The 55,925-nt window shown below is 72.4% G+C and carries 53 protein-coding genes and 1 riboswitch; of the genes, 26 read left to right on the plus strand and 27 right to left on the minus strand.

Features of this window, described 5'->3' with window-relative positions:
- Nucleotides 1-338: 338 nt before the first annotated feature.
- The 3 genes from tyrS to QQX10_RS03310 form a co-directional block, all read right to left on the minus strand.
- Nucleotides 339-1,604, minus strand: a complete 1,266-nt coding sequence (gene tyrS / locus QQX10_RS03300) for a tyrosine--tRNA ligase (protein WP_301118259.1) — start codon at nucleotides 1,602-1,604, stop codon at nucleotides 339-341.
- Between the two features lie 66 nt (nucleotides 1,605-1,670).
- Nucleotides 1,671-2,474, minus strand: a complete 804-nt coding sequence (locus tag QQX10_RS03305) for a hypothetical protein (protein WP_301118260.1) — start codon at nucleotides 2,472-2,474, stop codon at nucleotides 1,671-1,673.
- An 80-nt stretch (nucleotides 2,475-2,554) separates the two neighbouring features.
- Entirely contained in the window at nucleotides 2,555-3,166 is a 612-nt protein-coding gene (locus QQX10_RS03310) for a uridine kinase family protein (RefSeq protein WP_301118261.1), read from the minus strand.
- Nucleotides 3,167-3,188: 22 nt separating this feature from the next.
- On the opposite strand from QQX10_RS03310, the gene QQX10_RS03315 reads away from it, so the two are divergent.
- A complete protein-coding gene (locus tag QQX10_RS03315; RefSeq protein WP_301118262.1) occupies nucleotides 3,189-3,662 on the plus strand; it encodes a YbaK/EbsC family protein in 474 nt (157 codons plus the stop codon).
- A 142-nt stretch (nucleotides 3,663-3,804) separates the two neighbouring features.
- Here QQX10_RS03315 and argH read toward each other — a convergent pair whose 3' ends face one another.
- The 8 genes from argH to argC form a co-directional block, all read right to left on the minus strand.
- Nucleotides 3,805-5,235 carry an argininosuccinate lyase gene (argH, locus tag QQX10_RS03320; protein WP_301118263.1) on the minus strand — a complete coding sequence of 477 codons (1,431 nt, stop codon included), beginning with the start codon at nucleotides 5,233-5,235 and terminating at the stop codon, nucleotides 3,805-3,807.
- Between the two features lie 79 nt (nucleotides 5,236-5,314).
- Nucleotides 5,315-6,514, minus strand: a complete 1,200-nt coding sequence (locus QQX10_RS03325; RefSeq protein WP_301118264.1) for an argininosuccinate synthase — start codon at nucleotides 6,512-6,514, stop codon at nucleotides 5,315-5,317.
- Between the two features lie 30 nt (nucleotides 6,515-6,544).
- The gene (gene argR / locus QQX10_RS03330; RefSeq protein WP_301118265.1) at nucleotides 6,545-7,033 is read right to left on the minus strand and encodes an arginine repressor; all 489 of its coding nucleotides are present in this window, start codon (nucleotides 7,031-7,033) and stop codon (nucleotides 6,545-6,547) included.
- Nucleotides 7,033-7,962 (minus strand): ornithine carbamoyltransferase, encoded by a 930-nt coding sequence (argF, locus tag QQX10_RS03335; RefSeq protein WP_301118266.1) that lies wholly within the window; start codon nucleotides 7,960-7,962, stop codon nucleotides 7,033-7,035. Before argF ends, argR begins: the two co-directional genes overlap by 1 nt.
- A complete protein-coding gene (locus QQX10_RS03340; RefSeq protein ID WP_301118267.1) occupies nucleotides 7,959-9,200 on the minus strand; it encodes an acetylornithine transaminase in 1,242 nt (413 codons plus the stop codon). Before QQX10_RS03340 ends, argF begins: the two co-directional genes overlap by 4 nt.
- Entirely contained in the window at nucleotides 9,197-10,108 is a 912-nt protein-coding gene (gene argB / locus QQX10_RS03345; protein ID WP_301118268.1) for an acetylglutamate kinase, read from the minus strand. The genes QQX10_RS03340 and argB overlap by 4 nt, the downstream gene beginning before the upstream one ends.
- Nucleotides 10,105-11,280 carry a bifunctional glutamate N-acetyltransferase/amino-acid acetyltransferase ArgJ gene (gene argJ, locus QQX10_RS03350; protein WP_301118269.1) on the minus strand — a complete coding sequence of 392 codons (1,176 nt, stop codon included), beginning with the start codon at nucleotides 11,278-11,280 and terminating at the stop codon, nucleotides 10,105-10,107. The genes argB and argJ overlap by 4 nt, the downstream gene beginning before the upstream one ends.
- Nucleotides 11,277-12,326 (minus strand): N-acetyl-gamma-glutamyl-phosphate reductase, encoded by a 1,050-nt coding sequence (argC, locus tag QQX10_RS03355; RefSeq protein WP_301118270.1) that lies wholly within the window; start codon nucleotides 12,324-12,326, stop codon nucleotides 11,277-11,279. The genes argJ and argC overlap by 4 nt, the downstream gene beginning before the upstream one ends.
- Before the next feature lie 43 nt (nucleotides 12,327-12,369).
- Here argC and QQX10_RS03360 point away from each other — a divergent pair, with 43 nt between their 5' ends.
- Together QQX10_RS03360 and QQX10_RS03365 are read left to right on the plus strand one after the other, a co-directional pair.
- A complete protein-coding gene (locus tag QQX10_RS03360; RefSeq protein ID WP_367281254.1) occupies nucleotides 12,370-13,359 on the plus strand; it encodes a quinone oxidoreductase family protein in 990 nt (329 codons plus the stop codon).
- Between the two features lie 80 nt (nucleotides 13,360-13,439).
- A complete protein-coding gene (locus tag QQX10_RS03365) occupies nucleotides 13,440-13,940 on the plus strand; it encodes a GNAT family N-acetyltransferase (protein ID WP_301118272.1) in 501 nt (166 codons plus the stop codon).
- 6 nt (nucleotides 13,941-13,946) lie between these two features.
- On the opposite strand, the gene QQX10_RS03370 is transcribed toward QQX10_RS03365, so the two are convergent.
- On the minus strand, nucleotides 13,947-14,630 hold the full coding sequence (locus QQX10_RS03370) for a DUF8548 family protein (RefSeq protein ID WP_301118273.1): 684 nt from the start codon (nucleotides 14,628-14,630) through the stop codon (nucleotides 13,947-13,949).
- Nucleotides 14,631-14,730: 100 nt separating this feature from the next.
- Here QQX10_RS03370 and QQX10_RS03375 point away from each other — a divergent pair, with 100 nt between their 5' ends.
- From QQX10_RS03375 to QQX10_RS03385, 3 genes are all read left to right on the plus strand, one after another.
- A complete protein-coding gene (locus QQX10_RS03375) occupies nucleotides 14,731-15,804 on the plus strand; it encodes an NAD-dependent epimerase/dehydratase family protein (protein WP_301118274.1) in 1,074 nt (357 codons plus the stop codon).
- Nucleotides 15,801-16,031, plus strand: coding sequence for a hypothetical protein (locus tag QQX10_RS03380; protein ID WP_301118275.1), 231 nt, complete (start codon nucleotides 15,801-15,803; stop codon nucleotides 16,029-16,031). The genes QQX10_RS03375 and QQX10_RS03380 overlap by 4 nt, the downstream gene beginning before the upstream one ends.
- Nucleotides 16,032-16,129: 98 nt before the next feature.
- A complete protein-coding gene (locus tag QQX10_RS03385) occupies nucleotides 16,130-16,822 on the plus strand; it encodes a hypothetical protein (RefSeq protein ID WP_301118276.1) in 693 nt (230 codons plus the stop codon).
- A 3-nt stretch (nucleotides 16,823-16,825) separates the two neighbouring features.
- On the opposite strand, the gene QQX10_RS03390 is transcribed toward QQX10_RS03385, so the two are convergent.
- Together QQX10_RS03390 and QQX10_RS03395 are read right to left on the minus strand one after the other, a co-directional pair.
- Nucleotides 16,826-17,695 carry a hypothetical protein gene (locus QQX10_RS03390; RefSeq protein WP_301118277.1) on the minus strand — a complete coding sequence of 290 codons (870 nt, stop codon included), beginning with the start codon at nucleotides 17,693-17,695 and terminating at the stop codon, nucleotides 16,826-16,828.
- The gene (locus QQX10_RS03395; RefSeq protein ID WP_301118278.1) at nucleotides 17,692-18,210 is read right to left on the minus strand and encodes an O-acetyl-ADP-ribose deacetylase; all 519 of its coding nucleotides are present in this window, start codon (nucleotides 18,208-18,210) and stop codon (nucleotides 17,692-17,694) included. Before QQX10_RS03395 ends, QQX10_RS03390 begins: the two co-directional genes overlap by 4 nt.
- 136 nt (nucleotides 18,211-18,346) lie before the next feature.
- Between QQX10_RS03395 and QQX10_RS03400 the strand changes: the two genes are divergently transcribed.
- Genes QQX10_RS03400 through gnd form a run of 3 tightly spaced genes read left to right on the plus strand, consistent with a single transcriptional unit; the run spans nucleotide 18,347 to nucleotide 21,700 of the window.
- Nucleotides 18,347-19,285, plus strand: coding sequence for an SDR family NAD(P)-dependent oxidoreductase (locus QQX10_RS03400; protein WP_301118279.1), 939 nt, complete (start codon nucleotides 18,347-18,349; stop codon nucleotides 19,283-19,285).
- Nucleotides 19,282-20,676, plus strand: coding sequence for a glucose-6-phosphate dehydrogenase (gene zwf, locus QQX10_RS03405; protein ID WP_301118280.1), 1,395 nt, complete (start codon nucleotides 19,282-19,284; stop codon nucleotides 20,674-20,676). Before QQX10_RS03400 ends, zwf begins: the two co-directional genes overlap by 4 nt.
- 1 nt (nucleotide 20,677) lies before the next feature.
- Nucleotides 20,678-21,700, plus strand: coding sequence for a phosphogluconate dehydrogenase (NAD(+)-dependent, decarboxylating) (gene gnd, locus QQX10_RS03410; protein WP_301118281.1), 1,023 nt, complete (start codon nucleotides 20,678-20,680; stop codon nucleotides 21,698-21,700).
- Nucleotides 21,701-21,906: 206 nt separating this feature from the next.
- On the opposite strand, the gene QQX10_RS03415 is transcribed toward gnd, so the two are convergent.
- The 4 genes from QQX10_RS03415 to QQX10_RS03430 form a co-directional block, all read right to left on the minus strand.
- Complete coding sequence (locus tag QQX10_RS03415) at nucleotides 21,907-22,128, minus strand: hypothetical protein (RefSeq protein WP_301118282.1); 222 nt, start codon at nucleotides 22,126-22,128, stop codon at nucleotides 21,907-21,909.
- A gap of 185 nt (nucleotides 22,129-22,313) precedes the next feature.
- On the minus strand, nucleotides 22,314-22,439 hold the full coding sequence (locus QQX10_RS03420) for a hypothetical protein (RefSeq protein ID WP_301118283.1): 126 nt from the start codon (nucleotides 22,437-22,439) through the stop codon (nucleotides 22,314-22,316).
- A 141-nt stretch (nucleotides 22,440-22,580) separates the two neighbouring features.
- On the minus strand, nucleotides 22,581-23,651 hold the full coding sequence (locus QQX10_RS03425) for an Rv2578c family radical SAM protein (protein WP_301118284.1): 1,071 nt from the start codon (nucleotides 23,649-23,651) through the stop codon (nucleotides 22,581-22,583).
- Nucleotides 23,652-23,682: 31 nt separating this feature from the next.
- Entirely contained in the window at nucleotides 23,683-24,393 is a 711-nt protein-coding gene (locus tag QQX10_RS03430) for a hypothetical protein (RefSeq protein ID WP_301118285.1), read from the minus strand.
- Between the two features lie 196 nt (nucleotides 24,394-24,589).
- Between QQX10_RS03430 and QQX10_RS03435 the strand changes: the two genes are divergently transcribed.
- The 5 genes from QQX10_RS03435 (at nucleotide 24,590) to QQX10_RS03455 (ending at nucleotide 31,414) form a co-directional block, all read left to right on the plus strand.
- On the plus strand, nucleotides 24,590-26,503 hold the full coding sequence (locus QQX10_RS03435) for a DUF4914 family protein (protein ID WP_301118286.1): 1,914 nt from the start codon (nucleotides 24,590-24,592) through the stop codon (nucleotides 26,501-26,503).
- Between the two features lie 38 nt (nucleotides 26,504-26,541).
- On the plus strand, nucleotides 26,542-26,967 hold the full coding sequence (locus QQX10_RS03440; protein WP_301118287.1) for a VOC family protein: 426 nt from the start codon (nucleotides 26,542-26,544) through the stop codon (nucleotides 26,965-26,967).
- Between the two features lie 82 nt (nucleotides 26,968-27,049).
- The gene (locus QQX10_RS03445; RefSeq protein WP_301118288.1) at nucleotides 27,050-29,770 is read left to right on the plus strand and encodes a cation-translocating P-type ATPase; all 2,721 of its coding nucleotides are present in this window, start codon (nucleotides 27,050-27,052) and stop codon (nucleotides 29,768-29,770) included.
- A gap of 22 nt (nucleotides 29,771-29,792) precedes the next feature.
- On the plus strand, nucleotides 29,793-30,407 hold the full coding sequence (locus tag QQX10_RS03450) for a sugar O-acetyltransferase (protein WP_301118289.1): 615 nt from the start codon (nucleotides 29,793-29,795) through the stop codon (nucleotides 30,405-30,407).
- Nucleotides 30,404-31,414, plus strand: coding sequence for a phosphotransferase family protein (locus tag QQX10_RS03455; RefSeq protein ID WP_301118290.1), 1,011 nt, complete (start codon nucleotides 30,404-30,406; stop codon nucleotides 31,412-31,414). The genes QQX10_RS03450 and QQX10_RS03455 overlap by 4 nt, the downstream gene beginning before the upstream one ends.
- Here the strand turns inward: QQX10_RS03455 and QQX10_RS03460 are convergent.
- Genes QQX10_RS03460 through QQX10_RS03470 form a run of 3 tightly spaced genes read right to left on the minus strand, consistent with a single transcriptional unit; the run spans nucleotide 31,411 to nucleotide 33,569 of the window.
- Nucleotides 31,411-31,800 (minus strand): ACT domain-containing protein, encoded by a 390-nt coding sequence (locus QQX10_RS03460; RefSeq protein WP_301118291.1) that lies wholly within the window; start codon nucleotides 31,798-31,800, stop codon nucleotides 31,411-31,413. The genes QQX10_RS03455 and QQX10_RS03460 overlap by 4 nt on opposite strands.
- 14 nt (nucleotides 31,801-31,814) lie before the next feature.
- Nucleotides 31,815-32,732 carry a hypothetical protein gene (locus tag QQX10_RS03465; protein ID WP_301118292.1) on the minus strand — a complete coding sequence of 306 codons (918 nt, stop codon included), beginning with the start codon at nucleotides 32,730-32,732 and terminating at the stop codon, nucleotides 31,815-31,817.
- A gap of 9 nt (nucleotides 32,733-32,741) precedes the next feature.
- Complete coding sequence (locus QQX10_RS03470) at nucleotides 32,742-33,569, minus strand: phosphodiester glycosidase family protein (protein WP_301118293.1); 828 nt, start codon at nucleotides 33,567-33,569, stop codon at nucleotides 32,742-32,744.
- Nucleotides 33,570-33,651: 82 nt separating this feature from the next.
- Between QQX10_RS03470 and QQX10_RS03475 the strand changes: the two genes are divergently transcribed.
- The 7 genes from QQX10_RS03475 to QQX10_RS03505 all read left to right on the plus strand — a co-directional run bounded on the left by QQX10_RS03475 (nucleotide 33,652) and on the right by QQX10_RS03505 (nucleotide 40,469).
- Nucleotides 33,652-34,554, plus strand: coding sequence for an NAD(P)-dependent oxidoreductase (locus QQX10_RS03475; RefSeq protein ID WP_301118294.1), 903 nt, complete (start codon nucleotides 33,652-33,654; stop codon nucleotides 34,552-34,554).
- Between the two features lie 36 nt (nucleotides 34,555-34,590).
- Entirely contained in the window at nucleotides 34,591-35,055 is a 465-nt protein-coding gene (locus tag QQX10_RS03480) for a GNAT family N-acetyltransferase (RefSeq protein ID WP_301118295.1), read from the plus strand.
- Nucleotides 35,056-35,081: 26 nt separating this feature from the next.
- On the plus strand, nucleotides 35,082-35,906 hold the full coding sequence (locus QQX10_RS03485) for an alpha/beta fold hydrolase (RefSeq protein WP_301118296.1): 825 nt from the start codon (nucleotides 35,082-35,084) through the stop codon (nucleotides 35,904-35,906).
- 297 nt (nucleotides 35,907-36,203) lie between these two features.
- Entirely contained in the window at nucleotides 36,204-37,187 is a 984-nt protein-coding gene (locus QQX10_RS03490) for an ABC transporter permease (RefSeq protein WP_301118297.1), read from the plus strand.
- 12 nt (nucleotides 37,188-37,199) lie between these two features.
- Nucleotides 37,200-38,168, plus strand: coding sequence for a carbohydrate ABC transporter permease (locus tag QQX10_RS03495; protein WP_301118298.1), 969 nt, complete (start codon nucleotides 37,200-37,202; stop codon nucleotides 38,166-38,168).
- A gap of 30 nt (nucleotides 38,169-38,198) precedes the next feature.
- A complete protein-coding gene (locus QQX10_RS03500; protein WP_301118299.1) occupies nucleotides 38,199-39,971 on the plus strand; it encodes an extracellular solute-binding protein in 1,773 nt (590 codons plus the stop codon).
- 198 nt (nucleotides 39,972-40,169) lie between these two features.
- On the plus strand, nucleotides 40,170-40,469 hold the full coding sequence (locus QQX10_RS03505) for a hypothetical protein (protein ID WP_301118300.1): 300 nt from the start codon (nucleotides 40,170-40,172) through the stop codon (nucleotides 40,467-40,469).
- Between the two features lie 112 nt (nucleotides 40,470-40,581).
- Here the strand turns inward: QQX10_RS03505 and QQX10_RS03510 are convergent, their stop codons facing one another.
- The 3 genes from QQX10_RS03510 to QQX10_RS03520 are packed head-to-tail and all read right to left on the minus strand — an operon-like array spanning nucleotide 40,582 to nucleotide 44,536.
- Nucleotides 40,582-41,184 (minus strand): YesL family protein, encoded by a 603-nt coding sequence (locus QQX10_RS03510; protein WP_301118301.1) that lies wholly within the window; start codon nucleotides 41,182-41,184, stop codon nucleotides 40,582-40,584.
- The gene (locus tag QQX10_RS03515; protein WP_301118302.1) at nucleotides 41,181-42,182 is read right to left on the minus strand and encodes a LacI family DNA-binding transcriptional regulator; all 1,002 of its coding nucleotides are present in this window, start codon (nucleotides 42,180-42,182) and stop codon (nucleotides 41,181-41,183) included. The genes QQX10_RS03510 and QQX10_RS03515 overlap by 4 nt, the downstream gene beginning before the upstream one ends.
- On the minus strand, nucleotides 42,176-44,536 hold the full coding sequence (locus tag QQX10_RS03520) for a glycosyl hydrolase family 95 catalytic domain-containing protein (RefSeq protein ID WP_301118303.1): 2,361 nt from the start codon (nucleotides 44,534-44,536) through the stop codon (nucleotides 42,176-42,178). Before QQX10_RS03520 ends, QQX10_RS03515 begins: the two co-directional genes overlap by 7 nt.
- 64 nt (nucleotides 44,537-44,600) lie before the next feature.
- Here QQX10_RS03520 and QQX10_RS03525 point away from each other — a divergent pair, with 64 nt between their 5' ends.
- The 4 genes from QQX10_RS03525 to QQX10_RS03540 all read left to right on the plus strand — a co-directional run bounded on the left by QQX10_RS03525 (nucleotide 44,601) and on the right by QQX10_RS03540 (nucleotide 51,723).
- Nucleotides 44,601-46,640 (plus strand): beta-galactosidase, encoded by a 2,040-nt coding sequence (locus tag QQX10_RS03525; RefSeq protein ID WP_301118304.1) that lies wholly within the window; start codon nucleotides 44,601-44,603, stop codon nucleotides 46,638-46,640.
- Nucleotides 46,637-49,150, plus strand: coding sequence for a glycoside hydrolase family 3 C-terminal domain-containing protein (locus QQX10_RS03530; RefSeq protein ID WP_301118305.1), 2,514 nt, complete (start codon nucleotides 46,637-46,639; stop codon nucleotides 49,148-49,150). Before QQX10_RS03525 ends, QQX10_RS03530 begins: the two co-directional genes overlap by 4 nt.
- A gap of 148 nt (nucleotides 49,151-49,298) precedes the next feature.
- Nucleotides 49,299-50,687 (plus strand): hemolysin family protein, encoded by a 1,389-nt coding sequence (locus QQX10_RS03535; RefSeq protein ID WP_301118306.1) that lies wholly within the window; start codon nucleotides 49,299-49,301, stop codon nucleotides 50,685-50,687.
- The gene (locus tag QQX10_RS03540; RefSeq protein WP_301118307.1) at nucleotides 50,680-51,723 is read left to right on the plus strand and encodes a hemolysin family protein; all 1,044 of its coding nucleotides are present in this window, start codon (nucleotides 50,680-50,682) and stop codon (nucleotides 51,721-51,723) included. Before QQX10_RS03535 ends, QQX10_RS03540 begins: the two co-directional genes overlap by 8 nt.
- Before the next feature lie 22 nt (nucleotides 51,724-51,745).
- Here the strand turns inward: QQX10_RS03540 and QQX10_RS03545 are convergent, their stop codons facing one another.
- Together QQX10_RS03545 and QQX10_RS03550 are read right to left on the minus strand one after the other, a co-directional pair.
- Nucleotides 51,746-51,889, minus strand: a complete 144-nt coding sequence (locus tag QQX10_RS03545; RefSeq protein WP_301118308.1) for a methionine/alanine import family NSS transporter small subunit — start codon at nucleotides 51,887-51,889, stop codon at nucleotides 51,746-51,748.
- Nucleotides 51,886-53,484 carry a sodium-dependent transporter gene (locus QQX10_RS03550; RefSeq protein ID WP_301118309.1) on the minus strand — a complete coding sequence of 533 codons (1,599 nt, stop codon included), beginning with the start codon at nucleotides 53,482-53,484 and terminating at the stop codon, nucleotides 51,886-51,888. Before QQX10_RS03550 ends, QQX10_RS03545 begins: the two co-directional genes overlap by 4 nt.
- A 121-nt stretch (nucleotides 53,485-53,605) precedes the next feature.
- Nucleotides 53,606-53,719: riboswitch (SAM riboswitch) on the plus strand.
- Nucleotides 53,720-53,736: 17 nt separating this feature from the next.
- Here QQX10_RS03550 and QQX10_RS03555 point away from each other — a divergent pair.
- On the plus strand, nucleotides 53,737-54,153 hold the full coding sequence (locus QQX10_RS03555) for a hypothetical protein (RefSeq protein ID WP_301118310.1): 417 nt from the start codon (nucleotides 53,737-53,739) through the stop codon (nucleotides 54,151-54,153).
- 89 nt (nucleotides 54,154-54,242) lie between these two features.
- On the opposite strand, the gene QQX10_RS03560 is transcribed toward QQX10_RS03555, so the two are convergent.
- Nucleotides 54,243-55,766 (minus strand): DEAD/DEAH box helicase, encoded by a 1,524-nt coding sequence (locus QQX10_RS03560; RefSeq protein ID WP_301118311.1) that lies wholly within the window; start codon nucleotides 55,764-55,766, stop codon nucleotides 54,243-54,245.
- Nucleotides 55,767-55,925: the final 159 nt, after the last annotated feature.

Consider the following 55,925-nt stretch of genomic DNA (forward strand, 5'->3'; position numbering starts at 1 on the left):
TTCAGGACCTCGCTCGGGGCAACTCCACTAAGTTACTCCCATGTTTCATCCGTGTCAAATCGGTGTTTCGTTCCGATCCGACCCGGTGAGGGAGTCCCACTTTCCTCGTCAAGGGCCTGGACGCATGACTGCATCCTCGGCTCTCGCCTGGTTCGTGGTGTGTTGCACGGGCTTCTCTCGCGGGGCCTTCTTCAGTCCTCCGCCGAGCGCTTCCGTCGTTGGCAACGGGTAATAACTTAAGGGGCGATCGCACCCCGAGTCAAATCGCCGTGAATCCCGGGCGTGTCGCGGTATCTACCCAGGTAGATGCCGGATAGGCCGGAGGCCGGCCGCCCCTCTCAGGCGACCGGCCTCACGATTCCCACAGACTTCTTCCCGCGCCTCACGACGACCCATCCCCCTGCGAGCACATGGCCTGCTCCCAGCGCGAGGTCCGGGTCGTCGACCCTCACGTTGTTGACGTAGGCGCCGCCGTCCTCGATCGCGCGTCGTGCGGCCTTGCGGGAGTCGACGATGCCCGCGGACACGAGCGCGTCCACGACCGTCGCGCCCGGATCGAGATCGACGCCTCCGAGCTCCTTCGCACAGCCGTCGAGGGTCGCGCCATCGAGCGCGCCGAGCTCGCCGCGGCCGAAGAGCGCCTGGGACGCGTCGACCGCGCCCTGGGCTGCGGCCTCCCCATGCACCAGCCGGGTGACCTCCCACGCGAGCGTGCGCTGCGCCTCGCGACGGAACGGCTCCTCGGCGACCTTGACCTCGAGGGCCTCGATCTCCGCACGCTCGAGGAAGGTGAACACCTTCAGGTAGCCGATGACGTCGGCATCGGCCTGGTTGAGCCAGAACTGGTAGAACGCGTACGGGCTGGTCATCTCGGGGTCGAGCCACACCGTGCCGGACTCGGTCTTGCCGAACTTGGTGCCGTCCGCCTTGGTGATGAGCGGAGTCGAGAGCGCATGGACCGAGGTGCCCTCCGCCTTGCGGGTGAGCTCGGTGCCCGACGTGAGGTTGCCCCACTGGTCCGAGCCGCCGGTCTGCAGCGTGCAGCCGTAGCGTCGGTAGAGCTCGAGAAAGTCCATCCCCTGCAGGACCTGGTAGCTGAACTCGGTGTACGAGATGCCCTCGTCCGAGTTCAGCCGGCGCGCGACGGTGTCCTTCGAGATCATCGTCCCCAGGCGGAAGTACTTGCCGACGTCGCGCAGGAGCTCGATCGCCGACATGTCCTTGGTCCACTCGTAGTTGTTGACCATGCGGGCGGCGTTCTCGCCCGTGAAGGACATGAACGGCTCGATCTGCCCGCGGATGCGCTCGACCCACTGATGGACGATCTCCACCGGGTTGAGCGTGCGCTCCCCCGCCATCTTCGGATCGCCGATCAGGCCCGTGGCGCCGCCGACCAGCATCAGCGGCTTGTGGCCGGCGAGCTGGAAGCGCCGCACGGTCAGGATCTGGACCAGGTTGCCGATGTGCAGGCTCGGTGCCGTGGGGTCGAAGCCGCAGTAGAGCGTGATCGGGCCCGCATCGAGGGCCTCCCGCAGCTCGTCCTCACCGGTGGTCTGGGAGATGAGCCCGCGCCATGTGAGCTCGTCGAGGATGTGGTCAGTCATGATGGAGGCCATTGTGCCAGGCATCGATGGGCCCCGATGCGGGGTGCGCGGCCGCGACGATGCGCGTCAGGAGTCGCGTGCGAGAAGGTAGCGGCCGTCGCGGGAGAAGCCTGTCACCCGCCATCCGTCTGCAAGCGCCGCGGTGAGCGTCTCCCTCAGCGCCACGCGCCACGCGAGGCGCAGCTCGGGATCCTCCTCACGGATGCGCTCGATGTGCCTCGGCACCGCGATCGCCGCCTCCGGCACGTCCGGCGGCGCGGTGCGGACCTGCGGTCGACCGTCGGCGTCCGCGGCGAGGAGCAGCGGCAGCTCCTCGCCCGAGACCGCGACCGGTCCGCGTGCACGGGTGAGGTCCCAGGCGACGAGCACGCGGTCGCGGCCGAGCTCCGGACGGGTGCCCCCGCGGGTCTCGCCGTAGAAGTCGACGACGTACCTCTCCAGGGTCACGCCCAACCGTCCGAAGTTGAACCATGCGTTGCCGGCGACGAGCGGGTCGAATGTCCAGCGGATGGTCTCGATCCCACGCTCGAGGCACCATGCGCGCTGGTGGAGCTTGATCGCCGCGCCGACGCCGTGGCCGGCGAGCTCGGGGAGGACGCCTGTGACGTGGGAGTGGAGCCCGACGTCGCCGGGCGACACGATCCCCACGCACACGCCCACCAGGTCCGCGCCCACGAAGGCCCCGGCGACGTAGTGCCCGGTGTGGTGCAGCGCGACCAGCACCGGCAGCCCCACGGGGGGCACCCCCCAGAGGCCGGCGAGCAGCGCGGCGGCGGTGCCGCACTCCTCGAGCGTGAGCGGTCGGACCGCGACGCCCGCGGCCGTGGCCGCGTCCCTCGCCTGCGCGATCGCGCCCTCGACGTCGCTCATGCCGTCCTCCTGATCGGGCAGTCGGCATCGTGCCGCGCCCAGGTGTGCCCCCATTCTGGCGCACTCGCGACGTCAGCCCCTCACGCGGAGGTGTCGAGCACCAGGTCCGCCGCATCGCGCACGCCGGAGGCATCGAGGTGCGCACCCTCCACCTCCTGCCATCGTTCCCACTCGTGGCGCATCGCCTCGCCGTCGCGGGCGATGCCGCGCGCCAGGCGCAGCTCGCGCGGAGCGTCCACCAGGACCACGCACGAGGCGTGCCGGCGCGCGGCACGGGAGGCGACGCCGACCCCCTCGATCACCAGATACGGCCGGGGCGGCACGGCGATCGCGTGGCTGCGGGACGATGCGGTCCAGTCCCACATGCGGAAGGACCCCGTCCGGCCCGCGGAGAGGGGGGCGAGCACCTGGTCGACCAGCACGTCGTCCAGGGTCGAGAGGCCGCCCCACCCCTCATACATGTCGTCGCCGTGCAGGGTCTGAACCACGGCATCGTCCGGCACCGGGCGGGAGGGGTCCCAGGTGCCTGCTCCGGCCGACGCCCGCCCGCCCAGCGCGACGGCGATCTCGCCCGCGAGCGTGGTCTTCCCGGCACCCGCCGGACCGTCGATCAGCACGAGCGTGGTGGCGCCGAGCCGCGGTCCGCGGGCGCGGGCGATCGCGATCGCCCGATCCGCCGTCGTGTCCGCCACCCGACGAGGATACGGTGGGCGTATGCACCCCTCGAGCGCCAAGATCCTCGACCTCCTCACCGCGGCCGGACTGCACTCCCGGGTGCGGACGTTGGCCGACTCGGCTCGCACCGCCGCCGAGGCGGCCGCGGCGCTCGACTGCGAGGTCGGGGCGATCGCCTCCAGCCTCGTGTTCCTCGCCGACGGCGAGCCGATCCTGGTGCTCACCAGCGGCTCCCACCGTGTGGACACCGACCTGCTCGCCCGCCAGATCGGGGCGCGAGCGATCACGCGCGCCGATGCCGCCCGCGTCCGCGAGGCGACGGGTCAGCCGATCGGCGGCGTCGCTCCCGTCGGGCACCCCGCGCCCGTCACGACGTACATCGACGTCGAGCTCAAGAAGCACGGCGAGCTGTGGGCGGCCGCCGGCACCCCGCACTCGGTGTTCGAGATCGCCTACGACGACCTGCGCCGCATCGCGAACGCCACCGAGGTGACGGTCGAGGAGCACGCGTAGCCGCCTCGTCCCACCCGCCCAGGACACTGCGCACGGAGCTGGTCCCGGGTGGTCGGCGTGTCAGGACCCGAACGTGGGGACACGCCGGTGAACCCGGGACGGGTTCGGTGCGGGCTGTCCGCGCGGGCGAGGGCCGGGGCGGCTACGACGCCGAGCCCGCCCAGGGACGGAAGTGACGCACGCGCGCGCGTGCCGCCTTGCCCTGCTCGACGACCTGGGAGGGCGCCGTCCCCCCGGCGCCGGTGCGCGCCGCCAGCGACCCCTCGACCGTGAGCACCTCGAGCACGCCGGGCGTGAGGTCGGGGTGGATCGCGGCCATCTCCGCCTCGGTGAGCTCGTGGAGCTCCTTGCCGCGCTTCTCGCACAGACGGACGCACGCGCCCGCGACCTCGTGCGCCTCGCGGAACGGGGTGCCGTTCCGCACCATCCACTCGGCGACGTCGGTCGCGAGCGAGAAGCCCGCGGGCGCGAGCTCCGCGAGCCGCTCGGTCCGGAACACCAGCGTGCGGATCATCCCGGTGAAGGCGGGCAGGATGACCTCGAGCGTGTCGACCGCGTCGAACACGGGCTCGTGGACCTCCTGGATGTCGCGGTTGTAGGCGAGCGGCAGACCCTTGAGCGTCGTGAGCAGCCCGGTCAGGTCCCCCACGAGGCGCCCGGCCTTCCCGCGCGCCAGCTCAGCGATGTCGGGGTTCTTCTTCTGCGGCATGATGCTCGACCCCGTCGAGTACGAGTCGTCGAGCGCCACGAAGCCGAACTCGACCGTGGCCCACGCGATGATCTCCTCGGAGATCCGGGACAGGTCGACCCCGACCATGGCCGCCACCCACGAGAACTCCGCGACCACGTCGCGCGACGCGGTCGCGTCGATCGAGTTCTCGCACGGGCCGACGAAGCCCAGCTCGTTCGCCACCGCCGCGGGATCGAGGCCCAGCGTGCTGCCGGCGAGCGCACCGGCGCCGTAGGGCGAGAACGCCGCGCGGGCGTCCCAGTCGGTGAGACGCTCGACGTCGCGCAGCAGCGGCCAGACGTGGGCCATGAGCGCGTGGCCGACGGTCACGGGCTGGGCGTGCTGGAAGTGGGTGCGCCCCGGCATGGGCGCGTCGATGTGCCGGTCGGCCTGGCCGAGGAGGGCATCGGCGAGGTCGAGCAGCTCCGAGGCGATCAGCCGCGCGTGGCGGCGCAGGTACATGCGCGGCAGCGTCGCGATCTGGTCGTTGCGGGAGCGCCCGGCGCGGAGCTTGCCGCCGAGGTCCGTCCCGACCCGCTCGATGAGGATCCGCTCGAGGGCGCCGTGGACGTCCTCGTCCGACTCGGCGGGCAGCAGCGTGCCCGCGGCGACGTCCGCGCGCATCGTCTGCAGCGCCGCGACCATGTCGGCGGACTCGGCCTCGGTGAGCAGCCCCGCCCGCTCGAGAGCGTGCGCGTGGGCGATCGAGCCCAGGAGGTCGTCGTCGGCGTACCGCCAGTCGAAATGCGTCGACTTGGACAGGCGCGCGAGCGCGGCGTCGGGCCCGCCCTCGAAGCGGCCTCCCCACAGCGCGCCCTCGTTGGTCCCCTGCTCGCCAGCCATGGTGCTCTCCCTCGTCACTACCTCGTGGAACAGCGCTCGGGCCGCGCATCGCGCGGCCCGAGCGGATACGTGATCGACCCTACGCCAGCCGCGACTCGCGGGCCGCGGCCTGCTTGGCGGCGAGACCGTAGATCTCGATGAAGCCGCGCGCGGCCGACTGGTCGAACGTGTCGCCCTCGTCGTAGGTGGCGAGGTTGAAGTCGTACAGCCCGGTGTCCGAGCGTCGACCCGTCACGACGGCCTTGCCGCCGTGCAGCACCATCCGGATCTCGCCGTTGACGTGCTCCTGCGTCTCCTCGATGAACGCGTCGAGGGCGCCCTTGAGGGGGGCGTTCCACATGCCGTCGTAGACCAGCTCGGTCCACTCGTGGCTCACGCGGCGCTTGTAGCGGGCGAGCTCGCGCTCGATGGTGACGTTCTCCATCTCCTTGTGGGCCTCGATCAGCGCGATCGCGCCGGGGGCCTCGTAGATCTCGCGGCTCTTGATGCCCACCAGGCGGTCCTCGACGATGTCGATGCGGCCGATGCCCTGCGCGCCGGCGCGGCGGTTCATCTCCTCGATCGCCTGGAGCGGGGTGACGGCCTGGCCGTCGATCTTGACCGGGACGCCCTTCGCGAACTCGATCACGACCTCGTCCGGCACCGGCGGGAAGGCCGGGTCGTCCGTGTAGTCGTAGATGTCCTTGGTGGGCGCGTTCCAGATGTCCTCGAGGAAGCCGGTCTCGACGGCGCGGCCCCACACGTTCTGGTCGATCGAGAAGGGGTTCTTCTTGGTGGTCGCGATCGGGAGGTTGTTGCGCTCGGCGTAGTCGATCGCCTTGTCGCGGGTCAGCGCGAGGTCGCGGACCGGCGCGATGCACTTGAGGTCCGGCGCCATGGAGACGATGCCGACCTCGAAGCGGACCTGGTCGTTGCCCTTGCCGGTGCAGCCGTGGGCCATGGTCGAGGCGCCGAACTGGCGGGCGGCCTTGACGATGTGCTTGACGATGACGGGGCGGGACAGGGCCGAGACCAGCGGGTACTTGTCGTGGTACAGCGCGTTCGCCTTGAGGGCGGGCATGCAGTACTCCTCGGCGAACTCGTCGCGGGCGTCCGCGACGTACGCCTCGACGGCGCCGCAGTCGAGCGCGCGCTGGCGGATGACCTCGAGGTCCTCGCCGCCCTGGCCGACGTCGACGGCCACCGCGATCACCTCGGCGCCGGTCGCCTCCGCGATCCAGCCGATGGCGACAGAGGTGTCCAGGCCTCCGGAGTAGGCCAGCACGATCCGCTCAGACATGTGTATTCCTTCTTGCTTGTGGGGGGGTCTTCAGCTGTGGTGACCGCTCGCGCGGTCGAGGAACCTCTGGGCGAGCGCGAGCCCGCCTGCCGGGTCCCGGGAGAGCACGAACAGGGTGTCGTCGCCCGCGACGGTGCCGACCACCTCGGGGTCATCATGCCCGTCGATGGCGGTCGCGAGGAACTGCGCCGCTCCCGCGGGGGTGCGGAGCACGGCGATCGCTCCCGATCCGTCCGCGGAGTGGAGCAGCTCGGCGCAGAGCCGCGTGAGGCGTGCGCCGGTGTCCTCGGACGCCTCGAGCGAGGCCTGGGTGGTGTAGACCAGCTGGCCGGAGGCCGCTCGGATCTTCACCGCGCCGATGTCGAGCAGGTCGCGCGACAGCGTCGCCTGGGTGACGTGGATCCCCTCCGCGTCGAGGCGCACCGCGAGCTCCGCCTGCGAGCGGATCTCGGCGCCCTCGATCAGGCGCGCGATCAGCGCCTGCCGGGCGGTCTTGGTCGGGGGGATCGTGGCGGCCATCAGCGCCTCGCGAGCCAGGCGAGCAGCGCCTTCTGGGCGTGGAGGCGGTACTCGGCCTCGAGCCACACGATCGACTGGGGGCCGTCGATCACGTCGGCGGACACCTCCTTGCCACGGTAGGCCGGCAGGCAGTGGATCACCTGCGCGCCAGGAGCCGCGATCTCGAGCGAGCGGGCGTTCACCTGGTAGCCCGAGAACACCGTCTCGCGCGCCTCGTACTCGCCCTCGTCGCCCATCGAGACCCACGTGTCGGTGGCGATCACGTCGGCGCCGGCCACCGCATCGTCGTGGTCCGTCGTGACGGTGATCGAGCCGCCCTGCTCCGCGGCGATCCGCTTCGCGTCCAGCACGATGCGCTCGTCGGGCAGGTAGTCGGCGGGGGCGCCGACCCGGACGTGCATGCCCGCGAGCGCCCCTCCGAGCAGGTACGAGTGCGCCATGTTGTTGGCGCCGTCGCCCACGTACGCGAGGCTGAGCCCGGCGAGAGCGTCCACTCCTCCGCGCGCATCCGCGACGGCCGCCAGGTCCGCGAGGATCTGGCACGGGTGGAACGAGTCGGTGAGCGCGTTCACCACCGGCACCGACGAGTGCGCCGCCATCTCCTCGATGAGGTCCTGGCCGAACGTGCGCCACACGATCGCGCTCACCATGCGCTCGAGCACGCGAGCCGTGTCGCCGACGGGCTCGCCCCGACCCAGCTGGGACGTGGCGGAGTCGATGACGAGCGGGTAGCCGCCCAGCTCGGCGATGCCGGCCGAGAACGACACGCGGGTGCGCGTCGAGGGCTTGTCGAAGATGACCGCGACGGCCTGCGGACCCGCGAAGGGCTGCTCGAGGAAACGGTCCCGGCGGAACGCCAGCGCCAGCTCCAGGATCTCCCGCTGCTCGGCGGCGGTGATGTCGTCGTCGCGCAGGAAGTGGCGCGTCATGCGGATCCCTCCGTGATCAGGCGTGCGCCGTGCTCGGCCATCCACGCGATGAACAGGTCCGCCTCGGGCCGCGTCAGGGTGAGCGCGGGCACCAGCCGGATCGTGTCCGGCGACGGCGGGTTGACGATGAAGCCGGCCTCGACCGCGGCGGCCGCGATCGTGGCGGCGGCGGGGTGGGCGAGGCCGATGCCGAGCATCAGGCCCTCGCCACGCACCTCGACGACCCCGTCGATCGCCTCGAGCGACGTCCTGAGGTGCTCCCCGACTGCCTTCGCGTTGGCGAGCAGGTCCTCGGACTCGATCACGTCGAGCGTGGCGAGCGCGGCCGCCGCCGCGAGGGCGTTGCCACCGAAGGTGGTGCCGTGGTCACCCTTGGTGAGCAAGGCCCCGGCCGTCTCGCCGAACGCGACGACCGCGCCGATCGGGAAGCCTCCGCCGAGGCCCTTCGCGAGGGTCATGACGTCGGGCCGGATGCCGCCCAGCTGGTGTGCGAACCACGCTCCGGTGCGTGCCACCCCGGTCTGGATCTCATCCATGATGAGCAGCGCGTGGTGGCGCAGCGTGAGCTCGCGGGCCGCGGCGATGAACGCGTGCGGCACCGGCCGGACGCCGGCCTCGCCCTGGATGGGCTCGAGGATGATCGCCGCGAGGTCGTCCGCCGCCTCGGCGACGGCGGCCCGCAGCGCGGCCTCGTCGGTCGGCTCGACGAAGATCACGCGCTCGAGCAGCGGGGCGAAGGGCGCGCGGATCGCCTCCTTCGCGGTCATCGACAGCGCACCCATGGACCGGCCGTGGAAGCCGTGCTCCAGCGCGATGATGGTGCCCTTGCCGGTGCGCCGGGCCATCTTGAAGGCGGCCTCGTTGGCCTCGGTCCCCGAGTTCGCGAAGAACACGCGGGAGCCGGGGGGCGCCTGTGCCAGGTCGAGCAACCGCTCCGCGAGCCGGATCTGCGGCTCGGTCGCGAAGAAGTTCGACGCCTGGGCGAGGGTGGCCGCCTGGTGCGCGATCGCCGCGACCCAGGCGGGGTGCGCGTGACCGAGCGCGTTGACGGCGATGCCGCCGAGGAGGTCGAGGTAGCGGTTGCCGTCGGCGTCCCACACCCACGAGCCCTCGCCGCGGGCGAGCACGCGCATCGGCACGCCGTACGTGCCCATGAGCGAGTGCGTGTAGCGCTGCAGGTCGACGGCGCCGCGCGTGAGGCCCGCCTCGCCGTGGGCGCCGGGCTGGAGGTCGCTCATACCCAGATCTCCTTGTCCGGCAGCACCATGGTGCCCGAGCCCGCGGAGGTGAAGATCTCCGCGAGGATCGAGTGCGCCTCGCGCCCGTCGATGACGTGCGCCTGCGGGACGCCGCCGCGGACGGCGCGCAGGCACGCCTCCATCTTGGGGCGCATGCCCGACTCGAGCTCCGGGAGCATCTCCTCGAGGCTCCGCGCCGGGATCTCCGAGATGAGCGAGCCCTTGTCCGGCCAGTTCGCGTACAGACCCTCGACGTCCGTCAGCACGATCAGCTTGCGCGCGCGCAACGCGATCGCGACGGCCGCGGCCGCGGTGTCGGCGTTGACGTTGAGCACCTGCGTCGGGTCGTCGATGTCGGGGGCGACGGTGCTCACCACGGGGATGCGGCCGGCCTCGATGATGTCCTGGACCGCCCCGGGGTTGACCTTCACCACGTCGCCGACCAGGCCGACGTCGACGGGCTCGCCGTCGACGAGCGCGTGCCGGCGCTTGGCCTGCAGCATGCCCGCGTCCTCGCCGGACAGCCCGACGGCGTACGGGCCGTGGTCGTTGATGAGCCCCACGAGCTCGCGCGAGACCTGGCCGGTGAGGACCATGCGGACCACGTCCATCGCCTCGGGGGTGGTCACGCGGAGGCCGCCGCGGAACTCGGACTCGATGCCGAGCTTGCCGAGCATGCCGGAGATCTGCGGGCCCCCGCCGTGCACGACCACGGGGTGCAGGCCGAGCAGGCGCAGGTGGACGATGTCCTGGGCGAAGGCACGCTTGAGGCCCTCGTCGATCATGGCGTTGCCGCCGTACTTCACCACGACGATCGCGTCGCGGAACTGCTCGATCCACGGCATGGCGTCGATGAGGACGCCCACCTTCTGGCGGGTGGTGAGCTCGGGGGCGGTGAGATCGGTCATGAGGAGTACGCGCTGTTCTCGTGGACGTAGTCGTGGGTGAGGTCGTTGGTCCAGACCGTCGCCGAGGCGTCGCCGGCGTTGAGGTCGAGGGTGATCAGCACCTCGCGGCCCGACAGGTCGACGAGCGACCGGTCCTCGCCGACGCCGGAGGCGCGGCACACCTGGACGCCGTTGACGGTCACGTCGAGGTTCGCGGCATCGAACGGCGCGACCTCCTCCGGCACCGTCCCGGCTGCGGAGATGATGCGCCCCCAGTTCGGATCGTTGCCGAAGATGGCGGCCTTGAAGAGGTTCGACCGGGTGATGGCCCGCGCGACGGCCTCGGCGGCCGCCTCCGTGGTCGCTCCCGCCACGGTCACGGCGACGTCGTGGCTCGCGCCCTCGGCGTCGGCCACCAGCCCTCGCGCGAGGGTCGCGCACACCTCGGTCAGGGCCTCCTCGAGCTCCCCGGGGGCGGGGACGATGCCGGTGGCACCGCTCGCGAGCAGGATCACCGTGTCGTTGGTCGACATGCAGCCGTCGGAGTCGACGCGGTCGAACGTGACGCGCGTCGCGGCGCGCAGCGCCGCGTCCGCGCGCTCGGCGCTCACGGAGGCGTCCGTGGTGATGACGCACAGCATGGTCGCGAGCCCAGGCGCGAGCATCCCCGCACCCTTCGCCATGCCCCCGACGACCCAGCCGTCGCGCGCCGCGACGGCCGTCTTCGGCACCGTGTCGGTGGTCATGATGGCGAGCGCCGCATCGTCCCCGCCCTCGGCGCTGAGCGACGCCGCCGCGTCGTCCACGCCGGCCAGCAGCGCATCCATGGGCAGGCGCACGCCGATCAGCCCGGTCGAGCAGACCGCGACGTCGCCGGGAGACACGTCGGAGCCCCGGGCCTGCAGGACCGTCGCGACGTGCTCGGCGGTGCGATGCGTGTCGAGGAAACCGTCCGGGCCGGTCGCAGCGTTGGCGCCACCCGAGTTGAGGACCACCGCGTCGACGCGGGAGTCGACCAGCACCTGGCGCGACCACGTCACGGGGGCGGCCACGACGCGGTTGGAGGTGAAGACCCCGGCGGCGACCCGTTCGGGGCCGGTGTTGACCACGAGCGCGACGTCGCGCGCTCCGGTCGACTTGAGCCCGGCGGCGACGCCGGACGCGACGAATCCCTGCGCTGCGGTGACGCTCATGGCGCGACCCCGATCGTGCTCAGGCCCAGGGTCTCCTCCAGACCGAGGGCGACGTTCATGGACTGGAGGGCCGCGCCGGCGGTGCCCTTGACCAGGTTGTCGATGGCGCACACGACCACGACGCGGCCCGCCTTGCCGTCGACGGCCACCTGCATCAGCGCGGTGTTGGCACCGAGCGTCGCGGCGGTCGTGGGCCACTGCCCCTCCGGCAGCAGGTGGACGAACGGCTCATCGGCATAGGCGGCCTCCCACGCGTCGCGCACGGCCTCGACGTTGACGCCGGGCGCGAGCGGCGCGGTGACCGTCGCGAGGATCCCGCGGGCCATCGGCACCAGCGTGGGGGTGAAGCTGATCCTCACCTCGCCTGCGCCGGCGGACTCGAGGTTCTGGATGATCTCCGGGATGTGGCGGTGCGAGCCACCGACCGCGTACGGCACCGCCGCACCGAGGGCCTCGGAGGCGAGCAGGTGCGGCGCGAGCTTCTTCCCCGCGCCGGAGTAGCCGTTGGCGAGCACCGCGACGATGTCGCCGGGCTCCACCACGCCGGCGGCGACGCCCGGCTGGAGGGCGAGCGTGACCGCCGTCACGTTGCACCCGGGCACGGCGACGCGGCGAGCGCCGGGCAGCGCCTCCCGCTGGTGCCCGGTGGCTGTGATGAGCTCGGGCATGCCGTAGGGCCACGTGCCGGCGTGCTCGCCGCCGTAGTAGGAGGCCCAGGCCTGGGCGCTGGCGAGCCGATGATCGGCGCCGCAGTCGAGCACCAGGGTCTCGGCCGGCAGCTGCGCGGCGATCTCGCCGGAGGCGCCGTGCGGCAGCGCGAGGACCACCACATCGTGACCGGCGAGGTTCTCAGCGGTCGTGTCGACCAGCACGCGGTCGGCGAGATGGCGCAGATGGGGCTGGTGCGCACCCAGCGTGTCGCCTACGCTCGAGTGTGCGGTCAGGGCGCCGAACTCGACCTCGGGATGGGCCGAGAACACGCGCAGGACCTCGCCTCCGACATAGCCGGAGGCACCGGACACCGCGACCTTGATGCTCATGTGCATGACTATACATGCCAATGCATACTGTCGCGAGGCACCCCGTACGATGCACTCTGTGAGAGCGATCCAGGTGACACGGCATGGCGGCCCCGAGGTGCTGCAGCCCGCCGTGATCGACCGTCCTGAGGTCTCCCCCGGTCATGTGCTGGTGCGCGTCGAGGCCGCCGGCGTCAACTTCATCGACACCTATCAGCGGTCGGGTCTGTACCCGACGCCGACCCCGTTCGTGCCGGGGAAGGAGGGCGCGGGAGAGATCGTCGCGGTCGGAGAGGGCGTCGAGCACCTGGTCGAGGGCGAGGGCATCGCCTGGGCCTTCACCCAGGGCTCCTACGCCGAGTACGTCTCCGTGCCCGTCTCCGACGCGTACGCCGTTCCCGAGGACGTCGAGCTGGACATGGCCGCGGCGGTGATGATGCAGGGGCTCACGGCCCACTACCTGGCGACCTCCTCGTACGCGATCATGCCGGGCGACACGGTGCTGGTGCACGCGGCCGCCGGCGGGGTCGGGCTGCTGCTGACCCAGCTCGCGGTCGCGCGCGGCGCGACGGTCATCGGCACCGTCGGCTCCGAGGACAAGGCGCGCATCGCGCGGCAGGCCGGCGTGACCCACGCGGTCCGCTACGACCAGTTCGAGGACATGGCGACGGACCTCCCGGCGGCGGTCCGAGGGATCGCGCCCGAGGGCGTGGCCGCGGTGTACGACGGCGTCGGCCGAGCCACGTTCGACGGCTCGCTCGCCTGCGTCGCCCGCCGCGGCCACCTCGTGCTGTTCGGCGCCGCATCGGGCCCCGTCGCCCCGGTCGACCCCCAGCGCCTCAACGCCGCGGGCTCCGTGTACCTCAGCCGCCCGACCATGAAGGACTTCCTCACGACCCCCGAGGAGCGGGAGCAGCGCGCGAGCGACATCCTCAACGGCATCCTGCTCGGTGACCTCACGGTCCGCATCGATCGCGGCCTGAGCCTCGAGGAGGCCGCCGAGGCGCACCGGGCCCTCGAGGCACGCGAGACCACGGGCAAGGTGCTCCTGCACCCCTGACGGCCGCGGACGCGCCAACCGTAACCTTCCGGCAGGCCGATCGACACACGACCGTGACAATGTCCAGGCAGAATATGCCCATGCAGCATCTTCGCCTCCGCGTGATGCGCGACTCCGACCTCCCCGCGGTGACCGCGCTGAACGCCGCCGCCTCGCCTGCCCTCAACCTGCTGTCCGAGGACGAGATGCGGGAGCTGACCACCATGTGCGACGTCCGCCTGGTCGCGACGGGCGCGAGGCGCGAGGTGGTCGCGTTCCTCCTCAGCCTCGGCATGGGGCAGGCGTACGCGTCGGAGAACTACCGCTGGTTCGAGGAGCGAGGCGTCCGCCACCAGTACATCGACCGGATCGTGGTGTCGCCCACCGCCAAGGGCACCGGCGTCGGTCGCGCCTTGTACGAGTCCGTGTTCGAACGGGCCCGGGAACGCGGCGCGGCCGAGGTCACCACCGAGGTGTTCCTCGATCCCCCGAACCCCGGCTCGGTGGCGTTCCACGAGCACCTGGGATTCCGCCACCTGGGAGAGCAGCGGATCCGCGAGGGAAGCGTGCTGGTCGCGCTGCTCGCGCGCACCGTCTTCTGAGGTCGCTCAGGACCCCTGGGCCGCCAGCTGGTCCGCGCGCTGGGCGCGCGAGTCCACCAGCTGGCGCAGGGCGAAGGCGAGCACCCGCTCCTCGACGGCGAACCGGCGGGCGGTGAGCACGATCATGGCGCGGACCTCGTCGGTCTCGAGCGCGTCGCCGTCGGGACCGAGCAGGCTCCGGACGTACGCGACCACGTCGGCACCCGGGCGCAGCGGCGCGTGCACCATGAAGGCGATGGACTCCCAGGTGCCCGGGCCGAGACCGCGGACCGCGAGGAGCAGGTTCGCGACGGACGCCTCGCGCTCGCGGACGGCCTCCTGGAGCTCCTTGGCGTGGCGGATGCCCGTGCCCACGAGCAGCCGGGCCGCCTCGTGGATCACCTCGGCGCGGCGGCGCGGCACACCGAGGACGGTGGTGTCGCCCCAGCGCTCTCCGATCAGGTGCTGGATGCCGGCCGTGTCGGCATCGACGAGCCCCGTCAGGTCGTCGAGCAGCTTGCCTGGGCTGCGCCGCATGACGGTGTCCGCGATCTCCGCGACGGAGGCAGCAGGCACCTGCGACGCGAACACTCCAGTGATCAGCGCGAGCTCGCACTGGGCGGGATACCCCCAGGGGGCGGCGTCACGCCACGACCCCGGCAGGACCTCCCCCAGCGCCGCCCTCAGATTCGGCACAAGGTCCTCGACCATGGCCTCACGCTACCCCCAGCGCCGTTCCTCCACCACCCCCGGTTCGGCCACGATCCGGTCACGGACGCGCGGGGGTCTCCGCGCACCATAGTCTCGGAGCATGCGGATCCTCATCGTCGGCGGCACCGGGCTCATCTCGTCGGCACTGGCGCGCGCCGCCGGCACATCAGGCCACGAGCTCCATCTGGTCACGCGCGGGACGTCGGCGACCGCGCCCCCACCGCCGGGCGCGCACAGCATCCACGTGGACGCCACCGACGCGGTGTCGCTGCGCAACGCCCTGCACGGGATGCGGCTCCGCGGCGAACGCTTCGACGCGGTGGTGCAGTTCATCGCGTTCGACCCCGCGCACGTGGCGGCCGACGTCGAGACCTTCGCCCCGCTGACGGACCAGTACGTGCTGATCGCCACGTCGGCGGCGTACAAGACCTTCGACCACCTGCATCCCCTCACCGAGGACACCGAGCAGGAGAACCTGTTCTGGGAGTACGCGCGGCTCAAGATGGAGGCCGAGGCCGTGCTCCGCGAGCACGCGGCGGCAGCGGGCCTCGGATGGACGATCGTGCGGCCCGCGCACACCTACGGCCCCTCCAAGATCCCGGCTTTCACCGCCAACTCCCGGCACCCCTGGACGCTCGTGGACCGCATGCGTCGCGGCGCCGACATCATCGTCCCCGGCGACGGCACCTCGCTGTGGACGCTCACCCACGCGACCGATGTCGCGACCGGCATCCTCGGGCTGCTCGGCAACGCGGCGGCCCTGGGCGAGGCCGTGCACATCACGTCGGACGAGGCGCTGACCTGGAGCGGCATCTACGCGGCGATCGCGCGCGCCGCCGGGCTCTCGCCGGACCGGCTCGCGCGGCAGACCGTCCACGTGCCATCGGAGGCGCTGATGGCCGCGATGCCGTGGGAGGAGGGGTCGATCCGCGGCGACAAGATGCACCCCGCGGTGTACGACACCGCGAAGCTGCGCCGCCTGGTCCCCGGCTGGGAGGCGCGAGTCCCGTTCGCCCGCGGCGTCGCGGAGTCGATCGCATGGTTCGAGGCGGACCCGGCCCGACAGACCGTCGACGCGGCCGCGAACGAGACTCTCGACGCTCTCGCCGCGATCTACCGCGACGCGCTCGCGCGGGCGCACCACCTGTCGGCCATGCGCGGCCACGAGGGATGAGCGACCAGGAACCCCGCGGTCGGGACCCGGAGGTCGCGTTCCCGCTCGCGATCGTGTCGACCGCGCTCGGCGTGGTGGGGCTCACCGTCCCGGTGCTGGCCTGGGTCGCGACGGCTCTGGCGGTCACGTCCTACGTCCTCAACACTCCGCACGCTCCGACCCGCACGCTGGCGATCATCGGCGCGGCCTTCGGGCTGGTGGGCATCGCGATCCCGTTCGTGGGCTGAGCCGAGCGGGCGCGCCTGGGGCGCATCGTCACGCGACGATGCGACAATTCCGGCGACGGCACCGCACCTGGCGGGCCCGACGCAGCAGGGGGTTCCTCATGACGCGCACCGGCCGCACCCACCGGGGTCTGACGCTCGTCTCGGCCGCCGTGATCCTCGTCGTGGCGGGCTGCACGGGCTCGGGAGGCGCGGCGAGCCCGACATCGAGCGCTCCTCCCGCCACCGAGGCGCCGATGCCGACATCGTCCGCGAGCCCCGCCCCGACGCCCGGCGGGGAGACCCCCGCACCCGCCGCCTCGTCCAGCTCCACCGCCGATGCCGGTGACGACGAGTTCTGCACCCTCATGATCGACGCGATGACGGCGCACCGGACCGCCGCCGAGGAGGTCCAGGCCGGGCTGCGGCTGCTGCTCGACAAGGACGCGGTGGCCGCCGACGACACCGCGGGGGTCAACGCCGCCGGCGAGGTGATCGTGACCTACGGCACCCGCTCCGCCGCGCTCTACGCCGAGGGCGCCGCCGTGGTGGGCGACGCCGGCGCGGCGGCCGACCTCGAGGCCATGGTGACCTTCGAGGAGCTCTTCACGGAGCCGGTGGGCCAGGCGCTGGCCGGCCTCGACTCGCTCGACGGCGCGGCCGCGGAGATCGCTGCCGTCACGGCGGACGAGGCGGTCCAGGAGGCCATGACGGCGGCCGCCGAGGCCTCGCCGGACCTGGCCCTCTACATCGCCGACCGCTGCGGCATCGAGGTCGCGGAATCCGACCTGGCGCCGGCAGGCGGCCTCGGCTGAGCCTCAGTCGGACGATGCGCGGGGCGGGTTGACGGCGTCGCCCAGGCAGGTGAGGTCGGAGTCCGCTGTCACCTCGAAGGCCTCGAACGCGTCGTCCGCGAGGATCGCGTCGATCAGCGCGCGCGAGCCGCCCACGAGGGTCGAGTCGAGGTCGATCTCGGTGCCGAGCACCCAGGCGCGGTCGCGCGGCCAGATCAGCTGCGGTGACGGATCCCTCCCCCATGTGCGCGACCAGCCGATGCCCACCGCGTACCCCCAGTCCGGATCCTCGAGCTCCGACAGCGCGCAGGCGATCCGGAGGTAGGTCCGGCCCGGCAGACGCAGGAGGTGAGGGTCCGTGAGCGCCCGCGTCACCTCCGGCGAGACCGCCGGCGGCTCCGGAACCGCTGCGGGAGGCGCCTCGCCGTCACCCTCCCAGGCGATGTAGACCATCCCCGAGCCGGGGTGGAGATTGCCCCAGCCCTCCCATACGGCGAGCACCGCATCGTCCGGAGTCGACGTGCCGGCCGCGAGCAGCGGCGCCAGCCGCGCGAGCAGCGCAGGCTCGAGCCACCCCTCCTGAGGCGGCCGCACCTCCCAGGCGCCGATCGAGGTCTCGTGCTCGCGTGAGGCGAGGGACCCGTACTGGACCTCCGGGTGCATGATGGCGCCCACCGCGGCCGCGACCTGGGTCCAGGTCCACGCGCGCTCGTCCACCACCCGCGGCACCACTCCCTCGCCGCGGTCGGTCCAGTCGAGCAGCCGCCCCTCGAGGGGATGAAGGATCCGGGCGTAGGCGTCCCAGCCGGTGCCGACCACGCCGCCGACCGCTCCCCAGCCGTGCAGGCGCCGCTCCAGCCACTCCCCCTCGTGCGAGCCGAGCAGGACCCTCACGACCGGCGCTCGCCCAGCAGCAGCCGGTAGATCGCGAGGTCCTCGTCGCTGTACACGCAGAAGGTGACGTCGTTGACGTCCGGCGCCGACGCGAGCGCCTGCGCGACCGCGCGGGTCGCGATGCGGGCGGCGCGCTCCTTCGGGTAGCCGTAGACGCCCGTGGAGATCGCAGGGAACGCGATCGAGTGCACGCCATGGTCCTGCGCGATCTCGATGGCCCGGGTGTAGCAGGACGCGAGCAGCGCGTCCTCGCCCGAGTCGCCGCCCTCCCACACGGGGCCGACGGCGTGGATGATCCACTTGGCCGGGAGCGCGTGGCCGTAGGTGATCTTCGCCTCGCCCGTCCGACAGCCGCGCAGCGCGCGGCACTCGTCGAGCAGCCCCGGACCGGCGGCGCGATGGATCGCCCCGTCCACGCCCGCGCCGCCCAGCAGCGACTGGTTGGCCGCGTTGACGATCGCGTCGACGGGAAGGGTGGTGATGTCGGCGAGCCGTGCCCCCATGACGGCGGTCATGGCGCGAACCTACCGGAGCGACGCCCCGACGGTCGACTCCCCCGGGCAGCCGTCGCGCTCTGGGCGAACCTCGGAACATCCGCACGCGGAGCGGAGTTGCCTCTCAGGACACCCCACGACCCCCGGAGGACACCCCATGACCTGGACCGCGGCCGACATCCCCGATCAGAGCGGACGCGTCGCGGTGGTGACCGGCGCCAACGGTGGGCTGGGCCTCGCGTGCACCATCGCCCTCGCACGCCGAGGCGCCCACGTGGTGATGGCGGCGCGCAGCCCCGAGAAGACGGACGATGCGCACGCCGCGGTCCTCGCCGCGGTGCCGGGGGCGTCGCTCGAGACGGTCCCGCTCGACCTCGCCTCGCAGGAGTCAGTCCGCTCGGCCGGCCGGACCATCGCCGACCGGCACGGGGCGATCGACCTGCTGCTCGCCAACGCCGGGGTGATGGCCATGCCCGAGGGCCGCACCGCGGACGACTTCGAGACCCAGCTCGCCGTCAACCACCTGGGCCACTGGACGCTCATCGCGGAGCTGCTCCCGCGCCTCATGGAGGCCCCGGCCGCGCGGGTCGTCACCACCACCTCGATCGCTCGCCTCAACGCGGACCCGGTGGATCCCGCGAACCCGCATCTGGACGGCGAGTACGAGGACTGGAAGGCCTACGGGCGGTCCAAGCTCGCGGCGGTGCACCTCGCCGTCGGCCTCGACCGGAGGCTGCGGGCGGCGGGCTCGACGGCGCGCGCGCTCGTGGCCCACCCCGGCATCTCGCACACCGACCTGCAGAAGCGCACCGTGCGCGAGGGTGGTGGCGGGACCCAGGGACCCTTCTGGGAGCGCTACGCCGAGCGGCGCGGCATGGACCCCGCGCGCGGGGCCCTCTCGCAGCTCCGGGCCGCCACCGACCCGCGCGCCGAGGGCGGCACGCTGTACGGACCGCGGTGGGGCGTGACCGGCGCCCCGACGCGACGACCGCTGCTCACCCGACGCGGCATGGACGGAGCGATCGCCGCCCTCTGGACGGCGTCGGAGGAGCTGACCGGCGTCGCGCTCGAGGTGCCCGCGGAGGTGACGCGGTGACGGACCAGGCGTCGGCCGCGGACGCCCTGGTGTTCTTCGGGGCGACCGGCGACCTGGCGCGCAAGCAGATCTTCCCCGCGCTGTACGGCATGGTGGCGCACGGCGAGCTGGACGTGCCCGTGGTCGGGGTCGCGTTCTCGCAGTGGAGCGTCGACGACCTGCGGGAGCGCGCCCGCAGCTCGGTGACGGCGGCGTTGCCGGACGCGGACCCCGAGGTGCTCGACCGGCTCATCGGGCTGCTGCGCTATGTCGACGGCGACTACCGCGACCCGGCCACGTTCGAGGCGCTGCGCGACGCCTTGGAGGGGAGGCATCGTCCCGTCCACTACCTGGCCATCCCGCCGGCGCTGTTCGGGACCGTCGTGCAGGGGCTCGCCTCGGTCGATCTCGACCGGGACGCGCGCGTGGTGGTCGAGAAGCCGTTCGGCCGCGACCTCGCGAGCGCACGCGAGCTCGACGCGGTGGTGCGCTCCGCCTTCCCCGAGGAGTCGATCTTCCGGATCGACCACTTCCTGGGCAAGGAGGAGATCATGAACCTCCTCTACTTCCGCTTCGCGAACTCGTTCCTCGAGCCCGTGTGGAACCGCGACCACGTCGCGAGCGTCCAGATCACCATCGCCGAGGACTTCGGCGTGCAGGGGCGAGGCCCGTTCTACGAGTCCGCGGGGGCGCTGCGAGACGTGATCGAGAATCACGTCTTCCAGATCGTCGCGCTGCTCGCCATGGAGCCGCCCGCGTACCAGGGGTACTTCGCCGTGCACCAGGCGAAGGCCAACGTGTTCCGTGCGATGCGGCCGCTCACCCGCCACGACATCGTCCGCGGTCAGTTCGAGGGCTTCCGCGAGGAGCCGGGGGTGTCACCGACGTCCGACACCGAGACCTACGTCGCTGCGCGGCTGTTCATCGACTCGTGGCGGTGGGCGGGCGTGCCCTGGTACCTGCGGACGGGCAAGAAGATGCCGACCACCGCTCACGAGGTGGTCGTGGAGTTCAAGAAGCCGCCGCAGCCGTTGTTCGACGACGCGATGATGGCGCAGCGGCCCAACCACCTGCGGTTCCGCCTGCAACCCGACGGCGAGATCGCCCTGGGCGCGCGCATCAAGACGCCCGGGGAGGAGTTCGTCGGCGAGCAGCGCGAGCTGACGGTGCCGACCGCGGGCGCCCAGGCACGCCGTCCGTACGAGCGGCTGCTCGGCGACGCCCTCCAGGGCGACCGCGCGCTGTTCACCACCGAGGACTCGGTGGAGGCGGCGTGGACCGTGGTCGACCGCGTGCTGACCGACCATGCGCCGGCCATCCGGTACCAGCCGGGCACCTGGGGCCCCGCGGAGGCGGACACCCTGATCGGAGCGGACGGGCCGTGGTACGAGCCCAAGGGAAGGAAGGCCTGACATGCAGCTGGGGATGATCGGACTCGGACGGATGGGCGCGGGGCTGTCGCGCCGGCTGCTGCGGGACGGCCACACCGTCGCCGTGCACGACGTCGACCCCGCCGCGATCGACGCGCTCGCAGTCGACGGCGCGGTGCCGATCCGCGAGCTCTCCGGATTCGTCGAGGCGCTCGAGGCGCCCCGAGCCGTGTGGGTGATGGTGCCCGCGGGAGCGATCACCCAGCGGGTGATCGCGTCCCTCGCCGACGTGCTCGAGCCGGGCGACGCCATCATCGACGGCGGCAACAGCTACTACCGCGACGACCTCGACCACGCCGCGATGCTCGGCGAGCGTGGGATCCACCTGGTCGATGTCGGGACGTCGGGAGGCGTCCACGGCCTCGAGCGAGGGTTCTCGCTGATGATCGGCGGGGACGATGCGGTGGTCGCGCGGCTCGCGCCGGTGTTCCGGACGCTGGCGCCCGGGGTCGACGCCGCACCGCGCACCCCCGGCCTCACGGGCGAGCCGGTCCCCGGCGAGGAGGGGTGGCTGCACTGCGGCCCGGTGGGCGCGGGGCACTTCGTGAAGATGGTGCACAACGGTGTCGAGTACGGGCTCATGGCCGCGTACGCCGAGGGGCTCAACGTGCTGCGCAACGCGAACATCGGGTCGCGAGAGCACGCCCAGGACGCGGAGACGGCCCCGCTGTCGCATCCCGAGCACTACCGCTTCGACATCGACACCGCCGCGGTGGCGGAGGTGTGGCGCCGAGGGTCCGTGGTCGGGTCGTGGCTGCTGGACCTCACCGCCGCCGCGCTGCGGGAGGACCCGGACCTGGCCGCGTACTCGGGCCAGGTCTCGGACTCGGGCGAGGGCAGGTGGACGTCGATCGCGGCCATCGAGGAGGGCGTGCCGACGCCCGTGCTCACCACCGCGCTGTACTCGCGGTTCGCGTCACGGGACCTCGACGACTACGCCCAGAAGGCTCTGTCCGCGATGCGGAAGGGATTCGGCGGCCACGAGGAGAAGCCCACGGGCGAGTGAGCGGCACCTGAGCGGCACGGGTGAGGGTGCCGTCCGCGCCCGCTGCTGAATTCATGCACGAGCGGACGTGCGCGGGCCGCCCGCGCGCTCGTGCATGAAGGAGGGAGCGGCGACGGCGGGACTCCCTCGTGACGCGCCGCGCGGCACGCCGGGCGGACCGGGCGATGGACCGGACGGGGTCCGGAGGGCCGGCGCCCGGTCGCGCCTCACAGGGAGGCGCGACCGGGGGCCAGCGGGGCGGTGCGTGCGGCGCGGAGGCGCCTGGCGAGGCGCAGGTGCGCGCGCAGCGCACGCATCCTGAGCGACCACGAGGACCGACGGGAGGGCGGGGCCTCCCGCTCGGCCGCGCGGTCCGCGTGAAGCAGCTCGGGATGACGGGAGTAGTACAGCGCGAGCCTGGACTGAGGCTCGAGAGGGTTGGAGTGCATGAGAGTCACCTTCGGGGCGTGCGGTCGCGTGGCGACCGCCTCCGGGCACGGACGACCGTGCCACGGAGAGGACGATGTGCATCGCACCGCCGAGGCGACGGTCGAGCGTCGCGTCAGGAGTGCGGAGGCGCTGCGCCGTGAGGCGAGCGCAGGGCCCCGGACGGGGCGGCGAGGCGGGCGGTCCGCTAGGCCGTGAGGCCGAATGCTTCGCGCGCGAATCGCGCACAGGTGGGACCGTCGACCACCGGGCCGGTCAGGCGCGTGGGCGCGACCGAGCCGCTGAGGACAAGATCGTCGATGAACGTCATCATGAGGGTCGCACCCCCTTCCGTGTAGTGTCTCCGGCCCGACCGGACGCCGGGCCGTGGGCCAGTCAACACCCTGGCAGACGAAAGCGCCAGGACATTTTGCGCAATCGTGATATTGCGCCCGTCGAGGCCTGCCCGATCCCCTCAGAACAGGGTGAGGGGATCGACCGCCGACGACGGCGCGGCGGCGGCCCGACGCCACTCCCCCGCGTCGTCACGGGCGTTCGCGCGGGACGCCACCGATCCGGTGTTCGGGTCCTCCGGCGCCCGCGCCAGACCATGCTTCGCGATGATCGGTCTGATGCGCGAGGCCAGCCAGCGCCGGTACTCCTTCGGTGCATAGGCGCCGTCCCCGTACAGCTCGCGATAGCGCGGGATCAGGTCGGGACGATGCGCATGGAGGTACTGGGCGAACCACTCCTTCACGCCGGGCCGCAGGTGCAGCGCGGTGTACGTCACCGAGGACGCGCCGGCCTCCTTGATGCGCGCGAGCGCCGCGTCGAGGTGCGCCTCGGAGTCGGTCAGGAACGGCAGGACCGGCATCATGAACACGGCGACCTCGAAGCCCTCCGCGGCCGCGGCCGCCACGGTGGCCAGCCGCGCCTGCGCGGTGGGAGTGCCGGGCTCGATGGCCTGCTGGAGCTCGTCGTCGACGATCGCGATCGAGATCCCCAGGTCGACGGGCACGGACTCGCGCGCCGCCGCGAGCAGGGGAAGGTCGCGGCGCAGCAGCGAGCCCTTGGTGAGGATCGACAGCGGGGTCCCCGCGTCCGCGAGCGCGCGGACGATCCCGGGCATCAGCCGATAGCGGCCCTCGGCGCGCTGGTACGGGTCGGTGTTGGTGCCGAGCGCGACGTGCTCGCGCTCCCACGACGGCTTCGCCAGGTCCCTCCGCAGCGCGTCGACGATGTTGATCTTCACGACGATCTGGCTGTCGAAGTCGCGCCCGGCATCGAGCTCGAGGTACCGATGCGACGGGCGGGCGAAGCAGTAGGCGCAAGCGTGCGAGCAGCCGCGATACGGGTTGATGGTCCAGGTGAAGGGCACCGCGCTTCCGGGACCGACCCGGTTCAGCGCGCTCTTCGCGAGCACCTCATGGAACGTGATCCCGGCGAACTCGGGCGTCTGGACCGTCCGCACGACCGTCGACAGCCGCGCGAGCGCCGGCAGCGCATCGTCCGTCTCGGCGCGCAGCGCCTGACCCTCCCACCGCATGCCGCCATTCGAACAGGTGTTCGAGTCGAGGTCAACCCTCCACGCCGACGCGATCGACCTCGAGGGACACCTGCGGCGACGCACCCGCGGGAACCTCGAAGCCGTAGGACAGCACGGTGACGTCCCATTCCTCGGGGCGCGACAGTGTCCAGCTCACGCCGTCGGCGGCGAGGCGACCGCGCACGGCGTCTCCCCCGCAGGTCCCCGAGATGAACGTCGGCGGCTCCGTCACGGCGGATGCGTCCTCGAGAGCCACCGGAGCGAACGGCACCGTGGCCGAGCACGCGGCCGCCGTCGGATCCGAGGCCGCGTAGGCCTCGCCGCTCGCCGCCGGATCGAGCGTGAGCCGCACCAGGATGGGATCCGGCTGGTCGTCGCGCCCCTCCCACGGCCACCAGGAGTCGACCCGCTCGCCCGTGGACCAGACCCCGGTGACGAGCGCGACGTAGGAGTCGCCCGACGCGTCCGCCGCGTCGAGGTTCCGGTAGACCTCGACGCAGACGTCGAGCGCCCCGGAGTACGACTGCGACAGCGCCTGCCACGGGCGCGCATGCACCGACGCCCACACAACGGTGTCGACGCACTCCCCCGAGGATCGCTCGAAGTCGCCCGTGATCACCGGCAGCGGCATCTCGGCCGCCGCGCGCACCTCCGGCGCGGACCCGAGCGTGTCGGACCTCCACCAGAACCAGCCGATCGCGACCAGCACCAGCGTCACCAGGATCGTCACCACCGCGCGCACGCAACCCCCTCGCCCGCGGTCGCACGACCGCTCCCACGCCGAGCATAGGGCCCGCACCCTCCTGCGCCGCGGAGGCGCCGCACGGTCATGGCCCGTGACCTACGTCCCTTTTACCTTCCCTTGGAGAACGGCAGACTCGCCGATGAGGGCGCACCATGGGTGGTGTGCCCTCCCCTGCGAGACGAAGGAGCCGAGCATGACCGTGGTGGAGCACCGCAGCTACCTGGACCAGCTGACCCTCGCCCCCGAGGTGCGGGCCGCGCTGGAGACCGCTCCGGCGGTCATCATCCCCGCGACGCGCGCCGAGCTCTACGAGCTCACGCTCGGCCCGGACGGCGGACCCGTGTTCTCGGTCGACTACGACGTCGACGGCGAGGTCATCACGGAGGCGACCGTGACGCGCTGCCGCAACGGCGCCGCCGTCAACTACCCCGAGGACTACATGCGCCGGCGTGACCCGAAGTGCATGGTGATCGCGGACGACCGCCCGACGGACAAGGACCGGTTCGCGGACCGGTTCGGCCACGGCTTCGCGGAGACCCGGCAGGAGACCCTCGACTGGCTCTCGCGGCAGGAGCTGATCGTGGTGCCGTTCAAGGCCGGAGGCCCCACCTACGGGTCGCCGTCGATCGCGATCGTGCCGCGCAACGCCGCGTTCTTCGCGACCGCGCTGGTCGACCTCCAGGGCTGGGTCACGTTCGAGCAGCTGGGCGAGTTCGCCCCGCGCGGCATCGTCTACGTCGCTCCCCCGTTCCGTCACACCCACTTCGACGGCCGGCAGGTCGTGGTCCACGACCGCTCCGAGACGCTGCACGAGATCTTCGCCTACAACCTCTACCCGGGCCCGTCCGCCAAGAAGGGCGTGTTCTCGATCCTGCTCGACATCGGCGAGCAGGAGGGCTGGATCACCGCCCACGCCTCGTCGGTGCGCGTCACCACGCCCTACGACAACGAGACGGTGATCATGCACGAGGGCGCCTCGGGCGGCGGCAAGTCCGAGATGTGCCAGGAGCTCCGCCGCGAGCACGACGGCCGCATCCTGCTCGGCACCAACGTGGTGACCCAGGAGCCGTACCTCATCACCCTGTCGGAGACCTCCGACCTCGCGCCGGTGACCGACGACATGACGCTGTGCCACCCGGCGGTGCAGGACGGCAGCGGCAAGATGGTGGTCGCGGACGCCGAGGACGGCTGGTTCGTCCGCGTGGACAACCTCAAGAACTACGGCGAGGACGTGCACTTCGAGCGCGCCGTGATCCATCCCGACGAGCCGCTGATCTTCTTCAGCATCGACGGCGTCGCCGACGCGACCGCGCTGCCGTGGGAGCACACCCCGGACTCCACCGGGAAGCCGTGCCCGAACCCTCGCGTGGTGATCCCCCGCCGCATGGTAAAGGGCGTGGTCAACGACCCCGAGCCCGTCGACGTGCGCACCTTCGGGGTGCGGATGCCGGCCTGCACGGCCGACGCCCCGAGCTACGGGATCATGGGTCTCACCCACTTCGTGCCGCCGTCGATCGCGTGGCTGTGGCGCCTCATCGCTCCCCGGGGGGACAAGAACCCCTCGATCGGCGAGGCCGCCGACGCCGTGAAGAAGCTCGAGCACGGCGGGATGGTCTCGGAGGGCGTGGGCTCCTACTGGCCCTTCTCGACCGGCACCAAGGTCGAGGCCGCGAACCTGCTGCTCGCCCAGATCACGGAGTTCACCCGCACCCGCTACGTGCTCACCCCCAACCAGCACGTCGGCGCCTACAAGGTGGGCTTCTCGGCGGAGTGGCTGACGCGCGAGTGGCTCGCCCGCAAGGGTGGCGGACGGATGCGCGCCGAGAACCTCGAGCCCGCCCGCTGCGCGCTGTTCGGGTACGCGCCGCGGGAGATCACCCTCGACGGCCAGCCCGTTCGCCGCACGCTGCTGCGACCGGAGCTGCAGTCGCAGGTCGGCACCGCCGCCTACGACGCCGGCTGCGCGATCCTCACGGGATTCTTCAAGGCCGAGCTCGGGCAGTACCTCACCGACGATCTCGACCCGCTGGGACGGCGGATCATCGAGGCCTGCCTCAGCGACGCCACCGTGGAGGACTACGAGGCGCTGACGCCGATGTACCTGTAGCGGTTGACGGCGCGCGCCGGGCGGCGCACGGTGGGCGCATGAGCGAACCCGCCGGCGCCGTCCAGCTGCGCCTCGTCGTCCACGCCGAGGACCTCGACGCCGCCGTCGCGTTCTTCCGCGACGCGCTCGGCCTGCCCGCGGAGCTCGACCTCACCTCGCCCACGGACGGCCCCGGCGAGGATGCGCGGGTCGTGGTGCTCGGGGCCGGGCGGGCGACGCTCGAGCTCGTCAACACGCCGCAGCGCGCGCTCATCGACTCCCTCGAGGTGGGGCGTGACGCCTCGCGCGAGATCCGGGTCGCGCTCGAGGTCGACGATGCGGCGGACGCCTCCGCGCGGGCCGTCGCCGCCGGCGCCGTCGAGGTCGCGCCGCCCACCCCCACCCCGTGGGGCTCCCTCAACGCGCGCCTTGAGGGGCCCGCCGGGCTGCAGCTCACGCTGTTCCAGCAGGTCGAGCCCGAATAGGGCGCGATAGCGTGGAGCGAGAGGCGCCCCGGCCGCCTCGCCGACGTTCGACGAGGCGGCCACGCCGCCGCTGGGAGGCGCGATGGCCGCGACCGCGGGTCCCGAACCGTCGACGCGCGCCGCGGGCGACGTCGCCGCCGACGTCCGCACCGACCGCGAGGCGGGACTGGCTCCGGAGGATGCCGCGGCGCGGCTCGCGCACGACGGCCCGAACGCGCTGACGGCCGCGCCGCCCGTTCCCGCGTGGCGGCGGCTGCTGGCCCAGCTCGCCGACCCCCTGGTGTACCTGCTCGTCGGAGCCGTCGCCCTCTCCCTGCTCGCCTGGTCCGTCGAGGGCCGGGACGGCCCTCCCTACGACGCGATCGTGGTCGCGCTCGTGATCGTCGCGAACGCGGTGATCGGCTTCGCGCAGGAGCGCCGATCCGCGCGCGCCGTCGAGGCGCTGCAGAGGATGGCGGCGCCGCACGCGGTGGTCGTCCGCGGAGGCGACCGCGTCACGGTGCCGGCCTCCGCGGTCGTGGTCGGCGACCTGCTGGTGCTCGCCGAGGGTGACGCGATCGCCGCCGACGCGCGCGTGGTCGCGGGCTCGTTGTGGGTCGCCGAGGCCGCCCTCACCGGGGAGAGCGCACCCGTCGAGAAGTCCTCCGCGGCGCTGCGCGCCCCCGCCGCGCTCGGGGATCGGAGCTCGATGGTCTTCGCCGGCACCGCCGCCACGCGCGGCTCCGCGACCGCGATCGTGACGGCCACCGCGATGGACACCGAGACGGGACGCGTCGCCGCGATGCTCGAGTCCACGCCCGACGACCCGACACCCCTCCAGCGCGAGATCGCACGGCTCGGCCGGACGCTCGGCCTCGTCGTGGTGGTGATCGCGATCGTGGTGGTGGGCTCGGTGCTCCTCACCCGGGACGTGGACGGGCTGCCGGGCCTGGTCGACGTGCTGTTCCTGGGCGTGGCTCTCGCGGTGGCGGCGGTGCCCGAGGGCCTGCCGGCCATCATGTCGGTGGTGCTCGCGCTCGGGGTGCAGCGGATGGCGGGCCGCAACGCGATCGTCAAGGATCTCGCGTCCGTCGAGACCCTCGGCTCGGCCTCCGTGATCTGCTCGGACAAGACGGGCACCCTCACGGAGAATCGGATGGCCATCACCCAGGTCGTCACGGCGTCGGGCGGCTCCCCGGTGGACGGGGCCGACCCCCTCGGACGACGCGCCGTCGCGCTGGGCGCGCTGGCGTCGGACGCGACCGAGCGTGCCGACGGCCGCCTCGACGGCGACCCGACGGAGGTCGCCTTCCTCGCCGCGGCACGCGCGCACGCATCACCGGAGGACCAGGGGTCGCTCACGCGCCTGGACTCCGTGCCGTTCAGCTCCGAGCGCCGGCGCATGTCGGTCCTCGCGGGCGCCGGCGACGGCGCCCGGACCCTGGTCGTCAAGGGGGCGCCCGACGTGGTGCTCGATCGCTCCGCGCGCCAGGAGACGGCCGAGGGCGACATGCCGCTCGACCCGGATCGGCGCCGCCGCGTCGAGCGTGCCCTCGAGGAGCTGGCCGGCCGCGGCATGCGGACCCTCGCGGTCGCGGTGCGGGAGGCGGGGGACGCGCCCGCGGCGTCCGAGGAGCTCGAGCGGGAGCTGACGCTGGTCGGCCTCGTCGGCATCGTGGACCCGCCGCGCGACGCGGCGCGACTCGCCGTCGCCGAGGCGCAGCGCGCGGGGATCAGGGTCGTGATGATCACCGGCGACCACCCGCGCACGGCGGTCGCGATCGCGGGAGACCTCGGCATCGTCGCCACCGACGCACCCGCGCTCACGGGCGCGGACCTCGACGGCCTGGACGACCAGGCGCTCGCCGACGCGGTCGGCGACGTGTCCGTCTACGCCCGCGTGGCGCCGGAGCACAAGCTGAGGATCGTCGACGCGCTGCAGGCACGCGGCGCGGTCGTCGCCATGACCGGTGACGGGGTGAACGACGCGCCCGCGCTGCGCAGCGCCGACATCGGGGTCGCGATGGGGCGCGGCGGCACGGAGGTCGCGCGGGAGGCCGCGAACATGATCCTCACCGACGACGACTTCGCGACCATCGTCGAGGCCGTCCGCGAGGGGCGCGGGATCCTCGACACGATCACCCGGTTCCTGCGCTTCCTGCTCGCGTCCAACCTGGGCGAGGTCCTCGCGGTCTTCCTCGGCGTGCTCGCGGCGTCATGGCTCGGGCTGATCGCCGCGGACGGCGCCGTGCTCGCGCCGCTGCTCGCGACACAGATCCTGTGGATCAACCTCCTCACCGACCTGGGCCCGGCGCTCGCCGTGAGCGCGGAGGAGTACGCCGACGACCTCATGGACAGGCGTCCGCGGCCGCTGGGCACGCCGCTGATCGGGCGTCGGATGTGGGCCGGCATCGCGGTCACCGGGCTGGCGATGGCCGTGGTGACGCTCGCGACGTTCGACCTGCTCCTGCCCGGCGGCCTCATCGAGGGCACGGCCGACGTCGACACGGCGCGAACCGCGGCCTTCACGGTGCTGGTCATCGCGAACCTCACGGTGGTGTTCTCCGCGCGGTCCGAGACGGTCTCCGTCGCGCACCGGCTGCTCACCAACCCGTGGCTCTGGGGCGCGGTCGGGCTGTCGCTCACCCTGCAGGTCGCGGTGGTGCACGTGCCCGCGCTCAACAGCGCCTTCTCGACCGCTCCCCTCGACGCGCGGCAGTGGGCGGCGTGCGTGGCGCTCGCCATGGTGGTGCCGGCGGTGAGCGAGGTCCGCAAGGCGGTCCTGAGGTCCCGCGACCGGCGTGCCCGAGCGGCGGTAGGTTGACCGGGAGCACCGAGGAGGCGACGTGACCCGCGCGCATGAGATCAAGGCGGCGATGGCAGAGGTCCCCGTCGAGGACCCCGCACGGACGGAGTACGACAAGCTCGCCGCCGACGAGTGGTTCCGCTACCGCGCCGGCCCCGAGCTCGCCGACATGCAGCGAGCGACCCTCGCGCGCCTGCGGGACCTCAACGGCGCGTACTTCGAGGACCCGGAGGGCTCGACCGCGGCGCTCGCCGCGCTGGTCGGCGAGTGCGGGCCAGGGCTGGACTTCCGTCCGCCGGTCTACCTGGAGTACCGCGAGCGGGTGAGGTTCGGCAGCAACGTCTTCATCAACGCCAACCTCATGATCCTGGGCAGCGGGATCGTCACGATCGGCGACAACGCGCTGATCGGCCCCGATGCGCGGTTCTACACGGTCAACCACGCCTTCGACGTCGAGACCCGTCGCGAGGGCTGGGAGCGCGCCTTCCCCATCACGCTCGAGGCGGACGTGTGGCTCGGCGGCTCCGTCGTGATCTGCCCCGGCGTGACCATCGGGCGCGGCTCCGTGGTCGCGGCCGGCTCGGTGGTGACCAAGGACGTGCCGCCGATGACGGTGGTCGGAGGGAACCCGGCGCGGGTCCTCCGCACGCTGTGACCGGGCTCCTGCCGACCCAGAGGCCGCTCTCGGGCCCCCAGCTCGAGGCGCTGCTCGCGCCGCTCGGCCGGCCCGCGCACACGTGGCTGATGTCGGGCGGGACGTTCTCCGCCGTCCAGGGCGTCGAGCTCGACTCCGGCGAGACGGTCGTGGTGAAGACCTCGGTGCCGGAGGCGCTCGACGAGGCCGGCCGGTCACGGCTCCTCGGCTACGAGCATGACCTGCTGCGCGCGGAGCGCGATCATCTCGCGCTGGTGGCGGAGGTGCCCGACGTGCCGGCGCCCCGCGTCCTCGCGGAGGACTTCTCCCGTGCGATCGCCGACGTCGACGCGCTGGTGATGACGCTCGCGCCGGGCATGCCGTGGGATTCCGCCCGGGACGTGATGACCCCCGAGGCCAACGCCCGGGCCTTCGAGGAGGTCGGCCACGTGGTCGCCGCGCTCGCCGCCCAGACGGGGTCGCGGTACGGCCTGCCCGCCCGCGACTTCGTCCTCGGAGGCGCGACGATGCGCGGGTTCATGTCCGCGCTGATCGCGTCGGCGGCGGACGATGCGCGCGCCTGGGGCGTCGACATCGAGGCCGACCGCCTCCACGAGGCGGTGGAGGCGGCCGGCGACGCGCTCGACCAGGTCGAGACGCCGTCGCTGGTCCACGCCGACCTGTGGCATGGGAACGTCCTGGTGGATCCGCAGACGGGCCAGGTCACCGGCGTGGTCGACTTCGAGCGGTCGCTGTTCGGCGATCCGCTGTGGGGTCTGGCCGGCGGGGAGACGCACGCGTCCGGCGCGTTCGAGGCGGCGAAGGTGCGCGGCTACGAGGCCGCGACCGGCCGCCCCCTGGCGATGGACCGCGCCGCGGAGCGACGGGTCGCCCTGTACCGCCTGTGGTCGATGGCGGTGCAGCTGGTCGAGATCCATCCGCGGGGCTTCAGCGGCGACTGGATCGCCGGCCACGAGGCGTCGATCCGCGCGAACCGCGAGCGCCTGCACGCCATCCTCGACGTCTAGCCCGAGGCCTGGAGCGCGTCCAGGGCACGCAGCGCATCGTCCCGCCTGTCCCACGGCACGAAAATGTGGTCGTGGTGGAATCCGGCGACCACGTTCGCGCTGATCCCGACGTCGGCGAGCGCACGTGCGAAGGCCGCGGTGAGGCCCACCGCCTCGAGCGCCGAGTGCACCTCGAGGGTGATGCGCGCGGATCGGAACTCGTGCGCGGCGCCGGCCGCGCGCGCCTGCGCCTCCGGGACCACCCAGGTGGTGCCTTCCGCCTCCTCGACGGTGACCACGGGCGCGCAGCCGGCGGGAGCCACGTCGCCCGTGACCCACACGTAGGGCTCGGGGTCGAGCCGCGCGCTCATGGAGGAGATCAGCTCCGCCAGGTCCGTGATGGCCATGGCACCTACGGTACTCAGGCGCCCGCGAGCGCGAGCCGGGCGTCGCCGTCGGCGAGGATCATCGCGGTGCAGGCGCCCGGAGCGCCGTGGAGGTGCTCGAACGCGGCGTTGTAGCAGCCGAGCCACACGGTGGTCGCCCACGCGACCTCGGTCTCGTCCGCGGTGAACGAGCGCCCGGCCTCGCGCTCGTACGCCGCGAGGAGCGCCGCACAGCTCTCGATGTCCGCGATCGCGCCCTGCTCGAGGGTCGCGACGTGGTCCGCGGCGAGGTTGCCCACGTGCACCGCCTCGGGCAGGACCGCGATCGAGTCCCAGTCGTGCACGATCGGCCGCTCCCCCACCCAGCGGACGTTCTGACCGTTGAGGTCGGCGTGGCCCAGCACCCGGGGCAGGTCCGCCGCCAGCAGCCGGGCGCGGGCGGCACCGCCCAGCCGGACGAGGGAGGGCGGCAGATCGGCCTCGATGCGGTGCGGGTCCCAGCGCGACGATGCGGCGGGCGGCCAGACCCGGTCCGGATCGGCGTGGTCGTAGTGCATCCACGGGGGCGGCTCGAGCCCGGCGGCGTTCACGTCGCCGACCGCGGCGATGATCTGCGCCGACAGCCGCGCGTAGAGGTCCTGAGGCGAGCGCGGCGGCCGGGTCCGACCCTCCGGACGCCACGCCTCGGCGGTCAACCGCTGGTCGCCGTCGACGGGGTCGGGACCGGCGAGCAGGGCGGGAGTGTCGATGCCCGCGGCATCCGCGGCGCGGTGCGCGGCGGCGACGATCGCGAGCCGGCCGTCGTCGCCACGCCGCTTGATCGCGACGCGGCGGCCGTCGACGAGCTCGACACCCCACACCTCCGACATGGAGCGGGCCTCGAAGAAGACCTCGTGCGGCGACGCGCCGAGGGTCCGGGCGACCCACGCGGCGACCTGCGGATCGAGCGTCATGGCACGAGGCTAGCGAGGGTAGACGGCGATCACGCCGGCGTACGGGCCCAGGTAGGGCGTCGGCTCGGGAGCCCCCGTGATCCACAGTTGCGAGATCTGGCCGTCGAGGTACAGCGCGTCGTCGCAGCCGAGGACGTCGCGGAACAGCGTCGCGAAGTCCCACAGGTTGACGAAGCCGAGCGAGAGGGCCAGGTGAACGGTGGTCCCATCCGGACTGACGCCCACGCCGGAGCGCACCGCCGTGTTCACGCTGCCCTCCCGGAACTCGGGATGGATCTCGCCGTCGAGCACGAGCGCCGGGCCCGACTGGGTCGCGTACGTGACGCCCGCGGGGTCGTAGGCCGTGCTGTCGACCACCTCCGCGGTGCCGTCGTCGTGGACGGCGAAAACGGCGTTGGGCTTGAGATGGAAGTTGCCGCCGCCGTCGGCGAGGTTGAGGTCGCGAAGCACCTCGCCGTCGCTCACCAGCAGGCCGCCGGGTCGGAGGTCGTCGGAGAAGATCCCCGCATTGGTCAGCGCTGCGATCTCCGGGTGATCAGCCAGGTAGACGGCCAGATCGGTGCCGTCGTCCTCCTGCGGCCAGTCGACGCGGACCTCCCACTCCTCGAGCGGGAGGGTGAGCACCGCGAAGCGGTGACCGTCGACCTCCGGGTTGCTGAGCGTGCCGACGATCGCGGCGGGCTCGTCGCTCGCCGTGGGCGCGGACATGGACGATGCCGACGCGGCGGGCGACGCCGCGGTCGGGGTCGCGGTGGACGCGTCAGGCGCGGTCGCGCCGGAGCAGCCGGCGAGCAGCGCGGCGGCGGCGAGGGCGACGATCGAACGGGCGCGGAGCACCCGACGAGGCTACGCGACGGGAAGGCGGGAGGCCTCCCGTTCGTTCCACCCGCATCGTCCCCCATCGACCCGAGGAGCGCTCATGCCCACCGGCACCCTGTCCGACACCCCCGCCACCGTGACCGTCGCCGTGCTCGGCACGGGGATCATGGGCTCGGCGATGGCGCGCACCCTGGTGCGCGCCGGACACCGTGTGCGGGTGTGGAATCGGACCCACGCGCGCGCCGCCGAGCTCGCGGGCGACGGGGCCACGGTCGCCGTGACCGCGGCGGAGGCCGCGCACGAGGCGGACGTGGTCCTCTCGATGGTGCACGACGGCGACACGGTGACCGAGGTCATGCGGCTCGCCGCCCCCGGCGTGCGGCCGGGGGCGGTGTGGATCCAGTCCTCGACCGTGGGAGTCGAGGCGCAGCGCGGGATCGCCGAGCTCGCGCGTGAGCTCGAGGTCGTGCTGGTCGACGCGCCCGTGCTGGGCACGCGCGAGCCGGCAGAGGCCGGCCAGCTGACCGTGCTTGCGGCCGGTGCGGACGAGGCCCGTCCCGTCGCGCAGGCCGTGTTCGACGCCGTCGCGGCGCGCACCGTCTGGACGGGCGACGATGCGGCGGCAGGGTCGGCGCAGGCGCTCAAGCTCGTGGTCAACAGCTGGGTCCTCGCGGTGAACAACGCTGTCGGCGAGAGCGTCGCGCTGGCCGCGGGCCTCGGAGTCGACCCGCGGCTGCTCCTCGACGCCGTCGCGGGCGGCGGGCTCGACATGGGCTACCTGCGCCTCAAGGCCGGGCTGATCCTCGACGAGCGCCTCTCCCCTGCGTCCTTCGCGACGGAGACCGCCGCGAAGGACGCGGACCTGATCGTGGACGCCGCCGCGCGGGCCGGGGTGAGGGTCGACGCGCTCGCCGCGGCGGGCGGGCGCCTGCACCGCGCCGTCGGCGGCGGCCACGGCTCCGAGGACATGGCGGCGGCGTACTTCGCGTCGTTCGAGGGGTAGCGCGCCGGGAGCGGTCTCACCGCGTACGGTGGGCGCATGGTTCAGCACCCCGTCCGACTCGCCACCCGCGCGGATGCCCGCGCCGCGGCGCAGCTGCTGCACGACTTCAACAAGGAGTTCGACGCCCCCACCCCGGGACCGGAGGTGCTGGCGGCCCGGCTGGCACGGCTGCTCGACCAGGGGGACACGTTCGCCTACCTCGCGGGCTCGCCCGCGGTGGGGATCGCGCTGGTGACGCTACGTCCGAACGTGTGGTTCGACGGTCCGGTCGCTCTGCTCGACGAGCTCTACGTGCGCCCCGACCTGCGCGGGCGCACCATCGGCACCGACCTGATCCGCGCGGTCGCGGACTACTGCCGCGAGCTCGGCGTGGACTTCCTCGAGGTCAACGTCGACGAGGGCGACAAGGACGCGCTGCGCTTCTACGTCCACCACTCGTTCGCGCTGCGCCAGCCCGACACCGGCGAGCGGGCGTTCTACCTCACGCGCGCGCTCGGCTGATCGCCGCGGGGCGCTACGGTGCACCCATGATCGGCACGGAGCTCCACGTCACCCATGACGACGCACGCCTCCGGGTGGTGCTGTCCCCTGCCGCCGGGAGGCCCACGCTGGTGCTGCTGCACGGCATCACCGATGGCGCCGCGACCTGGGGCCGCGTCGCGGAGCGCCTGGCGGGGTGCTACTCGCTGGTGATGCCCGACGCGCGGGGCCACGGCGGCTCGAGCCGGATCACCGGCTCGATCGACATCGAGACGCTGGTGGACGACGCCGCGGCGGTGCTCGATCACCTCGCGACGGGTCGCGTGCTCGTGTGGGGCCACTCCATGGGCGCGGAGACGGCGGCCCGCCTCGCCGGCGCCCGCCCCGACCTGGTGCGCGCGGCCGTGCTGGAGGACCCGCCGTTCCACGACGCGCCCCCCGCGGAGGCGGCGGGCGGCGACGACGACCCGCACCTCGCCGCGTTCGTCGAGCTGCTTCACAGCGTGGGCGACATGACCCCGGAGCAGCGCATGGCGATGGCGCGCGCGTCGAACCCCGGCTGGCACGACGACGAGCTGGCGCCGTGGGCCGACACCAAGGCGGACTTCGACACCTCCGCGCTCACGCTGCTCGACGGCGGGCTGGGCCGCGACTGGCGGGCGGCCGTCGCCGCGATCGCGTGTCCGACGCTGCTGGTCACGGGCGACGCCGGCGCGATCGTGACGCCTGAGGTCGCGGCCGAGGCGGCCGCTCTCGCGCCGGCCGCGCGGGTCGCGCACATCGACTGCGCGGGCCACAGCGTGCACCGCGACCGTTTCGACGCCACCGTCGCCGCCGTCACGGCGTTCCTGCGCGACGTCGTGGCCGACTGAGCCGTCGCCGCGACGGCGACCCGCGCATCGTCCCGCCCCTGGTAGCGGCGGATGCGCACGAGAGAGCGCTCTCGCCCGATATTCCCGACGCCGCGGCATCGTTACATTTCCGTGACGCCGGGCATTTGACGAAACGGCGTCCCCCGCTCTACTGTCAGTCGAAGCGATTCGAAAGTTGCCGCCGCCAACGAATGTCGGAAGGTCGGCAAGGTCCTCGCACGAAGGAGTGAGTATGGACGAGCGTTCAGCAGGCGTCGGGGACGACGCCGCGCGCCCCTCCGCTACGGGGGTGGCGCGATGACGTCATCGATGATCCTGGCGGAGACCACCGCCGAGCAGATCGAGGAGCGCGGCAAGAAGCCCAAGCGGGGCGAGCGCGGCCCGGGCAAGAAGTCGTTCACGCCGTTCTTCCTGATCCTCCCCTTCCTCATCCTCTCCTTCGTCTTCGCGTACCTGCCGCTGTTCGGCTGGGTCTACTCGCTGTACGACTACAAGCCGGCGCTGGGCCTGTCCGGCTCGGAGTTCGTCGGGCTCCAGTGGTTCCGCCTGCTGGTGAGCTCGCCCACGCAGCTCGCGCAGATCGGCCAGGTGCTGGTCAACACCCTGGCGATCAGCTTCCTCGGGATCGCGACCTCGATCCTCCCGCTGGGCTTCGCGGTCCTGCTCAACGAGATCCGCGCGAAGTGGTTCAAGAACGCCGTGCAGACGCTCACCACGCTCCCGAACTTCATCTCGTGGGTGCTGGTCTACATGATCGCGTTCTCGCTGTTCTCGACCTCGGGCCTGGTCAACGACATCCTGATGGACGGCGGCCTCATCACCGCCCCGATCAAGTTCCTCGACACCGATCAGCACGTGTGGCTGACCATGACCCTCTGGAGCGTCTGGAAGGGCCTGGGCTGGGGCGCGATCATCTACCTTGCGGCGATCTCGGGCATCGACCCGTCGCTGTACGAGTCGGCCCGCATGGACGGCGCCGGACGCTGGCAGACCATCCGCTACATCACCATCCCGCAGCTGATGCCCACCTACCTGGTGCTCCTGCTGCTCTCGGTCGCGAACATCCTGAACAACGGCATGGAGCAGTACTACGTGTTCCAGAACGCGTTCAACCAGAAGTACATCCAGGTGCTCGACCTGTACGTCTACAACATCGGCATGACGGGCAACAGCCTGTCGATGGCGACCGCGATCGGCATGCTCAAGTCGCTCATCTCGGTCGCGCTGCTGCTCACCGTCAACTGGATCGCCAAGCGCGTGCGCGGCGAGTCGCTGGTCTAGGAGGCGAACATCATGACCACCACGACCACCACCGTCGCGAAGCCGACCAAGCCCGCGAAGGCGCGCCGTCGCAAGGGCCACGACCACGACCGGACGTTCGGCGACATCCTGTTCGCGATGGCGAACTACTCGCTGTTCGCGCTGCTCGTCGTGATCTGCGCGTACCCCTTCTACTACCTGATCATCAACTCGGTCTCGGCGAACGACATCTCGGCGCTCGGCGACGTCCGCCTGTTCCCCCAGGGCTTCCACCTGTCGAACTACGAGCAGGTGTTCCAGCTCCAGGGCCTGCCGATGGCGGCCGCGGTCTCCGTCGGTCGTACCGTGATCGGCACCCTGCTGACCGTGCTCGCCTCCGCGTTCCTGGGCTTCATGTTCACCCAGCAGCGGATGTGGGGCCGGAAGTTCTGGTACCGCTTCCTGATCATCACGATGTACTTCAGCGCGGGCCTGATCCCGATCTTCATCATCATGAAGAACCTGGGGCTGACCAACACGTTCTGGGTCTACATCCTGCCGTTCATCGTGCAGCCGTTCTTCGTGATCCTGGTCAAGACCTACGTGGAGTCGATGCCCGCCTCGCTGCAGGAGGCAGCGGAGGTCGACGGCGCGTCGCTGCTGCAGGTGTTCTTCAAGATCTACCTGCCGAACATGACGCCGATCCTCGCGACCGTGGCGATCTTCTCCGCGGTGACGCAGTGGAACAGCTTCCAGGACACCCTGATCTACATCACCGACCAGAGCCTGTACACCCTCCAGTACCTGCTCTACATGTTCATCAACCAGGCGAGCTCGCTGGCGCAGGCCGCGCAGAACGCCGGCGGCAACCTGGGTCAGATCGCCTCCGCGGCGACCACCCAGACGCCCACGTCGATCCGGATGACCGTGTCCGTGATCGTCGTGCTCCCCATCATCTTCATCTACCCCCTCTTCCAGCGCTTCTTCGTGAAGGGGATCATGCTGGGCGCCGTCAAGGGCTGACGTCGCTCGAAACCATCAGAAAGGAAAGCAATGAAGCTGACTAGGACGACCGCGGCCTTCGCCGTCGCGGCGGTGGTGACGGCAGGGGCGCTGGCATCGTGCTCCTCGGGCGGTGGCTCCGAGGAGACCCCGACCTCCGCGACCGGCTCCGAGACCGGAGCCTTCCCCACCTCGTGGGACGAGGAGATCACGATCGACGTCTTCGCCGGTCTCGCGAACTACATGGGCATGCAGCAGGGCTGGTTCGCGAAGATCGTCAAGGACAAGTTCAACATGAACCTCAACATCATCGCGCCGAACGTGGCCGGTGGTGGTGACACCCTCTACAACACGCGCGTCGCGGCCGGCGAGCTGGGCGACCTGATCGTCACGGACAAGGGCCAGAAGCTCGACGAGCTGATCCAGGGCGGGCTCGTGGGCGACATGTCCGAGTACTACCCGCTGATGGAGAACGTCGGGCAGTTCGACACCGCGATGGACAACCTCAACGCGGAGTCCGGCGGCGTCTACGCGTTCCCGACCTCGGTGTCGCACCTCATGCCGACGGACGCCTCCGAGGGCCTCAACCCGACGTTCGGCCCGTTCATCCGCTGGGACTACTACGCGGAGCAGGGCTACCCGTCGCTCGACACCCTCGAGGACCTCCTCCCCGTCCTCAAGCAGATGCAGGAGGACCACCCGACCGGCGACAACGGCCAGCCCACCTACGGCTTCTCCCTGTTCAAGGACTGGGACGGCAACATGATGGTGACCGCGAAGCAGCCCGCCTGCTTCTACGGCTACGACGAGATCGGCTTCGTGCTCGCGAAGGCCGACGGCTCGGACTACCAGTCGATCCTCGACTCCGACTCCGAGTACGTCCGCAGCCTGCGCCTGTACTTCGACGCCAACCAGATGGGCCTGGTGGACCCCGAGTCGACCACCCAGAACTACGACACCCTGTACTCGAAGTTCCAGAACGGCCAGGTGCTGTTCGCGTGGTGGCCGTGGCTCGCGCAGACCGCGTACAACACCGAGGACAACATGGCCGCCGGCAAGGGCTTCGAGATCGCCCCGGTCGACGACATGGAGGTGTTCTCCTACGGCGCCGAGGCCTACGGCGGCAAGCAGGTCTTCGCGATCGGCTCCAAGGCCGAGGACCCCGAGCGCATCGCGGCCTTCGTGGACTGGCTGTACTCGCCGGAGGGCGCGTACGCGAACTCCGCGCAGACGCTGGGCTCCGCCGGTCCGCAGGGCCTGACCTGGGACATCAACGACGCGGGTGAGCCCGAGCTCACCGAGTTCGGCAACGAGGTGTTCCTCGGTGGCGGCGCCACCACCCCGGAGGAGTGGGGCGGCGGCGACTACCTCGACGGCGTCTCCGCTCTCAACACCATCTCGGTCCTCCCGATCGACGTGGACCCGAACACCGGCTTCCCCTACAGCTACACCTTCTGGCCCTCGTACCAGGAGGCGACCGCCACCCCGCTGAGCGAGGACTGGTCGGCCAACATGGGCGACGCCACGTCGACGATGGACTACCTCTCCACCAATGACAAGCTCCTGGTCGCCCCCGGCGCCAGCTTCACCATCCCGACCGACTCGTCGGAGGTCGAGACGCTCCGCAACCAGATCAAGGCGATCGTCATCCAGTACTCCTGGCAGATGGTCTTCGCCAGCGACGAGGCGCAGTTCGAGTCGCTGCTCAAGGAGCTGCAGGACACCGCCAACGGCCTCGGCTACGAGAAGGTCCTCGAGACCGACATGGCAAACGCCGAGATGCAGAACGACGCTCGCGTCGCGGTGACCGCCGCGTTCCAGTGATCTGACGGTCATCACACGGAGGCCCCGGGGCGCATGCCCCGGGGCCTCCGTCGTGCCCGGGGACGATGCCTTCCGCGTCTCGCTCCCCCGCCGGTTCGCGCGCTGTGAGGACATGAGTGCACGTTTCGAGTCGAAACGTGCACTCATGTCCTCACAGGACGCATGAGAGTCGAGGGGCCAACGGCGCACACTGGAAGGGTGAGGGTGGAGCTGCTGCACATCGCCGACTGCCCGGGGCACGAGCGGGCCGCGAGCCGTCTGCGCGCCGCGCTGGACTCGCTTGGGCTCGCCGCGACGCGGATCGAGGAGGTGCGGGTCGGCGCCGGGTCGATCCCGGCCGGATTCGCCGGCTCGCCCACCATCCTCGTGGACGGGACGGACCTGTTCCCCGGCACGCCACCGCTGGCGCATCTCGCGTGCCGGGTCTACCGGACGGGTGCAGGACCGGCGAACAGCCCCTCGTCGGAGCAGATCCTGGCGGCGCTGGCCTCGCGTTGAGCGTGCGCGAGGTCCGTGGTCTCCCCGCAGGAGGCGACGATGCGCCGAGAGGGGCGGTCAGTTCCCCGCAGCGGGTGTGGGGAGCCGAGGGAGAAGGACGTGGCGGTCCAGGCTACGCGTGACGGCTGAAGATGTTCCGGTACAGGAACGCCGAGGCGTAGGCCATCATCGCGAACCCGATGCTGAGGACGATGAACGCGAACGGCGGGAAGATCATCGTGATCGACGCGACGGTCGCCGGGATGAGCAGCAGGCCGATGGTGCGGACCGGCTCGGCGGCGGGCAGCAGCAGCGCGTTGCGCAGGGTCTGCCTGAACGTGTTGCGGTACCGCGCGACCAGCGCCATGCCGTGCGTGAAGGCCGCCACCAGGTACGCGGCGACCAGCAGCGCGACCAGCGACAGGATGGTCGAGACGGTGGTCTCCTGCGCGAACCAGAACACGGCGGCGAAGGTCAGCAGCACGAACGGCACCAGCAGCGCGAGATAGACCGCGGTCGCGGGCCGGAAGTTGCGCTTGAACGCCGGCAGGAAGTCCTCGAGGGGACGCCCCCGCTCGTCGTCGGAGTACTTGATCATCACCTCGAGCAGCGCCGAGGTCGCGGCACCGATGGTCACCACGGGGATGCACAGCACGATGAAAAGCACGTTGAGGGCGACGAAATGCAGGAACATCGTCAGCCCCTGCACGGACCTGCTCTCCGGGTCGATGTTCATGAGTCGATCCTGGCACGTGACGGCTCGCCCACCGCGAGCTCGGGGGGCAGCAGCTGGACGGACGGGTGCGCTCCCCCGGCGAGCATCGCGCAGATCATCTCCGCGGCGGACTCGCCCAGGGCCTCCGCCGGCACCGCGATGGTGTCGGTCAGCCCGTGAGCCCGCAGCGCCCCCTCGCGAGACGTGAGTGCCAGGCAGTCGGGCGCCGTCGCGCTCGGCACGTGGGCGCGGATGCGGTCGGCGATGAACGGCAGGGCGCCGTCGTTGTGCACCAGGATCCCGGTGATGCCGGGGTCGGCGGTCAGGACCGCGTCGACCTCGGCCAACGCCTCCGCAGAGTCCGGGATCGGGTGGGTCGAGCCCTCCACGCCGCGCGCCTCGCATGCCTCCAGGAAGCCCCGGATCAGGCGGTCCGCGTACGACGTGTGCCGCTCCATCACGGCCTCCGGCGCGCCGAACAGCGCGAGCCGCGTGTGGCCCAGCCCGACCAGCCGGTCGACCGCGAGCCAGCCCGCGGCCTCGAAGTCGAAGTCGATGCACGGGATCGACCGCCGCCCGGCGGGCAGCCCGATGAGCACCGAGGGCTGGTCGAGCTCCGCGATGGTCGCGAGGCGCGCGTCCTCGGACTCGACGTCCATGATGAGCAGGGCGTCCACCATCGAGCCGCGCGAGGCGCGGGCGAGCCCCTCCGCCTCGTCGCTGGACAGCAGGAGGATGTCGTAGCCGTGGACCCGCGCGCGCTGCACGACGCCCGCGACCACCTGCATGATCACGGGCACGTCGACTCCGGTGCGCAGCGGCGCCTGGAGCCCGATCACCCGGGTCGAGCGGGACGCGAGGGACCGGGCCCCCGCGTGCGGCCGGTAGCCGAGCCGTGCGATGGCCGCCTGCACCCGGTCCCGGGTGTCGGCGGAGATCGCGCGCTTCCCGCTCATGACGTACGACACGGTCGAGGTCGAGACGCCCGCCTCGCGGGCGACGTCGCTGATGGTCACCATGCGTGGGCCCCCTCGCCGACGATCACCGACGGGTTGCCGGGGACGATGCGGTGCTCGACCTCGGCGCCGTCCGGCGTCGCGACGGTCACGGTCGCCGCGCGGGCGTCGCTGTGGAGCACGGCCCGGGTCAGCAGCCCGCCGCGCCACTCGAGGTCCACCGTCACTCCCCCGCGGGCACGCAGCCCGCGCACGGCACCGTTGCGCCACCCCGGCGGGAGCGCGGGCAGCAGCCGGAGGACGCCGCCGTGAGACTGCAGCAGGGACTCGGCGACGCCCGCGGTCAGTCCCATGTTCCCGTCGATCTGGAACGGCGGGTGGGCGCTCAGGAGGTTCGCATACACGCCGCCGCGGTGCTCGGCACCGTGCTCCTCGGCCGGGCGCAGGGCCAGCCGCAGCTGGCCCTCGACCCGCGCGCCGTCCCGCAGGCGCGCCCACATCGAGGTCCGCCACGCCAGCGCCCAGCCGGTCGACTCGGGGCCGCGGGCGAGGATCGAGGCCTCTGCCGCCGCCGCGAGCTCGGGCGTGCCGTCCGGCGTGATCTGCGCGTACGGGAAGAGGCCCACCAGGTGGGAGAGGTGACGATGCAGGGGCTCCGACTCGTCGAAGGGGCGGTCCCACTCGAGGATGCGGCCGTCCTCGCCGATCACGGGGTCGGGCAGCGCGGCGGTGAGCGCGGTCAGGCGCCGCACCCACGCGGGCTCGAGCCCGAGCTCGTGGGCCGCCGCCGCGCACACGGCGGCGAGCTCGCGCAGCAGCGCGACGTCCATGGTCGCCGAGGTGGTGACGGAGTGCTCGGCGCCTTCGGCGTCGAGGAAGTGGTTCTCGGGCGAGGTCGACGGGCTGGTCCAGGCGCCACCCTCATCCCCCTGGATCCACGACAGCGCGAAGGCTCCGGCACCCTCGAGCACCGGCCAGGCGCGCTCGCGCAGCCGCGACACGTCGCCGCCGAAGGCGTACTGGTCCCACAGGTGCAGCGCGAGCCACACGCCTCCGAGGGGCCAGAACGCCCACGCGGGGTCGCCGTGGCCGTCGCCGACCGGCGCCGCGAAGCCCCAGGCGTCGGAGTTGTGGTGCGCGACCCAGCCGTCCGCTCCGTACAGCTCGCGCGCGACCTCACGGCCCGGACCGGACGCGAGGCGCGCCACGAAGTCGAGGAGCGGCTCGTGGCATTCGGCCAGGTTCGCGGTCTCCGCGTGCCAGTAGGCCATCTGCAGGTTGATGTTGATCGTGTACGCGCTCGACCACGGCCCGGGCAGCTCCGCGTTCCACAGCCCCTGCAGGTTGGCGGGCAGACCGCCCGGGGCGGACGATGCGATGAGCAGGTACCGCCCGTAGTGGAACGCGAGCGCGACCAGGCCCGGGTCCTCCCGGGTGAGCGCCTGCGCGACGCGGGCATCCGTGTCGAGCGCCCCGGCGTCCGCGGGCGACCACAGGTGGAGGGCGCAGCGCTCGTACAGCTCGGCGTGGGCCGCCCGATGCGCGGAGAGCAGCATCCGGGCGGGCGCGTTCGCCGCGTCGGTCACGGCGCGTGCGGCGGCGGCGGCGTCGCCGCCGGCGTCCGCGGTCGCGGTGCCGATCACGATCACGTGCTCCGTCGCGGCCTCCGACACGAGCGTGCCGTCCAGCACCCGCGCACCGGCGCCGCCACGCACCGCGACGGCGCCCACGCGGCCCGACACGAGGTCGTACACCACGGGCTCGGCCGGCTGCTCGTGACCGGGCGCGACATCCACCGGAAGGTGGAGCTCCCGGACCAGCGCGCCGGCGACGTCGTGGTCGTCGCCCCGCGGGCGCAGCGGGCTGGACAGGCTCGCCCGCAGCTCCACCGGCGCGTCGGCGGTGACGTGGTGGACGATCGCCCCGGACGGCCGGTCGGCCCACGTGCGGTGCCGGACCGCGACGCCCTCGACACGGTAGGAGTGCTCGGCGACGCCGCTGCGAAGGTCGAGCTCGCGCTCGACGTCCGTGACCTCTCCGTCGAGCGTCACGCCGTCGCCGCCGGTGACCTCGAGCGTGAGGGTGCCCAGCGGGAGGTAGGCCTGCGCCCACGGCGCCTGCTGCTCCTGCACCAGCCGCTCCGCCTCCGCATGATCGCCCGCGGCGATGGCGGCGCGGACGAGCGCGAGGTGCTCGGGGCCGCGCACCTCTGAAGCGATGCCGGCGAGCGCGCCGCCGGGGTACGGGCCGGACCACGCGGTCACGTCGTTGAGCCACAGGTTCTCGGTGAGCGGACGCCCGGCGCACATGGCGCCGCGGTGGCCGTTGCCCACGGGCAGGCCGTCGAGCCAGCGCGCGGCGGGCGTGGAGTAGCGCAAGGTGTGCAGCACGTCATCGGTCTGCGTCGACACGGTCATGTGAGTAGTATAGGGTCTCCGTGTTGAAGCGCTTCGACAGTTTGACGACGAGGTTGAACCACCCATGACGCACCAGGTCCCGACGCCCGCCTCCGGGCCGTTCCCCGTGGCCCTCGACGGCCGCATCGTCTTCGGCGGCGACTACAACCCCGAGCAGTGGCCGCGGGAGGTGTGGGATCAGGACGTGGCCCTGATGCGCGAGGCCGGCGTGAACCTGGTCACGGTCGGCGTCTTCAGCTGGTCGAGCCTCGAGCCGGCCCCCGGAGAGCGCACCTTCGCATGGCTCGACGAGGTGCTGAACCTCCTGGCAGACAACGGCATCGCGGTCGACCTCGCCACCCCCACCGCGTCCCCGCCGCCGTGGCTCGGCGTCGATCACCCGGAGACCCTCGCGGTCACCGCCGACGGGGTGCGCATGAGCGCCGGATCCCGTAACCAGTTCTCCCCCTCCTCCCGCGTCTACCGGGACGCCGCGCTGGCGATCACCCGCGACCTGGCGGCCCGCTACGCCTCCCACCCGGCGGTGCGCATGTGGCACGTGGGCAACGAGTACGGGCAGGTCGACCACGGCGACGAGGCCGCCCGCGAGTTCCGCATCTGGCTGCGCAACAAGTACGGCTCCATCGAATCGCTTAACCGCGATTGGGGCACCGCCGTGTGGTCGCAGGGCTACCGGACCTTCGAGGACGTCGTCCCGCCCCGGGCGGCGCCGTACGTCATGAACCCGACCCAGGCCGTCGACTTCCGACAGTTCAGCTCCGACCAGATGCTCGCCGTCTACAGCGAGCAGCGCGACGCGATCCGCGAGGCCGGCGCGACCCAGCCGATCACCACCAACTTCATGGGCTTCTTCCCCCACGTCGACTACTGGTCCTGGGCGGAGCACGTCGACGTGATCGCGGACGACCAGTACCCGGACCCCGGCGACCCGCACTCCCCCTCCGACATCGCGCTGGTCCAGGACCTCATGCGCTCGCTCGGCGGCGGCCGCCCCTGGCTGCTGATGGAGCAGGCGATCAACGCCGTCTCGTGGCGTCCGCACAACCTGCCCAAGAGCCGCGAGCGCGGGCTGCTCGACTCGTACCAGGCGGTCGCGCGCGGCGCCGACGGCATCTGCTTCTTCCAGTGGCGCCAGGCGTCCGCGGGTTCCGAGCGCCACCACTCCTCGATGCTGCCGCACGCCGGAGCCGACTCGGAGGTCTTCCGCACCGTCTGCGAGCTCGGCGCGGGGCTGGCCCGCCTCGCGCCGGTCACGGGCGGACGCGTCGAGGCGCCGGTCGCGATGCTCTTCGACTGGCCGTCGTGGTGGGCGGGCGAGGAGCCCGGCGGGCTCACCACGCGCCTGCGCACCGTCGAGCAGCTGACCCGCTGGTACCGCGTGCTGTGGCGCGCGGGCATCGCGGTCGACATCGTGCGGCCGGGCGCCGACCTCGCCGGCTACCGCGCGGTGCTCGCGCCCCACAGCTACGTGATCGGGGACGATGCGGCGGAGACGCTGCGGGCCGCCGTCGTGGCGGGCGCCACGGTGGTGGTGGGGCCGTACTCGGGCGTCGCCGACGAGCGCGGCCACGTCCTCACCGGCCGCTCCCCCGCGCGGATCGCCGACCTGCTCGGCGCCAGCGGCGAGGAGTGGGCCTGCCTGCCGGACGGCGACACCGCGCTGGCGGCGACGGAGGCATGGCCGTCGGCCCCGACCGAGCTCACCGCGGCCATCCTCGGCGAGCGTCTCCGCGCCGACGACGCCGAGGTGCTGGCCACCTTCGGTGGCGGGCACCTCGCCGGCCTGCCCGCGATCACCCGCCGCCGTGTCGGCGAGGGCTCCGCGTGGTACGTCGGCGCGGTGCTCGGCGACGCCGCCCTCGCGGCGCTGCTGACCAAGGCGCTCGACGCCGCGGGCGTCGCCGGCATCGTCCCCGGCAAGCCTGCCGACGTCGAGGCGGTCCGCCGCGGCGACGCCCTGTTCCTGCTCAATCACGGCGACACCGAGGCCACCGTGGCCCTCGCGACCCCGGGCCGTGACCTGCTCTCCGGCGAGGTGCTGGAGGGGACCGCGGTGCTCGCACCCGGCCAGACCATCGTTCTCATCGAAGGAGACACCCCGTGACCGAGGAGACCCCTCGCTACCGCCGCATCGAACTGAGCGTCGCGGAGCGCGCCCAGGACCTGCTGGAGCGTCTGACGCCCGCGGAGCGGATCGCGATGCTGCACCAGGTGGTGCAGCCCGTCGACCGGCTCGGGCTCGGCGAGTTCCACACCGGCTGCGAGGCGCTGCACGGCGCGGCCTGGATGGGCACGGCGACCGTGTTCCCCCAGCCCGTGGGCCTCGCGGCGACGTGGGACCTGGACCTGGTGGAGCGCGTGGGCGCCGTCGCGGCGACCGAGGTGCGCGCCAAGCGTGCGGAGAAGCCGTCCGTGAGCCTCAACGTGTGGGCACCGGTGGTCAACACGCTGCGCCACCCGCTGTGGGGCCGCAACGAGGAGAGCTACTCCGAGGACCCGCACCTCACGGGAGAGATGGGCGCCGCGTACGCGCGCGGCCTGCGCGGCGACCACGAGCGCGTCTGGCGCACCGTGCCCGCGCTCAAGCACTTCCTGGGTTACTCCAACGAGTCGGACCGCTCCGTCACGAGCTCCGAGATGTCGCTGCGCACCCTTCACGAGGAGGAGCTGCCGGCGTTCCGCTGCGCGCTCGAGACGGGCGCCGCAGGCGGCATGATGCTCGCCTACAACCGCGTGAACGGGAGGGCGGCGCACACGCAGCCGGAGCTCGTCGCCGAGGCACGCTCCTGGGCGCCCGAGTCCATCGCGGTCGTGTCCGACGCCGCCGCGCCCACCTTCCTGGTGACCACCCAGCGCGAGGAGCCCGACTTCGTCCACGGCGCGGCCGCCCTGGTGCGCGCGGGACTGGACTCGTTCACCGACAACGACGCGAACGCGCAGCCCACCATCGATCAGATCACCGCCGCGCTCGACCAGGGGCTGCTGACCATGGCGGAGGTCGACGCCGCCGTGCTGCGCCTGCTCGAGCTGCGCGTGCGCACGGGCGAGCTGGACGGCGACGCCGACCCCTACGCGGGGATCACCGCCGACGACATCGACCTGCCCGCGTCGCGCGAGCTCGCACGCGAGGCCGTGGCGCGTTCCGTCGTGGTGCTGAGGAACGATGCGGGGGTGCTGCCCCTCGCCCAGCCGACCAGGGTCGCGGTGGTGGGCCCGCTCGCGGACGACGTCCTCACCGACTGGTACGCGGGCACCCCGCCGTACAAGTCGACCATCGCGGGCGCGATCGCCGAGCGCTTCCCCGGCGCCGCCGTGGAGGTCGCCACGGGGGCCGACACCGTGGCCCTGCGCGCCGCATCGTCCGGCCGCTACGTGACCGCGAGCGCCGACGGCGCCACCGTGATCGCGGACGCCGACGCGGCGGTCGATGCCGCGCTGTTCGACGTCACCGACTGGGGCGACGGGGTGCTCACGCTGCGCTCCCACGCGAGCGGCCTGCTGCTCACGGGAGGCCACTGGCCCGTCCGCGCCGACGCCGACCGCGTCGGCGGCTGGGTCGCCCAGGAGAGCTTCCGCCGAGTCACCCACGCGGACGGCACCTGGTCGCTCCTGCACCTGGGTTCGGGCCGCTGGCTGCGCGTGATGCGCGAGGCCGGCCTGGTCTCCGCGGACGCCGTCACGCTCGACGCGGCCGAGCGGTTCACGGCGCGCGTGGTGCGCTCGGGCGCGGAGGCGGTGGCGACCGCCGCCGCGGCCGCGGACGCCGTGATCGTCGCCGTGGGCAACGACCCGCACCTGGCCGGCCGTGAGACCGAGGACCGGCCGCACCTGTACCTGCCCGAGGCCGCCGCCGAGGTGTACCGCACCGCGCGCGAGGCCAACCCCCGCACGGTCCTCACCGTCGTGTCGAGCTTCCCGTACGTGCTGGGCGAGGGCGTCGCGGACGCCCCGACCGTGGTGTGGTCGAGCCACGGCGGCCAGGAGCTCGGCCACGGCCTGGTCGACGTGCTCGCCGGCGACGTCGAGCCCTCCGGCCGCCTCGCGCAGTCGTGGCCGGCGCACCCGGACCAGGCGGGCGACCTGTTCGACTACGACACGCTGCGCCAGCAGGCCACGTACCGGCACCAGCCGGCGCCGATGGCCTTCGCCTTCGGCCACGGCTGCACGTACGGCGAGGTGACCTACGCCGGTGTGACGCTGTCGGAGGGCGAGGTGGCCGCTCCGGCGCCCACGCATCGTCACCCCGCGCTCACGCCCCGGGCAAACGAGGCCACCGTCACCGCGACCGTCACCGTCCGCAATGACGGTGCCCGCGCCGCCGAGGAGCTGGTGCAGGTCTACGCGGTCGGCGACGGCGCGACGCGCATCCCGACCCCGCTGCGCCTGCTGCTCGCCTACCGGCGTGTCCGCCTCGAGCCCGGCGAGACCAGGGAGGTCGAGCTGACGTTCGCGGTGGAGCGGCTCGCGGTGTGGGACGACGAGCCGCGCCTCGAGGGTGCACCGTCCGACTGGCTCCACGAGGGGGCGTTGCGGGTGCAGCCGGGGACGTACACGATCGCGGCGGGCTCCTCGGCGGACGCCTGCGCCGTCGAGGCGGCGCTCACGGTCTCCTGAGGCGACGCGGGTGGGATCGTCTAAGATCTGAGGCCATGTCCGACGGTCATAGTCAGGGGCGCCGGCCCGGGGTGCGTGCGCTCCCGCCGGCGCCAGCCCCCGCCCACCGCTCGCGCGCCCGCGCGCCCCGTCCCCGGAGAGGTCGAGCATGACCGCCGCGTGGCTTCTGCTGCTCCTCGCCCTGGTCCTCATCGCGGCGAACGCACTGTTCGTCGCGGCCGAGTTCGCGTTCGTCACCGTCGACCGGCCCACCGTCAAGAAGGCCGCCGAGGGCGGCGACAGGCGCGCGGCGTCGCTCCAGGCCGCCCTCAAGCGGCTCTCCACGGAGCTCTCGGGCGCGCAGCTGGGCATCACCGTCACCAGCCTGCTGGTCGGTTTCATCGCCGAGCCCTCCATCGCGACTCTGCTGCGCGGCCCGCTGGAGTCCGCCGGCCTGCCCGCGGGCACGGCGACCGCCGTGTCGCTGACCGCCGCCTTCCTGCTCGCGACCATCACCCAGATGGTCGCGGGCGAGCTCATTCCCAAGAACTGGGCGATCGCGGAGCCGCTGCGAGTGGGCCGCGCCGTCGCGGGCCCCCAGCGCGCGTTCACGTGGTTCGCCGGTCCGTTGATCCGCGTGCTGAACGGCAGCGCCAACCGGATCGTGCGGGCGCTCGGCATCGAGCCTCGCGAGGAGCTCGCGTCGGCGCGCTCCGCGCAGGAGCTGCACTCGCTCGCGGAGCGCTCCGCGGAGTCCGGGGACCTCGAGCCGCGGGTCGCCCGCCGCCTCGCGCGTGCCGCCGAGATGGGTGAGAGGTCAGCGTCCGATGCGATGACGCCGCGCACCCGCGTCCACTTCCTCGAGTCCGACGCTCCCGTGACCGAGGTGCTGGAGATGGCGTCCCGGACCGGCCACGCACGCTTCCCCGTCACCGGGGAGGACGTCGACGATGTGGTGGGCGTCGCGCACTTCAAGCGCGCGCTGGCCGTCCCCGCGCGGCAGCGTGGCAGGACCACGGTGGCGGAGATCCTGCTCCCGATCGACTCGGTGCCGTCGACCATGCCGCTCAGCTCCGTGCTCGACGCGCTGCGCACCGGCTCCCAGATCGCCGTCGTGGTCGACGAGTACGGCGGCACCGACGGCGTGGTGACGCTCGAGGACCTGGTCGAGGAGATCGTGGGCGAGATCGAGGACGAGCACGACCGCCCCGTGCGGCGCCACCGACGCCTCAAGGACGGCCGCTGGTCGCTGTCGGGCCTGCTGCGACCCGACGAGGCGGGCGAGCTCATGGGACTCGAGCTGCCCGAGGCGCGGGAGTCGGACACGCTGGGGGGCCTGCTCACGGAGCACCTCGAGCGCTTCCCCGAGGTGGGCGACACCGTCGAGCTGGACGCGCGCGACGAGGCCAACCGTGACGAGGACGGCATCGCCACCCCCGTGCAGGTCCGCATCGAGGTGACCCGCCTCGACGGGCACCGCGTCGACCGCGTCGCCATCGAGGTGGTCGCGGTCGACGACGAGGACGACGCGCAGGGCGAGGAGGTGTCCCGTGGCTGACTGGGTCGCGATCCTCATCGCCATCGCGCTGCTCGTGGGCAACGCCTTCTTCGTGGGCGCCGAGTTCGCGCTCATCTCCGCCCGCCGCACCCAGATCGAACCGCGCGCTGCCGAGGGCTCGTGGGCCGCTCGCGTGACCGTGCGCGGCATGGACCGGGTGTCGCTCATGATGGCCGGCGCACAGCTGGGCATCACCGCCTGCTCGCTGGGCCTGGGTGCGATCGGCGAGCCCGCCGTCGCCCACCAGCTCGAGAAGCCGCTCGCGGCGATCGGGATCACCGGCGCGTGGCTGCACGGCATCGCGTTCGCCGTCGCGCTGGTCGTGGTGGTGGCGCTGCACATGATCCTCGGCGAGATGGTGCCCAAGAACATCGCCATCGCCGGCCCCGAGCGCGCGGCGCTGCTGCTCGCTCCCCCGCTGTACGGGCTGGTGTGGATCCTGCGGCCCCTGATCTGGCTGATGAACGCGCTCGCGAACCTGGGGCTCAAGGTGCTGAGGGTCGAGCCGCGCGACGAGGTCGCCACCACGTTCTCCGCGGAGGAGGTCGCCGGCCTGGTCGCCGAGTCGCACCAGGAGGGTCTGCTCGACGAGGCGGAGCGGCGCGTGCTCGACGGCTCGCTCACGCTCAGCTTCGAGACCGTCGACTCGGTCATGGTGCCGCGGGACGAGCTGATCACGCTGCCCGTCGACGTCACGCCCCAGAAGGCGCAGCAGGCGACCGTGCGCACCGGGTTCTCCCGCTTCCCGCTCACGGACGGCGACGAGCTCGTCGGCTACCTGCACCTCAAGGACTTCGCGACGGTGCCGCGCGGCGGTGCCACGCGGCCCATCCCGGACGATGCGGTGCGTCCGCTCACGTCGATCCCCTCCGGGTCGTCGCTCGAGCAGGCGCTCGGGCGCATGCAGGCACGCGGCACCCACATCGCGCTGGTGCGCGGCGAGGGGGGTGTGGTGCTGGGCGCGGCGATGCTGGAGGACGTCATCGAGAGGCTGGTCGGCGAGGTCGTGGACGTCGGCCAGGAGCTGCAGGCCTGACGGGGCGGCGCTGCGCCGGACCTCAGTCCGGGACCTGCGTGTCCTCGCCTCCGGGTGGCATGTCGGCGGCCTCCGGTCGCCGGCTGAGGAACATGATCGAGGCCACCAGCCCGCCCCAGATCACGACCATCACCACGACCATCAGGGTCATCGCCGCGGCGCTCATGACGCGCTCCCCTCGACCGGCGCATCGTCCCTCCCGGGCGGCAGCCCCAGCTGCTGACGGGTCGGCCACGGCCGGAAGTGCACGATGTCCCGCCGCCACCTGAGCCACGGCATCACCAGTGCCGCCGCCAGCAGGAACGCCGCGGTGCCCCACCCGAAGATCGCCAGGTAGGACGTGGGGTAGCCCTCGTAGCCGTCGCGCGCGAGAGAGACGGCCTTGGTCGCGAACATGTAGATCAGCAGCACGGACACGGCGTTGACCAGCACCAGCCACCACGTGCCGAGCTTGAGGGTCGACACGGCGCTGAGGTGCCGCTGCAGCTCGCGGGAGCGACCCCCGAACCAGAGGGCGGCCGCGATCATCGCGATGGCGCCGGCCACGATCCCGAGCTGGTTCGACCACTGGTCCACCACGTCGAGCAGGTACAGGCCCGTGGTGGTGCCGAAGCCGATGATGGACAGCACCGCGGAGACCACGCCGACCGCGACCGCGGAGCCCCGCGGGTGGAGGCCGAACTTGTCCTGCAGCGCCGCGGAGATGGTCTGCATGACGGAGATCAACGAGGTGAGCCCGGCGACCACCAGCGATCCGAAGAACAGCGCTCCGAACAACGGCCCGCCCGGCATCTGCGCGATCACCGCGGGGAAGGTCACGAAGGACAGGATGGGCCCGGCGAGGCCGTCGAGCTCCGCGACGGGGACGTCCTGCTGGTGCGCGAGGAAGCCGACGGTGGCGAACACGCCGATGCCCGCGAGGACCTCGAAGGAGCTGTTGCCGAAGGCGATCACCAGGCCCGGCGAGGTGATGTTGGAGCGGCGACGGCGGTACGACGCGTAGGTCAGCATCACGCCGTAGGCGAGCGAGAGGGAGAAGAAGATCTGACCGTAGGCGGCGATCCACACGTTCGGGTCGGTCAGCGCGCTGAAGTCGGGGGTGAAGAGCGCGTCGATGCCGTCCGCCGCGCCGGGCAGGGTGAGCGCGCGCACCACGAGGATGCCGAAGGTCGCCACGAGCAGCGGGATGCCGATCACGTTGAGCCGCTCGACGCCGTTGTGCAGGCCGAGCGCGAGCACCACGATGGTGATGATCCAGATCGCCGCGAGGGGGATCAGGACATGGGGCACGAAGCTCAGGCTGACGGTGCCGGCCTCGCCCAGCTGGAGGTACTCGCCGGTGAAGAAGCCCGCAGGGTCGTCCTTGTAGGCCAGGGTGAAGCTGAAGAAGAAGTAGCTGAGCGCCCAGGCGATCACGGCCGTGTAGTACAGGCCGATCACGAAGCAGATGGCCACGTGGAACCAGCCGACGCCCTCCGCGCGCCTGTGCACGCGGCGCATCGCGAGCGGCGACGAGCCACGGAAGCGGTGGCCGATCGCGTTCTCGAGGAACAGGATCGGGATGCCGGCGGTGAGCAGGGCCACCACGTAGGGGATCATGAACGCTCCCCCGCCGTTGTCGTAGGCCTCGCCGGGGAAGCGCCAGATGTTGCCCAGACCCACCGCGGAGCCGATCGCGGCGAGGATGAACGCGGTCTGGCCGGACCAGTGCTCGCGCTTCTCGTGGGTGTGCGGTGCTGCGGCTTCAGGCTGGTCGCTCATGGGTGCCTCCCCGTGCTGGCGCTACGGAGATCACGCTAGTGCCAGGCAGGTCCCGGTGCAGGGCGGCGAGGTCCCGGGCCCGCGAGCCCGATGTCGGCGTCGGCCGCTACAGTCGGGAGTGGATCACGAAGCCTGGCCTCAAGCCCTCCAGCCGGCCAGCTGGCAACCGCGTCCCGACACGGTGCCCCTGGAGGAAGATCCGCCGCGCGTCGACCGGCGCGCGGAAGGACGGATTCTCTGAAGGAGAGAACCATGGCTGACGCCACCCTGCCCCCGTGCATCCTGTCGCAGGCCGGGCACGCCCTGCACCCGATCCAGCTGCGGCTCGCGCGGAACGCGGCGACCGAGATCGAGTACGAGCTGCTCGGTGAGCATCCCGACGGCATCTACGTGGTGCGCCGCGATGCGACGTCCCCCGTCGAGACCTGGTGCATGCACCAGCAGTGGCGGGATGTGGCCCGCCGCGCGTTCCGGGCGGGCGTCACCGAGGTGATCGACCACACGCATTCGCTCGCCACCATCAACGGCACGGCCGTCTCGTACACCACCCCCGAGCACTGGCGTGAATGCCCGCCGCCCGGGGAGCTCACCCCGTGGGAGCGCGGCTTCCTCACACGCGCCGAGCTCGCCGCATACCTGCGGGCGCGGAACGCGGGCGACGGGTCCTGACCCGAGCCGTGTCCGGAGAGTGCACGAGGGTACGGAATCGATCGATTCCGTACCCTCGTGCACTGCTGGGGCGCAGGCGCGCGGTCGGGTCAGCGACCGCGGCGGCGGCCCCCACCGGCGGAGAACGATGCGGCGCTCGAGTGACCGCCGGCGTGGCGGTTGCGCGCGGCGCCGCCGGAGCGACCGGCACCGGAGCCGCTGCCGCCGTTGCCGCCCGAGCGACCGGCACCCTGGCCCTGGCGCGAGCCCGCATCCTGACGACCCGGACGGCCGTCGTTGGACCGAGCGTTGCCGGCACCCTGGCGGGCGGGACGCGCATCGTTCTGGTGCTGGCGACCGCGGCCGCCCTGGCGGGCGTCGTTCTGGTGCTGCGCGCCGCCGCGGCGGCGACCGCCGCCGCCGGACTGGCGACGCGGCTGGTCGGCGACCGGCGCCGGGGCGACCTTCGGAGCGACCTCGCCGATCAGCGCGACCACCTGCGAGGAGGACGCGTTGACCGCCTCGGGCCTCACCGAGATCTTCGCGCGGCTGAGCAGCTGCGCGGTGTCGCGCTTCTGCTCGGGCAGGACCAGGGTGACCACGTCGCCCTCCGAGCCCGCACGCGCGGTGCGGCCCGAGCGGTGGAGGTACGCCTTGTGCTCGGCCGGCGGATCCACGTGGACCACGAGCTCGATGCCGTCGACGTGGACGCCGCGGGCGGCCACATCGGTGGCGACCAGCACCTTCGCCTCGCCCGCCGCGAAGGCGGCGAGGTTGCGGTCGCGGGCGTTCTGGGACAGGTTGCCGTGCAGGTCGACCGCGGGGATGCCGTCGGCCGTGAGCTGCTTCGCCATCTTCTTGGCCTGGTGCTTGGTGCGCATGAACAGCACACGGCGACCCGTGCCGGAGGCGAGCGCGTGGACCACGTCCCGCTTCGCGCCGGCGTCCGCGACGTGGAACACGTGGTGCGTCATCGCCTCGACCGGACTCTCGGCCGAGTCGACCGAGTGGGTGACGGGCTGGTCGAGGAACTTCTTCACCAGGGTGTTCACGCCGTTGTCGAGCGTGGCGGAGAACAGCATGCGCTGGCCGCGACGCGGGGTCGCGGTCATGATGCGGGTCACCCCCGGGAGGAAGCCGAGGTCGGCCATGTGGTCCGCCTCGTCGAGCACCGTGAGCTCGATCTGGTCGAGGGAGACGATGCGCTGCTTCATCAGGTCCTCGAGGCGACCCGGGCACGCCACGACGATGTCGACGCCGCGGCTGAGCGCCTGCTCCTGGCGGCGCTGGTTGACGCCGCCGAAGATGGTGGTGGTGGTGAGGCCCACGGACGCCGCGAGCGGCGCGATGACCGCGTCGATCTGGGTGGCGAGCTCGCGGGTCGGGCACAGGATGAGCGCGCGGGGGCGGCCGGCCGCGGCGCGACCCTTGCGGTTCATGAGGCGCGCGACCACCGGGAGCGAGAACGCGAGGGTCTTGCCGGAGCCGGTGCGGCCGCGGCCGAGCACGTCGCGGCCCGCGAGCGAGTCGGGAAGCGTGGACTCCTGGATGGGGAACGCGGACGTCTTGCCGTCGCGCTCGAGGACGGTGGTGAGCTGCGTGGGAACGCCGAGCTCGGAGAAGGTCTGGGTCACGTCTGGTGCCTTTCGGGGCAGGGCGCCGGTCGCGCGAGGGCGCGTGGTTCTTCACCGCACGCATGAGCGTGCGGCACCGGCGATGGTGGCGAATCGCGGAGGTGTCCGCGTTCGTTCGCCGAAGAGAGGATTTCTACGAGCCGCGCGAATCTCGGGGAC

It is taken from the genome of Demequina lignilytica (assembly GCF_030418305.1).
Lineage (GTDB): Bacteria > Actinomycetota > Actinomycetes > Actinomycetales > Demequinaceae > Demequina > Demequina lignilytica.

Coding starts and splice junctions, on each gene's coding strand:
- QQX10_RS03490 (WP_301118297.1), top strand. CDS start 36,204: ATGACGTCATCGATGATCCTGGCGGAGACCACCGCCGAGCAGATCGAG.
- argH (WP_301118263.1), bottom strand. CDS start 5,235: ATGGCTGGCGAGCAGGGGACCAACGAGGGCGCGCTGTGGGGAGGCCGC.
- argF (WP_301118266.1), bottom strand. CDS start 7,962: ATGACGCGCCACTTCCTGCGCGACGACGACATCACCGCCGCCGAGCAG.
- QQX10_RS03555 (WP_301118310.1), top strand. CDS start 53,737: ATGGCTGACGCCACCCTGCCCCCGTGCATCCTGTCGCAGGCCGGGCAC.
- QQX10_RS03485 (WP_301118296.1), top strand. CDS start 35,082: ATGATCGGCACGGAGCTCCACGTCACCCATGACGACGCACGCCTCCGG.
- QQX10_RS03460 (WP_301118291.1), bottom strand. CDS start 31,800: ATGGCCATCACGGACCTGGCGGAGCTGATCTCCTCCATGAGCGCGCGG.
- QQX10_RS03515 (WP_301118302.1), bottom strand. CDS start 42,182: ATGGTGACCATCAGCGACGTCGCCCGCGAGGCGGGCGTCTCGACCTCG.
- QQX10_RS03385 (WP_301118276.1), top strand. CDS start 16,130: ATGACGCGCACCGGCCGCACCCACCGGGGTCTGACGCTCGTCTCGGCC.
- QQX10_RS03380 (WP_301118275.1), top strand. CDS start 15,801: ATGAGCGACCAGGAACCCCGCGGTCGGGACCCGGAGGTCGCGTTCCCG.
- QQX10_RS03480 (WP_301118295.1), top strand. CDS start 34,591: ATGGTTCAGCACCCCGTCCGACTCGCCACCCGCGCGGATGCCCGCGCC.
- QQX10_RS03525 (WP_301118304.1), top strand. CDS start 44,601: ATGACGCACCAGGTCCCGACGCCCGCCTCCGGGCCGTTCCCCGTGGCC.
- QQX10_RS03500 (WP_301118299.1), top strand. CDS start 38,199: ATGAAGCTGACTAGGACGACCGCGGCCTTCGCCGTCGCGGCGGTGGTG.
- QQX10_RS03395 (WP_301118278.1), bottom strand. CDS start 18,210: ATGACCGCCGTCATGGGGGCACGGCTCGCCGACATCACCACCCTTCCC.
- QQX10_RS03325 (WP_301118264.1), bottom strand. CDS start 6,514: ATGTCTGAGCGGATCGTGCTGGCCTACTCCGGAGGCCTGGACACCTCT.
- gnd (WP_301118281.1), top strand. CDS start 20,678: ATGCAGCTGGGGATGATCGGACTCGGACGGATGGGCGCGGGGCTGTCG.
- QQX10_RS03365 (WP_301118272.1), top strand. CDS start 13,440: ATGCAGCATCTTCGCCTCCGCGTGATGCGCGACTCCGACCTCCCCGCG.
- QQX10_RS03315 (WP_301118262.1), top strand. CDS start 3,189: ATGCACCCCTCGAGCGCCAAGATCCTCGACCTCCTCACCGCGGCCGGA.
- QQX10_RS03495 (WP_301118298.1), top strand. CDS start 37,200: ATGACCACCACGACCACCACCGTCGCGAAGCCGACCAAGCCCGCGAAG.
- argJ (WP_301118269.1), bottom strand. CDS start 11,280: ATGAGCGTCACCGCAGCGCAGGGATTCGTCGCGTCCGGCGTCGCCGCC.
- argB (WP_301118268.1), bottom strand. CDS start 10,108: ATGACCGATCTCACCGCCCCCGAGCTCACCACCCGCCAGAAGGTGGGC.
- argR (WP_301118265.1), bottom strand. CDS start 7,033: ATGGCCGCCACGATCCCCCCGACCAAGACCGCCCGGCAGGCGCTGATC.
- QQX10_RS03545 (WP_301118308.1), bottom strand. CDS start 51,889: ATGAGCGCCGCGGCGATGACCCTGATGGTCGTGGTGATGGTCGTGATC.
- QQX10_RS03535 (WP_301118306.1), top strand. CDS start 49,299: ATGACCGCCGCGTGGCTTCTGCTGCTCCTCGCCCTGGTCCTCATCGCG.
- QQX10_RS03475 (WP_301118294.1), top strand. CDS start 33,652: ATGCCCACCGGCACCCTGTCCGACACCCCCGCCACCGTGACCGTCGCC.
- QQX10_RS03375 (WP_301118274.1), top strand. CDS start 14,731: ATGCGGATCCTCATCGTCGGCGGCACCGGGCTCATCTCGTCGGCACTG.
- QQX10_RS03305 (WP_301118260.1), bottom strand. CDS start 2,474: ATGAGCGACGTCGAGGGCGCGATCGCGCAGGCGAGGGACGCGGCCACG.
- QQX10_RS03435 (WP_301118286.1), top strand. CDS start 24,590: ATGACCGTGGTGGAGCACCGCAGCTACCTGGACCAGCTGACCCTCGCC.
- QQX10_RS03550 (WP_301118309.1), bottom strand. CDS start 53,484: ATGAGCGACCAGCCTGAAGCCGCAGCACCGCACACCCACGAGAAGCGC.
- QQX10_RS03370 (WP_301118273.1), bottom strand. CDS start 14,630: ATGGTCGAGGACCTTGTGCCGAATCTGAGGGCGGCGCTGGGGGAGGTC.
- QQX10_RS03510 (WP_301118301.1), bottom strand. CDS start 41,184: ATGAACATCGACCCGGAGAGCAGGTCCGTGCAGGGGCTGACGATGTTC.
- QQX10_RS03340 (WP_301118267.1), bottom strand. CDS start 9,200: ATGAGCGACCTCCAGCCCGGCGCCCACGGCGAGGCGGGCCTCACGCGC.
- QQX10_RS03465 (WP_301118292.1), bottom strand. CDS start 32,732: ATGACGCTCGATCCGCAGGTCGCCGCGTGGGTCGCCCGGACCCTCGGC.
- argC (WP_301118270.1), bottom strand. CDS start 12,326: ATGCACATGAGCATCAAGGTCGCGGTGTCCGGTGCCTCCGGCTATGTC.
- tyrS (WP_301118259.1), bottom strand. CDS start 1,604: ATGACTGACCACATCCTCGACGAGCTCACATGGCGCGGGCTCATCTCC.
- QQX10_RS03400 (WP_301118279.1), top strand. CDS start 18,347: ATGACCTGGACCGCGGCCGACATCCCCGATCAGAGCGGACGCGTCGCG.
- QQX10_RS03420 (WP_301118283.1), bottom strand. CDS start 22,439: ATGATGACGTTCATCGACGATCTTGTCCTCAGCGGCTCGGTCGCGCCC.
- QQX10_RS03445 (WP_301118288.1), top strand. CDS start 27,050: ATGGCCGCGACCGCGGGTCCCGAACCGTCGACGCGCGCCGCGGGCGAC.
- QQX10_RS03360 (WP_367281254.1), top strand. CDS start 12,370: ATGCACTCTGTGAGAGCGATCCAGGTGACACGGCATGGCGGCCCCGAG.
- QQX10_RS03425 (WP_301118284.1), bottom strand. CDS start 23,651: ATGCGGTGGGAGGGTCAGGCGCTGCGCGCCGAGACGGACGATGCGCTG.
- QQX10_RS03440 (WP_301118287.1), top strand. CDS start 26,542: ATGAGCGAACCCGCCGGCGCCGTCCAGCTGCGCCTCGTCGTCCACGCC.
- QQX10_RS03415 (WP_301118282.1), bottom strand. CDS start 22,128: ATGCACTCCAACCCTCTCGAGCCTCAGTCCAGGCTCGCGCTGTACTAC.
- QQX10_RS03520 (WP_301118303.1), bottom strand. CDS start 44,536: ATGACCGTGTCGACGCAGACCGATGACGTGCTGCACACCTTGCGCTAC.